The organism is Pseudomonas sp. Ma2-10 (assembly GCF_054330215.1).
Genome location: NZ_JBTEYL010000016.1, coordinates 57672 through 114904, shown reverse-complemented (window position 1 = coordinate 114904; position 57233 = coordinate 57672). Strand labels below are relative to the sequence as shown.

The 57233-nt window shown below is 58.1% G+C and carries 51 protein-coding genes, 1 tRNA gene and 2 pseudogenes; 28 read left to right on the top strand and 26 right to left on the bottom strand.

What is annotated here, in order from left to right; all coding sequences use genetic code 11:
• The 3 genes and pseudogenes from ACXPVS_RS18930 to ACXPVS_RS18920 all read left to right on the top strand — a co-directional run.
• Window positions 1–256 (top strand): annotated as a pseudogene (locus tag ACXPVS_RS18930) (hypothetical protein); the annotation flags it as partial.
• Window positions 249–455 (top strand): hypothetical protein, encoded by a 207-nt coding sequence (locus tag ACXPVS_RS18925; RefSeq protein ID WP_458511292.1) that lies wholly within the window; start codon window positions 249–251, stop codon window positions 453–455. The pseudogene ACXPVS_RS18930 and the gene ACXPVS_RS18925, both read left to right, overlap by 8 nt.
• A gap of 364 nt (window positions 456–819) precedes the next feature.
• Window positions 820–1569: a hypothetical protein gene (locus ACXPVS_RS18920; protein WP_458511291.1), complete on the top strand. Its 750-nt coding sequence runs from the start codon at window positions 820–822 to the stop codon at window positions 1567–1569.
• Window positions 1570–1584: 15 nt separating this feature from the next.
• Here ACXPVS_RS18920 and ACXPVS_RS18915 read toward each other — a convergent pair whose 3' ends face one another.
• From ACXPVS_RS18915 to ACXPVS_RS18905, 3 genes are read right to left on the bottom strand one after another with little or no spacing between them, the layout of a single operon-like run.
• Complete coding sequence (locus ACXPVS_RS18915; protein ID WP_458511290.1) at window positions 1585–1842, bottom strand: cytochrome C oxidase subunit IV family protein; 258 nt, start codon at window positions 1840–1842, stop codon at window positions 1585–1587.
• Window positions 1843–1852: 10 nt separating this feature from the next.
• Window positions 1853–2440: a cytochrome c oxidase subunit 3 family protein gene (locus tag ACXPVS_RS18910; RefSeq protein ID WP_458511289.1), complete on the bottom strand. Its 588-nt coding sequence runs from the start codon at window positions 2438–2440 to the stop codon at window positions 1853–1855.
• Complete coding sequence (locus ACXPVS_RS18905) at window positions 2424–3227, bottom strand: AAA family ATPase (RefSeq protein WP_458511288.1); 804 nt, start codon at window positions 3225–3227, stop codon at window positions 2424–2426. The genes ACXPVS_RS18910 and ACXPVS_RS18905 overlap by 17 nt, the downstream gene beginning before the upstream one ends.
• 199 nt (window positions 3228–3426) lie before the next feature.
• Between ACXPVS_RS18905 and ACXPVS_RS18900 the strand changes: the two genes are divergently transcribed.
• The 11 genes from ACXPVS_RS18900 (at window position 3427) to ACXPVS_RS18850 (ending at window position 12466) form a co-directional block, all read left to right on the top strand.
• On the top strand, window positions 3427–5118 hold the full coding sequence (locus tag ACXPVS_RS18900; protein ID WP_458511287.1) for a cytochrome D1 domain-containing protein: 1692 nt from the start codon (window positions 3427–3429) through the stop codon (window positions 5116–5118).
• 24 nt (window positions 5119–5142) lie between these two features.
• Window positions 5143–5457 (top strand): c-type cytochrome, encoded by a 315-nt coding sequence (locus tag ACXPVS_RS18895; protein ID WP_458511286.1) that lies wholly within the window; start codon window positions 5143–5145, stop codon window positions 5455–5457.
• A gap of 16 nt (window positions 5458–5473) precedes the next feature.
• A complete protein-coding gene (locus ACXPVS_RS18890; RefSeq protein WP_458511285.1) occupies window positions 5474–5800 on the top strand; it encodes a c-type cytochrome in 327 nt (108 codons plus the stop codon).
• Window positions 5797–6975 (top strand): cytochrome D1 domain-containing protein, encoded by a 1179-nt coding sequence (locus tag ACXPVS_RS18885; RefSeq protein WP_458511284.1) that lies wholly within the window; start codon window positions 5797–5799, stop codon window positions 6973–6975. The genes ACXPVS_RS18890 and ACXPVS_RS18885 overlap by 4 nt, the downstream gene beginning before the upstream one ends.
• 1 nt (window position 6976) lies before the next feature.
• Window positions 6977–7435, top strand: coding sequence for an Lrp/AsnC family transcriptional regulator (locus tag ACXPVS_RS18880; protein ID WP_458511283.1), 459 nt, complete (start codon window positions 6977–6979; stop codon window positions 7433–7435).
• On the top strand, window positions 7432–7947 hold the full coding sequence (gene ahbB / locus ACXPVS_RS18875; protein WP_458511282.1) for a siroheme decarboxylase subunit beta: 516 nt from the start codon (window positions 7432–7434) through the stop codon (window positions 7945–7947). The genes ACXPVS_RS18880 and ahbB (ACXPVS_RS18875) overlap by 4 nt, the downstream gene beginning before the upstream one ends.
• Window positions 7940–8383, top strand: coding sequence for an Lrp/AsnC family transcriptional regulator (locus ACXPVS_RS18870; protein WP_458511281.1), 444 nt, complete (start codon window positions 7940–7942; stop codon window positions 8381–8383). Before ahbB (ACXPVS_RS18875) ends, ACXPVS_RS18870 begins: the two co-directional genes overlap by 8 nt.
• Window positions 8358–8861 (top strand): siroheme decarboxylase subunit beta, encoded by a 504-nt coding sequence (ahbB, locus tag ACXPVS_RS18865; RefSeq protein WP_458511280.1) that lies wholly within the window; start codon window positions 8358–8360, stop codon window positions 8859–8861. The genes ACXPVS_RS18870 and ahbB (ACXPVS_RS18865) overlap by 26 nt, the downstream gene beginning before the upstream one ends.
• Window positions 8862–8887: 26 nt before the next feature.
• Window positions 8888–10066, top strand: a complete 1179-nt coding sequence (gene nirJ, locus ACXPVS_RS18860) for a heme d1 biosynthesis radical SAM protein NirJ (protein WP_458511279.1) — start codon at window positions 8888–8890, stop codon at window positions 10064–10066.
• 70 nt (window positions 10067–10136) lie between these two features.
• Complete coding sequence (gene cobA, locus ACXPVS_RS18855; RefSeq protein ID WP_458511278.1) at window positions 10137–10976, top strand: uroporphyrinogen-III C-methyltransferase; 840 nt, start codon at window positions 10137–10139, stop codon at window positions 10974–10976.
• Window positions 10973–12466, top strand: a complete 1494-nt coding sequence (locus ACXPVS_RS18850; RefSeq protein WP_458511277.1) for a cytochrome D1 domain-containing protein — start codon at window positions 10973–10975, stop codon at window positions 12464–12466. Before cobA ends, ACXPVS_RS18850 begins: the two co-directional genes overlap by 4 nt.
• Before the next feature lie 86 nt (window positions 12467–12552).
• On the opposite strand, the gene ACXPVS_RS18845 is transcribed toward ACXPVS_RS18850, so the two are convergent.
• The 14 genes from ACXPVS_RS18845 to ACXPVS_RS18780 all read right to left on the bottom strand — a co-directional run bounded on the left by ACXPVS_RS18845 (window position 12553) and on the right by ACXPVS_RS18780 (window position 30096).
• Entirely contained in the window at window positions 12553–13296 is a 744-nt protein-coding gene (locus tag ACXPVS_RS18845) for an SDR family NAD(P)-dependent oxidoreductase (RefSeq protein ID WP_458511276.1), read from the bottom strand.
• Between the two features lie 110 nt (window positions 13297–13406).
• Window positions 13407–13910: a nitrous oxide reductase accessory protein NosL gene (locus tag ACXPVS_RS18840; protein WP_458511275.1), complete on the bottom strand. Its 504-nt coding sequence runs from the start codon at window positions 13908–13910 to the stop codon at window positions 13407–13409.
• Between the two features lie 33 nt (window positions 13911–13943).
• Window positions 13944–14774 carry an ABC transporter permease gene (locus ACXPVS_RS18835; protein ID WP_458511274.1) on the bottom strand — a complete coding sequence of 277 codons (831 nt, stop codon included), beginning with the start codon at window positions 14772–14774 and terminating at the stop codon, window positions 13944–13946.
• On the bottom strand, window positions 14771–15694 hold the full coding sequence (locus ACXPVS_RS18830) for an ABC transporter ATP-binding protein (protein ID WP_458511273.1): 924 nt from the start codon (window positions 15692–15694) through the stop codon (window positions 14771–14773). Before ACXPVS_RS18830 ends, ACXPVS_RS18835 begins: the two co-directional genes overlap by 4 nt.
• Complete coding sequence (locus ACXPVS_RS18825) at window positions 15691–16980, bottom strand: nitrous oxide reductase family maturation protein NosD (protein WP_458511272.1); 1290 nt, start codon at window positions 16978–16980, stop codon at window positions 15691–15693. Before ACXPVS_RS18825 ends, ACXPVS_RS18830 begins: the two co-directional genes overlap by 4 nt.
• Window positions 16981–17007: 27 nt before the next feature.
• Window positions 17008–18930, bottom strand: a complete 1923-nt coding sequence (nosZ, locus tag ACXPVS_RS18820) for a TAT-dependent nitrous-oxide reductase (protein ID WP_458511296.1) — start codon at window positions 18928–18930, stop codon at window positions 17008–17010.
• A 53-nt stretch (window positions 18931–18983) separates the two neighbouring features.
• Window positions 18984–21101, bottom strand: a complete 2118-nt coding sequence (nosR, locus tag ACXPVS_RS18815; protein ID WP_458511295.1) for a transcriptional regulator NosR — start codon at window positions 21099–21101, stop codon at window positions 18984–18986.
• Between the two features lie 167 nt (window positions 21102–21268).
• The gene (gene hemN / locus ACXPVS_RS18810; RefSeq protein ID WP_458511271.1) at window positions 21269–22657 is read right to left on the bottom strand and encodes an oxygen-independent coproporphyrinogen III oxidase; all 1389 of its coding nucleotides are present in this window, start codon (window positions 22655–22657) and stop codon (window positions 21269–21271) included.
• Window positions 22658–22679: 22 nt separating this feature from the next.
• Window positions 22680–24023, bottom strand: a complete 1344-nt coding sequence (locus ACXPVS_RS18805; protein ID WP_458511270.1) for a coproporphyrinogen III oxidase — start codon at window positions 24021–24023, stop codon at window positions 22680–22682.
• A 116-nt stretch (window positions 24024–24139) separates the two neighbouring features.
• A complete protein-coding gene (locus ACXPVS_RS18800) occupies window positions 24140–24583 on the bottom strand; it encodes a CopD family copper resistance protein (RefSeq protein ID WP_458511269.1) in 444 nt (147 codons plus the stop codon).
• 150 nt (window positions 24584–24733) lie between these two features.
• Complete coding sequence (locus ACXPVS_RS18795; RefSeq protein WP_458511268.1) at window positions 24734–25174, bottom strand: CBS domain-containing protein; 441 nt, start codon at window positions 25172–25174, stop codon at window positions 24734–24736.
• Window positions 25171–25551, bottom strand: a complete 381-nt coding sequence (gene nirD / locus ACXPVS_RS18790; RefSeq protein WP_458511267.1) for a nitrite reductase small subunit NirD — start codon at window positions 25549–25551, stop codon at window positions 25171–25173. The genes ACXPVS_RS18795 and nirD overlap by 4 nt, the downstream gene beginning before the upstream one ends.
• A complete protein-coding gene (gene nirB, locus ACXPVS_RS18785; RefSeq protein ID WP_458511266.1) occupies window positions 25551–28112 on the bottom strand; it encodes a nitrite reductase large subunit NirB in 2562 nt (853 codons plus the stop codon). The genes nirD and nirB overlap by 1 nt, the downstream gene beginning before the upstream one ends.
• Before the next feature lie 598 nt (window positions 28113–28710).
• Window positions 28711–30096 (bottom strand): NfeD family protein, encoded by a 1386-nt coding sequence (locus ACXPVS_RS18780; protein ID WP_458511265.1) that lies wholly within the window; start codon window positions 30094–30096, stop codon window positions 28711–28713.
• Between the two features lie 204 nt (window positions 30097–30300).
• Here ACXPVS_RS18780 and ACXPVS_RS18775 point away from each other — a divergent pair, with 204 nt between their 5' ends.
• The 3 genes from ACXPVS_RS18775 (at window position 30301) to dctM (ending at window position 33276) form a co-directional block, all read left to right on the top strand.
• Window positions 30301–31296, top strand: coding sequence for a TRAP transporter substrate-binding protein (locus tag ACXPVS_RS18775; protein ID WP_458511264.1), 996 nt, complete (start codon window positions 30301–30303; stop codon window positions 31294–31296).
• Window positions 31297–31363: 67 nt separating this feature from the next.
• Window positions 31364–31996 (top strand): TRAP transporter small permease, encoded by a 633-nt coding sequence (locus ACXPVS_RS18770; RefSeq protein WP_458511263.1) that lies wholly within the window; start codon window positions 31364–31366, stop codon window positions 31994–31996.
• On the top strand, window positions 31993–33276 hold the full coding sequence (dctM, locus tag ACXPVS_RS18765) for a C4-dicarboxylate TRAP transporter large permease protein DctM (protein ID WP_458511262.1): 1284 nt from the start codon (window positions 31993–31995) through the stop codon (window positions 33274–33276). Before ACXPVS_RS18770 ends, dctM begins: the two co-directional genes overlap by 4 nt.
• Window positions 33277–33418: 142 nt before the next feature.
• On the opposite strand, the pseudogene ACXPVS_RS18760 reads toward dctM, so the two are convergent.
• Window positions 33419–33655: pseudogene (locus ACXPVS_RS18760) on the bottom strand (histone-like nucleoid-structuring protein, MvaT/MvaU family); the annotation flags it as partial.
• Window positions 33656–33798: 143 nt separating this feature from the next.
• Window positions 33799–35253, bottom strand: a complete 1455-nt coding sequence (locus ACXPVS_RS18755) for a TrkH family potassium uptake protein (RefSeq protein WP_458511261.1) — start codon at window positions 35251–35253, stop codon at window positions 33799–33801.
• A gap of 550 nt (window positions 35254–35803) precedes the next feature.
• Between ACXPVS_RS18755 and ACXPVS_RS18750 the strand changes: the two genes are divergently transcribed.
• The gene (locus ACXPVS_RS18750) at window positions 35804–37291 is read left to right on the top strand and encodes a SulP family inorganic anion transporter (RefSeq protein ID WP_458511294.1); all 1488 of its coding nucleotides are present in this window, start codon (window positions 35804–35806) and stop codon (window positions 37289–37291) included.
• A gap of 11 nt (window positions 37292–37302) precedes the next feature.
• Window positions 37303–38154, top strand: a complete 852-nt coding sequence (locus tag ACXPVS_RS18745) for a universal stress protein (protein ID WP_458511260.1) — start codon at window positions 37303–37305, stop codon at window positions 38152–38154.
• 63 nt (window positions 38155–38217) lie between these two features.
• On the opposite strand, the gene nhaA is transcribed toward ACXPVS_RS18745, so the two are convergent.
• On the bottom strand, window positions 38218–39414 hold the full coding sequence (gene nhaA / locus ACXPVS_RS18740; protein WP_458511259.1) for a Na+/H+ antiporter NhaA: 1197 nt from the start codon (window positions 39412–39414) through the stop codon (window positions 38218–38220).
• A gap of 294 nt (window positions 39415–39708) precedes the next feature.
• Between nhaA and ACXPVS_RS18735 the strand changes: the two genes are divergently transcribed.
• Both ACXPVS_RS18735 and ACXPVS_RS18730 read left to right on the top strand, forming a co-directional pair.
• Window positions 39709–41919 (top strand): LTA synthase family protein, encoded by a 2211-nt coding sequence (locus ACXPVS_RS18735; RefSeq protein ID WP_458511258.1) that lies wholly within the window; start codon window positions 39709–39711, stop codon window positions 41917–41919.
• A gap of 235 nt (window positions 41920–42154) precedes the next feature.
• A complete protein-coding gene (locus ACXPVS_RS18730; RefSeq protein WP_458511257.1) occupies window positions 42155–43432 on the top strand; it encodes a DUF2254 domain-containing protein in 1278 nt (425 codons plus the stop codon).
• A gap of 1 nt (window position 43433) precedes the next feature.
• Here the strand turns inward: ACXPVS_RS18730 and ACXPVS_RS18725 are convergent, their stop codons facing one another.
• On the bottom strand, window positions 43434–44753 hold the full coding sequence (locus tag ACXPVS_RS18725) for a chloride channel protein (RefSeq protein ID WP_458511256.1): 1320 nt from the start codon (window positions 44751–44753) through the stop codon (window positions 43434–43436).
• Between the two features lie 240 nt (window positions 44754–44993).
• On the opposite strand from ACXPVS_RS18725, the gene ACXPVS_RS18720 reads away from it, so the two are divergent.
• The 7 genes from ACXPVS_RS18720 (at window position 44994) to ACXPVS_RS18690 (ending at window position 52471) form a co-directional block, all read left to right on the top strand.
• Window positions 44994–45947, top strand: a complete 954-nt coding sequence (locus ACXPVS_RS18720; RefSeq protein WP_458511255.1) for a TAXI family TRAP transporter solute-binding subunit — start codon at window positions 44994–44996, stop codon at window positions 45945–45947.
• An 81-nt stretch (window positions 45948–46028) separates the two neighbouring features.
• Entirely contained in the window at window positions 46029–48056 is a 2028-nt protein-coding gene (locus ACXPVS_RS18715) for a TRAP transporter permease (RefSeq protein ID WP_458511254.1), read from the top strand.
• Window positions 48053–48439 (top strand): DUF1850 domain-containing protein, encoded by a 387-nt coding sequence (locus ACXPVS_RS18710; RefSeq protein WP_458511253.1) that lies wholly within the window; start codon window positions 48053–48055, stop codon window positions 48437–48439. Before ACXPVS_RS18715 ends, ACXPVS_RS18710 begins: the two co-directional genes overlap by 4 nt.
• Before the next feature lie 295 nt (window positions 48440–48734).
• Complete coding sequence (locus tag ACXPVS_RS18705; RefSeq protein WP_458511252.1) at window positions 48735–49421, top strand: response regulator transcription factor; 687 nt, start codon at window positions 48735–48737, stop codon at window positions 49419–49421.
• Entirely contained in the window at window positions 49399–50784 is a 1386-nt protein-coding gene (locus ACXPVS_RS18700) for a sensor histidine kinase (protein ID WP_458511251.1), read from the top strand. Before ACXPVS_RS18705 ends, ACXPVS_RS18700 begins: the two co-directional genes overlap by 23 nt.
• A 218-nt stretch (window positions 50785–51002) precedes the next feature.
• Window positions 51003–52109, top strand: coding sequence for a D-alanyl-D-alanine carboxypeptidase family protein (locus ACXPVS_RS18695; RefSeq protein WP_458511250.1), 1107 nt, complete (start codon window positions 51003–51005; stop codon window positions 52107–52109).
• A gap of 65 nt (window positions 52110–52174) precedes the next feature.
• Entirely contained in the window at window positions 52175–52471 is a 297-nt protein-coding gene (locus ACXPVS_RS18690) for a DUF6388 family protein (RefSeq protein ID WP_458511249.1), read from the top strand.
• Between the two features lie 765 nt (window positions 52472–53236).
• Here ACXPVS_RS18690 and ACXPVS_RS18685 read toward each other — a convergent pair.
• The 5 genes from ACXPVS_RS18685 to ACXPVS_RS18665 form a co-directional block, all read right to left on the bottom strand.
• Window positions 53237–53312 (bottom strand) — tRNA-Gly (locus ACXPVS_RS18685).
• Window positions 53313–53374: 62 nt separating this feature from the next.
• A complete protein-coding gene (gene pgsA, locus ACXPVS_RS18680) occupies window positions 53375–53935 on the bottom strand; it encodes a CDP-diacylglycerol--glycerol-3-phosphate 3-phosphatidyltransferase (RefSeq protein ID WP_458511248.1) in 561 nt (186 codons plus the stop codon).
• Window positions 53936–53967: 32 nt separating this feature from the next.
• Window positions 53968–55791 (bottom strand): excinuclease ABC subunit UvrC, encoded by a 1824-nt coding sequence (uvrC, locus tag ACXPVS_RS18675; RefSeq protein WP_458511247.1) that lies wholly within the window; start codon window positions 55789–55791, stop codon window positions 53968–53970.
• A gap of 2 nt (window positions 55792–55793) precedes the next feature.
• Window positions 55794–56435, bottom strand: a complete 642-nt coding sequence (gene gacA, locus ACXPVS_RS18670) for a response regulator transcription factor GacA (protein ID WP_008015884.1) — start codon at window positions 56433–56435, stop codon at window positions 55794–55796.
• A gap of 126 nt (window positions 56436–56561) precedes the next feature.
• Window positions 56562–57005 carry a GNAT family N-acetyltransferase gene (locus tag ACXPVS_RS18665; RefSeq protein WP_458511246.1) on the bottom strand — a complete coding sequence of 148 codons (444 nt, stop codon included), beginning with the start codon at window positions 57003–57005 and terminating at the stop codon, window positions 56562–56564.
• Window positions 57006–57233 lie beyond the last annotated feature (228 nt).

Genomic DNA, 57233 nt, shown 5'->3' with positions numbered 1-57233 from the left:
GCTGTGGACGATTCCCAACCATCTGACCGAATGGGAAATCCGTCGCCTTCAGAAAAAAGGCCAACAGGCGTTGCCCGAGACGATGCGCCAATGGTCCGAGCCGTTACCGAAGGAACAATGGGCCAAGCCAAGCGAAGAGCTCACTCGGATGAGCGAACAGGTTCGACAGTTGCACAAACGCCAACCTCGCCGACCGACTACCGAGATCTTTGCTGAAGTGCAGCGCTTGAATCCGACGGACAAACGTCGTGCATGAAGTGTTTTGGCTGCGTGTCTACGCGAAGACCTTGAACGCCAACGGCGCGTGGGTTTCTCGCATTCGAGTCATTCGCCTGAACCCTCGGACCGAAGGCCATTTCCCTGCACTACCTTCTAACTCCGTTACCGAGCATCCGCCGATGTTGCGGGTTGAAACCCATCTGCTGGAGCTGGCCGACCATGCCCACCACGATTGATGTGCCACTGCCTTCCCCGCACCTTGAGCAGTCCCGCAAAGCCGGCGATGTCGAACCGTTTCCCAGTGGGAGAATCACCTATCTCGCGCCGTTACCGCTGCCGACACTCCTGCCGCCGCATGGTCCGCATATTGGGGAGCTCAATGAGGTGTACATGGACTTCGGATTGGGATCGCCACAGATATTTTCATGGCAAACCATATTGGGAGGACCATTCAGTGTTGCCTTCATGATCACGTTCCTAATCCCGCTAGCAATTGGCTGTATGGGCCTTATGTTCGGATATGACTTCGCATACACATGGGAATTTGTCATTGATTTATTCTTCGCCATCTATGGATATGCCTTGGTTACCGGATTTTCCATGCTGGCCATCGGCCTCGGTGTCTGGCACCACAACCACAAAAAACGCCTCAACATCATCCCCACCCGCTTCAACCGCCAACGCCGCGAAGTCTGCTTCATGCCCGAAGACTCCAGCGAACCCGTCTTCGTCCCCTGGGAATCCTTATCCGCCTGGGTCATCGAAGCTCAGGGCGCCACCCAATACGGCATCCACCGCCAATACGGCATGGGCATCGGTTTCCAGCATGGCGAGACCCTGACCAGCGTCGAATTCCCCTGTTTCGGTCTGCCCATCGCTATCAGCCACTGGGAAGCCATTCGCGGTTACATGGAATACGAAATCCACGACCTCACATCCATTCAGGACCCGCTAGACCTGCAAGGCCCGAACGACCCGCCCCACGAAGGCCTGCACACCTTCCGCAACGCCCGCGCACGCCTGCACCAGCAAATCCGCGACGGCCAACGTGGTCGAGTGTCCGGTTTCTTCTGGTACCTGTACCACGTGATGACGCTGTGGACGATTCCCAACCATCTGACCGAATGGGAAATCCGTCGCCTTCAGAAAAAAGGCCAACAGGCGTTGCCCGAGACGATGCGCCAATGGTCCGAACCGTTACCGAAAGAGCAATGGGCCAAACCGAGTGAAGAACTGCTGCGCCTGAGCGAACAGGTCCGCTCCCTGCACAAACGCCAACCTCGCAGGCCGATCACCGAGATTTTTGCCGAGGTTCAACGTTTGAACCCGGCCGACAAACGTCGCGCGTGAGTTGTTTCAGGTTAATTAACCGACCAACACCAGCGTCAACCCCACAACCACTGCCAGCACCAGCGCCCAGCACAACATCAAGCGACGCCACAGTCGCGGCGCGTGGCGCATCTCCATGAAGCCGTCGGTGATCAGCCACGCCTTGCCGACTGCCACCAGCAAAATGGCAATCGATAACCACCACGTCGCCCCGGCCTGGGACAGCATCACCGTGCACACGCTTAACGTGGCGAGCGCCGCCCAACAGACGAGCAAAACCCTGGAAACAGACATGAGAACCTCGTCAACTCAGCACGTAGACCAGCGGAAACAGCATGACCCAGATCAGATCGACCATGTGCCAATACAACACGCCGGATTCAAACCCGCTGCGCGTGTTGGCGTCGTACAGGCCACAGCGACAACGCTCGGCCAGCCACCCGAGAATGACCATGCCGAGCACTACGTGGAGAAAATGAAAACCGGTGAGGATCCAGTAGAGGGTGAAAAAGGTGTTGTGCTCCATGCCCAGCCCCGAGGCCAGCAAGTGCCGGTATTCCGAGAGTTTCAGCACCACGTAGACACTGGCGGCGAGCAATGCCATCAGCAGGAAGACGGCGCCGTAACGGGATCGTGAACGCCTGACCTGCTCTTGCGCCAGCGCGGCGAACAACCCCGCAGTGAGAAGGCTCAGGGTCATCGCCAGCCCGGTGGAGGTGTTCAGCAACAGACGGCTTTCACTGAACATCTGGGGCTTGAGCGCCTGGGTCACGGCGAACGCCAGGATCAGGATGGCGAACACCGACAGCTCGGCCAGAATGAAAAACCACATCGCCAGATCGCCTGGCAAGTAGCGTTGCGAAACGCCCGTTGACTCAACCGAAGTGGACATCAACCACGTCCATCAGCGCGGTAACGGTCAGTGGATCATCGCTCAGCGGCTCGGCCAGGCAAGCCATGCAGGCCTCACGCGGGCTCATGCCGGAGCGGATCATACGCGCGGTAAAAATCAGCAATCGTGTTGAGGCGACCTCCTCCAGATCATGTTGATCGAGCCGGCGCAACGCCTGCCCCAGACGCACCACTTGCGCTGCCAGCGCGCTGTTCACCTGAGCCTCCCGGGCAACGATGCGTTCCTCATCGGCCACCGGCGGATAGCCGAAACGCATCGCCACGAAGCGTTGGCGGGTGCTGGGTTTCATGCCTTTGAGCAGGTTCTGGTAGCCGGGGTTGTAAGACACCACGAGCATGAAGGACGGCGGCGCCTTCAACACTTCGCCGGTGCGTTCCAGGAACAGCTCCCGACGATCATCGGCCAGTGGATGCAACACCACCACGGTGTCCTGGCGTGCCTCGACCACTTCGTCGAGGTAGCAGATGCCGCCTTCACGCACCGCCCGGGTCAGCGGCCCGTCCTGCCACCAGGTGCCTTGGGCGCCGATCAGATGGCGGCCGATCAGGTCCGCCGCGCTCAGATCATCGTGGCAAGCCACGGTGTACAACGGCAGTTTCAGCCGATGGGCCATGTGTTGGACGAAACGGGTTTTGCCGCACCCCGTTGGACCTTTGATCAGCACAGGCATGCCATGCCTCCAGGCTTGCTCGAACAGCACTTCCTCATTATTCAGCGGTTGGTAGAAGGGTTCGATCGGGTGTTCGCAAGACTGGGTACGGTCCATGGGTTGCCTGTTCCAAAAGCGGATTCAAGGAACACGCTACGGGCCCCTGCGACAACCTGGCAAGTGAGATGGCCGGCAAACTTGATCGTCGTCAAGCGAACATTGGCCTGCTCGGGCATAGCCTTGCAGGGCACTAAGAACCTGCGTTCTGCGCTGCCGTTTCAGCACATCGCAAAGGTCTTGCCTGAGGAGAAATGGAATGCTGATCAGCAATAGAAAAACGTTTGCCCTGACCCTGACCACGTTGTGTTCGGCACTGGCCCTGGCGGTGAGTCATGCCGCCAGCGCTGAAGAGCCCGCCGTCGCTGCGGCTAACCCACCCATGGTCAAAACCGCCGGCGCACCGGACATGAGCCAGGCCGAGTTCGACTCGTCCAAGGAAATCTACTTCCAGCGCTGCGCAGGCTGCCACGGCGTTCTGCGCAAAGGGGCTACGGGCAAACCGCTGACACCGGACATTACCCAGAGTCGCGGGCAACCGTATCTGGAAGCCTTGATTACCTACGGCTCACCGGCGGGCATGCCGAACTGGGGGACGTCCAATGCGTTGACCAAGGATGAAATCACGGTCATGGCCAAGTTCATTCAGCACACGCCGCCGACACCACCGGAATGGGGCATGGCCCAGACGCTGAAAACCTGGAAGTTGCTGGTAAAACCCGAGGATCGTCCGAAGAAACAGTTGAGCAAACTCAACCTGCCGAACCTGTTTTCAGTGACGTTGCGCGATGACGGCAAGATCGCCCTGATCGACGGTGACAGCAAGAAAATCGTCAAGCTCATCGAGACCGGTTACGCGGTGCACATCTCGCGGATCTCTGCCTCGGGTCGCTACCTGTTGGTGATTGGCCGGGACGCACGGATCGACATGATCGACCTGTGGCCGGTCGAGCCGACCAAGGTCGCCGAAGTCAAAGTGGGCATCGAGGCGCGCTCGGTCGAGACCTCCAAGTTCAAGGGTTACGAAGACAAATACACCATTGCCGGTTCTTATTGGCCGCCGCAATTCACCATCATGGATGGCGAAACCCTGGAGCCGAAGCAGATCGTCTCGACTCGTGGCATGACCGTCGACAAGCAGGAATATCACCCGGAACCCCGGGTCGCGGCGATCATCGCCTCCCACGAGTGGCCGGAGTTCATCGTCAACGTCAAGGAAACCGGCAAGGTGATGCTGGTCAATTACCAGGACATCAAAAACCTCACTATCACTTACATCGATGCCGCACCCTTCCTGCATGACGGCGGTTGGGACAGCACGCACCGCTACTTCATGACCGCCGCCAACAACTCCAACAAAGTCGCCGTGATCGACTCCAAGGAGCGCAAATTGACCGCGCTGGTGAACGTCGGCAAAACCCCTCACCCGGGTCGCGGCGCCAACTTCAACCACCCGACCTACGGCCCGGTCTGGGCCACCAGCCACCTGGGTGATGACGGCATCTCGCTGATTGGCACCGACCCGATCAAACACCCGCAATACGCCTGGAAACAGGTCGCTTCACTCAAGGGCCAAGGCGGCGGATCACTGTTTATCAAAACCCATCCCAACTCTCGCCACCTGTACGTCGACACCACCCTCAACCCGGACGCGAAACTCAGCCAGTCGGTGGCGGTGTTCAACATCGACAAGCTCGACGCTGGCTACACCGTGCTGCCCATCGCTGAATACGCCGGCATCAAGCAAGGCGCGATGCGCGTTGTGCAACCGGAATACAACAAGGCCGGCGATGAAGTCTGGTTCTCCGTCTGGAGCGGCCAGGAAGACGAGTCAGCGCTGGTGGTAATCGACGACAAAACACTGAAGCTCAAGTCAGTCATCAAGGACAAACGACTGATCACACCCACCGGGAAGTTCAACGTCTACAACACCCAACACGACATCTATTGAGCGCCATCAATGCAAGGAAACACCATGAAAAATACACTGTTCTCACTGTTCGCCCTGACCGCTGCGCTGAGTGTGCAGCCGGCCATGGCCCAAGACGCGCTGGAGCTGTTCAAGAGCAAACCCTGCGCAGCCTGCCACTCCATCGACACCAAAATTGTTGGCCCGGCGCTCAAGGATGTGGCAGCCAAGAATGCAGCCGTACCCGGGGCCGTGGACACCCTGGCCGACCACATCAAGAACGGCACACAAGGCAACTGGGGGCCGATGCCAATGCCGGCGAACTCGGTAACGGATGAAGAAGCAAAAATTCTCGCGACTTGGGTACTGACACTCAAATAACCGTTTGGAGGGCGTCATGAAGGTCTATCGACACGCTGTGATTCTGGCGGCCCTCCTCCTCATTTGCGCAACCGCGGTTGCGGCGCCGGACGCCCAGCGTCAGGCGCAACTCGAACACCTGCTGACCCAGGACTGCGGCGCCTGCCATGGGTTGCACCTGACCGGCGGGCTAGGCCCCGAACTGACGCGCGTAGCGCTGGCCGGCAAATCCAGGGACAGCCTGATTGCTACCGTCGCCCAAGGCCGGCCCGGCACCGCGATGCCCGGTTGGGCCCCGTTGCTCAGCCCCGGCGACATCCGTTGGTTGGTCGATCTTCTTCTCCAGGGATATCCCGCACCATGATCCGTTCAATCCTGCTGTCAGCGGCGACCGGGCTGTTGTTATCCGCCTGCACTCAAACACCGTTGCGCGGCACCGGCGATCTGGGCGTGGTGGTGGAGCGCGCCACCGGTAGCGTGCAAATCATCGAAAGCGACACCCACACCGCGCTGGCCCGACTCGAGGGTTTCGGGGACCTGTCCCATGCCTCGGTGGTGTTCTCGCGTGACCAGCGCTATGCCTATGTGTTCGGCCGCGACGGCGGGTTGAGCAAAATCGATTTGCTGACCCGGCGTATTGATCATCGCGTCATCCAGGGCGGCAATAGCATTGGCGGCGCCATCAGTCAGGACGGCACGTTGATCGCGGTCTCCAACTACGTGCCCGGCGGGGTCAAGGTGTTCGCTGCCGACACCCTGCAACAGGTCGCCGACATTCCCGCCACGCCCCTGGCCGATGGCAGCAAGCGCTCTCGAGTGGTTGGATTGGTCGACGCGCCGGGGCAACGTTTTGTGTTCAGTCTGTTCGATACCGGCGAGATCTGGACCGCTGATTTCAGTCAGGGCGGCACACCGCAGATCAGCCGTTTCACCGGCATCGGTGAGCAACCGTACGATGCCCTGATAACTCCCGATGGGCGCTATTACATGGCAGGCCTGTTTGGTGAAGACGGCATGGCGCAACTCGACCTCTGGCATCCAGAGCGTGGTGTGCAGCGGATACTCGGCGACTACGGACGCGGCCAGGCGAAGCTCCCGGTCTACAAAATGCCGCACCTGGAAGGCTGGGCTGTCGCCGACAACCAGGCCTTCGTGCCCGCCGTCGGCCGTCATCAAGTGCTGGTGATGGACGCTCGTACCTGGCAGCAGACCGCCGTGATTCCGGTGGCCGGTCAACCGGTGTTCGTCACCTCGCGCCCGGACGGCCGACAGCTATGGGTCAATTTCGCCTACCCGGACAACGATCGGGTTCAGGTCATCGACACCGAAACTCATGCCGTGGTCGCGGACCTGAAGCCAGGGCCGGCGGTGCTGCACATGGAGTTCACCGCGCGCGGTGACCAACTGTGGCTGTCGTTACGCGACGGCGATCAGGTTCAGGTTTGGGATCCGTACAGTCTGAAGCTGCTGAGCACCCTGCCCGCCAGTGCGCCGAGCGGCATCTTCTTCAGCAGTCGCGCGCAGAAAATGGGGTATTGAAATGAACCTTGAACGGCTCAGCCGCCAACTCATCGACCGCTTCCAGCACGGCATGCCGCTGTGCCCCGCACCGTACAAAGAGATGGCGCAGATTCTTGGTTGCCGTGAAGCCCAGGTGATGGCCTGCCTGGCAGAAATGGATCAGGCCGGCACCCTCTCACGGATCGGTCCGGTGTTCGAACACAGCCGCGCCGGGGCCAGCACCCTCGCCGCCCTCGCCGTGCCCGCCGAACGCCTGCAACAGGTGGCCGATCGCGTCAGTCAGTACCCCGAGGTCAATCACAATTACGCACGGGAGCATTTCTACAACCTGTGGTTTGTGCTGACCGCCCCTGATCGCCCACACATCGACCGTGTGCTTAAAGAACTGGAGAACGACACCGGCCTCATGCCGCTGGACCTGCCGATGTTGACCGCCTACCGCATCGACCTGGGCTTTGCCCTGGGAGAAAACGCATGAAGCCTGGATTGAGCCCCCAACAAGCGCTGGCGTTGCGCCGGCACCTCGAAGGCGGATTGCCGTTAGTAGCGCGCCCCTATCAGGCCCTCGCCGAACGGATAAACACGGACGAAAACCAGGTGCTCGAGCAAATGCGTCAGTGGAGCGAGCAAGGGTTGTTCCGCCGGATAGGCCTGGTGCTGCACCATCGCGCGCTGGGCTTTACCGCCAACGCCATGCTGGTGCTGGATATTCCCGATGCGCTGATCGACGAAGTCGGCCAGCGCCTGGGGCGCGCGCAGGGCATCACCCTCTGCTATCAACGGCCCCGACGTCTGCCGCAATGGCGCTACAACCTGTTTTGCATGGTGCACGGGCGTCAACGTGCGCAGGTGGAGGCGCAGATCCAGACGTTGCTGAAAGCGCATCTGCTGAGCGACCTGCCCCATCAATTGCTGTTCAGCACCCAGGTCTTCAAGCAGCGCGGCGGGCGCTTTGCGCCCTCGCGCGCAGGAGCACCGGCCCATGGATGACCTTGACCGCCGGCTGATCAACCGCTTGCAATTGGGCCTGCCGCTGGTGCGCCACCCTTGGCGGGTATTGGCGGCCGAGCTGGAGACTTGCAGCACTGAACTGCTCGAACGCCTGCATGCCCTGCTCGACGACGGTGTGCTCACACGCTTCGGCCCGATGTTCGACATCGAACGCCTGGGCGGCGCCTTCACCCTCGCCGCGCTGGCAGTGCCGGAAGAACGGTTTGAAGACGTCGCCGAGCAACTGCAGGGCATGCCTGAAGTGGCGCACAACTATCGACGCGAGCACGCCTGGAACATGTGGTTCGTGCTTGCCTGCGCCACTGAACATGATCTGACCGAGACCTTGCACCGCATCGAAACCCTGACCGGTCTGCCGCTGCTCAACCTGCCCAAAGAGGAGACCTACCATGTCGGTCTGTATTTCCCGGCCTGAAGACACTCTCGTCCAACGTCTGATCGTGTTGACCCAGGCCGGTCTGCCGCTGCTGGAAGACCCATGGGCGTGGCTCGCCGAGCAGTTGGGGTTGAACATCGCATCCACCCTGGATCTGCTCAAGCGCTTGCAGGCCGAGGGCGCGATTCGGCGTATCGCCGCCGTGCCCAATCACTACCGACTGGGCTATCGCCACAACGGCATGACGGTCTGGGATGTGCGCGACACCGACATGTCGCGCCTGGGCGCGCTGATCGGCGCGCAACCCTTCGTCAGCCACTGCTACCGCCGCCCACGCCGAGCCGACTGGCGTTACAACCTGTTCGCCATGGTGCATGGCCGCAGCAGCGATGAAATCAACCGCTACCGTGAGCACCTGCGCCACTTGCTGGGCGACGCCTGTGGCGCCCACGAGATGCTGGTGAGTAGCCGCATCCTGAAAAAAACCGGCTTGCGCTTGCCGCCCACTTCGCGCTGAACACACCCTGACTCAAGGAGAGTTGCATGTTGAGGATCAGCCAATACCTGCGAGCGCTGGCCGGCCAGGCGCCTGCGCCCAGAACCCGTCCACCGGGCAGCGACCGGCCGCCGGTGGTGATATGGAACCTGCTCAGGCGCTGCAACCTGACCTGTAAACACTGCTACGCCACCTCCGCCGACAGCGTCTTTCGCGACGAACTGGATACTGCCGCCGCCCTGGCCGTGATCGACGACCTGCACGATGCCGGGGTAAACGTGTTGATTCTGTCCGGTGGCGAACCGCTGTTGCGCGAGGACCTGTTTGTGCTCAGCGCCTACGCCCGGGCCAAGGGTTTCTTTGTGGCGTTGTCCACCAACGGCACCCTGATCAATGAGCAGAACATCGCGCAAATCAGCGCGGCGAATTTCGACTACGTCGGAATCAGCATCGATGGCCTGGAAGCCACCCATGACGCCTTCCGCCAACTCAAAGGCAGCTTCGCCCGTTCCATGCAGGCGATTCGGCTCTGTCGCGAACAAGGTATTCGCGTCGGGCTGCGCACCACTCTGACCCAGGAAAACCATGCGCAGCTGCCGCAGTTACTGGCGCTGATGCGCGAGTACGACGTGCAGAAGTTTTATCTGTCGCACCTCAACTACAGCGGTCGCGGCAAACGCAGTCGCAAACTCGATGCGCACCAGCAGATGAGCCGCGAGGCCATGACGCTGATCTTTGAGCGCGCCTGGGAAGACATCCAACACGGCCGCGACAGCGATTTTGTCAGCGGCAACAACGATGCCGACGCCATTGTGCTGCTGCAATGGGCGGGCCTTCGTCTTCCAGAGCATTACCCACGTCTGGAAAACATGCTCCGCGCCTGGGGTGGCAACGCCTCGGGCAGCGGCATTGCCAACATCGACAACACCGGCGAAGTGCACCCGGACACCTACTGGTGGCAGCACTCGGTGGGCAATGTCCGCCGCACGCCGTTCCGTACGTTGTGGCGGGATCAGCCGGATGCCCTGCTGTTGCGCCTGCGTGAGCATCCCCGCGCCGTCGGCGGCCGTTGCGCGCAATGCCGCTGGTTGCCCATCTGCAACGGCAATACCCGCACGCGCGCCTGGGCCGAGGGTGATTTGTGGGGCCAGGACCCCGGCTGCCACCTCAGCGATGACGAAATCGGTGCGCCGCCATTACCCACCATCCCTTGCATCACCCACTGAACAGCCCGCCCGGCCAACCATCTGACAAAGGTTGGGGCCGGTCAACCTGATGAAGCACCAAGGACGTCCCATGCCTCCATCGATTGCTATACCGGCCACACTTGAGTCCCTGTTCCAGCCGGGAGAAGTTGCCCTGGTCGGCGCCGGTCCCGGCGATCCACGCCTGCTGACCCTGCGCGCCTGGAGCCTGTTGATGCAGGCCGACGCCGTGGTGTACGACCGGCTGATCAGCCCCGAACTGCTGACCTTGATCCCCCTGACCTGCGCCCGCCATTACGTCGGCAAGGCCAGCGGCTGCCACAGCCTGCCCCAGGAACAGATCAATGAACTGCTGGCCGACCTCGCCGATCAAGGGCAACGCGTGGTCCGGCTCAAGGGCGGCGACCCGTTTATTTTTGGTCGCGGCGCCGAGGAGCTGGAGTACCTGCTGCAACGCGGCATCGACTGCCAGGTGGTGCCGGGCATTACCGCCGCTTCCGGCTGCAGCGCGTACGCGGGCATACCGTTGACCCACCGCGACCGGGTCAATTCCTGCCGATTCATCACCGGCCATTTACAACGCGATGGTGAGTTGTCGCTGCCCTGGAGCAGCCTCGCCGACAGTAGCCAGACCTTGGTGTTTTACATGGGCTTGTCGAACCTGGGGATCATCGCTCAACGCTTGATCGAAGCTGGGCTGTCGGCCGATACACCGGCGGCACTGATCAGCAACGGCACGCGTCCCGACCAGCACGTCGCCCGTGGCACGCTGCACCAATTGCCGACCCTGGCGCTGGATTGTCCGCCGGGCACTCCGACACTGACGGTGATCGGCACAGTGGTCGATCTGTTTGGCGCAGAACAACTGGAATACCCGGCGCGGCTTTACCCGGCCCAAGCACTGCAACGCCACGCCAAGGTGGCGATATGAGGCGCATCGTCCTTGCCCACCTGTTATGGGTCAGTGCGGCGCATGCCGGCACTGCGGTTCCGGCACTTGAACACGCCGCGCAAAACTATCAGCAGCATTGCCAGAGCTGTCACGGCATTAACCGTCTCGGCGGTGCGGGGCCGGCGTTGTTGCCGGAGAGCCTCAGCCGAATCAAACCCGATGAAATTCGTAGCGTGATTCAGAACGGCCGGCCCGCGAGCCAGATGGCCGGTTATGCCGACGTATTCACCCCCGCGCAGATCGGCGCGCTGGTGGAATACCTTCAACAACCGCCCGCCACTGCGCCTACCTGGAGCAATGACGACATTCTCGGCAGTCATTCGCTGCTCGCCGATCTCAGCAAATTGCCCACCACGCCCCAGCATGGCGCCGACCCGCTGAACCTGTTCGTGGTGGTGGAAGCCGGCGACCATCACATCGACATCCTCGACGGTGACCGTTTTGAGGTGCTGGCGCGCTTTGCATCGCACTTCGCCGTGCATGGCGGGCCGAAGTTCTCGCCGGATGGACGCTTCGTCTACTTCGCTTCCCGTGACGGCTGGATCAGCCTGTATGACTTGCACAACCTGAAGCTGATCGCCGAAGTTCGCGCCGGGCTCAATACCCGCAACCTGGCGGTGAGCAAGGATGGACGCTGGGTGCTAGTGGGCAACTATTTGCCCGGCAACCTTGTAGTACTCGATGCCCGCGATCTGTCGCTGGTCAAAACCATTCCCACGATCGGGCAGGACGGCACCGCGTCACGGGTCAGCGCGGTCTACTCCGCCCCGCCGCGCGACAGCTTTATCGTAGCGCTCAAGGACGTGAAGGAAGTCTGGGAGCTATCCTGGGCCGGCACACCGGATTTCGAACCACGACGGATACACGCTGGGGACTTTCTCGACGACTTCTCCTTTTCACCGGACTACAAACAACTGCTGGCCACTTCGCGCAAGGCCCAGGGCGGCCAGGTGATTGACCTCGACAGCGCCAAGGTGATCACCGACATCCCGCTGCCGGGCATGCCGCATTTGGGCTCGGGGACCTACTGGAAACGCAACGGCGAGTGGGTGTTCGCCACGCCGAATATCAGCAAGGGGCTGATCTCGGTCATCGACTTCAAGACCTGGAAACTGATCAAGGAAATTCCGACCCTGGGGCCGGGTTTCTTCATGCGCAGTCACGTCAACTCACGGTATGCCTGGAGCGACGTGTTCTTCGGGCCCGACAACGATGCGATCCACCTGATCGACAAACAAACCCTGGAAATCGCCCACACCCTGCGCCCGATGCCCGGCAAAACCGCCGCTCACGTTGAGTTCACCCGTGATGGCCGCTACTTGCTGCTAAGCATCTGGGCCACCGACGGCGCGCTGATCGTCTACGACAGCAACACCCTCAAGGAGATCAAACGCATTCCGATGAACAAACCTTCGGGCAAGTACAACGTGGGGAACAAGATTGAGTTTGCCGAGGGGACTTCGCATTAGGTTTTGGGTGTATATCCGGTTCTTCGGTAACGGCGGAACCCTAAGTCGCCGTGACCGCAGCAACGGATATGTACCCCGAACGGACTTCAGCCCAAGGTGTACCCGTTATCAACCTTCCAGTCCTGACCGTAGACACCCCGCGCACCCTGCGACAGCTGAAAGACAATCACATTGGCCACCGCCGCCGCGTCGAGAAAGTGACCGGGTAACAGACGTTTAGCAAGGGCGTCGGCGACGTCGCCAAGCTCGCCCTCACTCAGCCCAAGGTTGTCCCACATCGAGGTAGCCGTCGGTCCCGGCGAGACCAGATTAATGCGCACATCAAAGCTCGCGAATTCCACCGCCAGCGTGCGTACCTGAGCCCTCAGCGCGGCCTTGCTGGCAATGCAGGCGGCCAGCCCGGGGAAGCTCGAACCCGTCAGGAAACTTGCGACAAACACCACCGACGCCGGGCTCGCCAACTCACCCCGCAACGCCGCCAGGGTGTTCAACGCCCCGGCACCGTTGACCGCCCACTGGCGCTGGAAGGCCTGCATATCCAGGCTGTCGGCCATTTCGGCGATACCCGCGTTGGGCACCAGATAGTCCACTGGGCCAATCGCCGCAGCGCGCTCGGAAAGCTCGCGCAGGTCTTGCTGACTCGTGACATCTCCGGCAAACCACTGCAACCGCTCGCCGTAGATCTGCTGCAAGGCCGGCAGTTCACCCGGGGTCCGTGACATCGCCAGCACCTTGACACCACGCGGTAACAGCGCGGCGCACAGGGCCAGGCCAATCCCGGAGCTGGCACCCGTGACCACCGCCAAACGATCCTGAAACTCGGTTTTCATCATTTACTCCTGGGCATCACGGATGCCAAGCACTGGGGACGTAGCGAGCCCCTATCTTTGAGCAGGTGAAGAAATACCGACTTGACGGCGATCAGATTTTTTCAACGCCGCTAGTGTTGCTGCAAGACCGCCGGAGTGATCTCACTGAAGCGCAGCAAGTGACCACCCTGTTTAGCGGCAAGCTTTTCAGCGGCCTCGCGACTGGAGAAGGACGCCAACACCACGCCCATGGCGCCCTTGAGTTGGGTGCCGACCACGTAGAACGCGTCTTTGGCATCGATCAGATGGGCGTCATCCGGCGCATTCCAGGGACTGCGACCCATGTCGTGGACATACAGTTTTGCATCGCCATGATGATTTTCCGGCTGCAACCACCAACCGATCATTTCCGCCGTGGAGCAGAACTTCTTGACTCCGGCCCGCTCGACGACTTCGCCCTTGGGCCCGGGGAATCCGTTGATGATCATCCCGCAGACATGGCATTCATCACTGGGATGAAAGGCTTCGGCGGCGCTGCTGTAGGTGGCTTGCGCCGAGCTGTCGCAGGCCGTCAGCAACAGGCACATCATCAGGCCCGCCATGGCGCGCACCCCCCGCAGATAAAACGTACTCATCGTCAACTACTCCAACACTATCAAAGTGGAAATTCATGTCGCCCGGCGACGGAACAACAGCCAGGCCGAGCCCAATGGCACCGCCACCCACAGCGACAGGCACAGCCAGAGCATCGAGCCCGGCATCGGCAAATCGCTGCCCAGCGTTAGTACACCCGTGGTGCCTGCGCCGGGCTCAAAACCGGAAAGGTTGATCAAACGGTAGATGTCGGCCGGATTGAGCAGCAGCAACCACGGCAACACGTTGGGGTTGAACTGCCCTTCGCTGAGCACCAACAGCGCCAGCAAAGCGAGGTCGAACACCAGCACGAAGAAGAACCAGACACCCAGCGCCAGCCCGGCCGCCGTGGATTTCTCGGCCGACACACTGCTCAGCACATAGGCCAGCCCCAGAAACCCCCAGCCCAGCAACGTCGACGACGCCATGAACCGGCCAAATGACCAGAGCAACAGGCTCAGTTCGACATCGTCCACCAGTACTGCGATGGCCAGCATCGCGCAGCCGAAACCGATCAGTGTCGCCAGCGCCAGGATCAACCCGTGGCCGACAAACTTACCGAGCAGAATCTGCCCGCGACCCAAGGGGTACGTCAGCAACAGCGGTAACGTGCCGCTCTCGTCCTCACCGACGATGGCGTCATAGGCCAACAGCAACGCAATCAACGGCATCAAAAACGTCGCCAGACTGGCGAGGCTGGCGATGGTGGCCGGCACCGAGGTGAAACCCAATTGCCCGGAGGCCGCGGCGCCCAACCAAGCGATGCCGATGGCCAACACCGCAAACAACACACTGATCGCCAACAACCAGCGATTGCGCAAACCGTCGCTGAATTCCTTGCGGGCCATGTTCCAGACAGCGTTCATACGACCTCCCCGATCGGCGCCGCATCGGCTCGGCTCATGTAGTAGCGGTAAATATCTTCCAGAGATGGCTGATGGATTTCCACGTCGGCCGGTTCGTCTTCATTGAGCAGTTGGCGCAACAGCCCAAGCTTGCTGCCATTGAGCGCGGCCACTTCAAGACCTTCGACGCCCCAACGTTCGGTGACGTGCCCGGCGTTGTTCCAGCGTTGCTGCAAGGGCCCGGCGTGCTTGAGCCCGTTGGCGCGGATCAGCGTCGGCAACCCGGCTTCCTCGCGCAAACTGCGCAGACTGCCGAGGGCCAGCAGGCGACCCTGGGTCAGAATCGCGGCGCGGTTGATATGCGTCTCGACGCCCGGCAAAACGTGGGAACAGAGAATGATGCTAGTGCCCTGGCTGCGCAGACGGTCGAGCAACCGATAAAGGTCCTGAGTAGCAATGGGATCGAGGCCGACTGTCGGTTCGTCGAGCAGCAACAAACGCGGCTCGCCGAGCAGCGCTTGTGCCAGCCCCAGGCGTTGCCGCATGCCCTTGGAGTAGGTCTTGACCCGCCGATGCGCGGCACCGGCCAGGCCGACTTCCTCGAGCAGAACGTCCACCTGAGCGGGCGCGGCGCCTTTGAGTCGCGCGAAATGACGCAAGGTCTCAACACCGCTCAGTTGCGGGTAAAACGTGACGTTTTCCGGCAGATAACCGAGCAGACGCCGCACGTGGGGATCACTGGGTAAACGGCCGAACACCCTGACCTGCCCTTCGCTGGGCTGGAGCAGGCCAAGCACCAGTTTCATGCTGGTGGTCTTGCCCGCGCCGTTGTGCCCGAACAAACCCAACACTTCACCTTCCGCCAGGCTGAGGTTGAGCCGATGCAACACCGTGGTGGAGCCATAGCGCTGGCTGACGCCTTCGATATCGATGACGTTCATGAGGTGGGCTCCTGAGTCAGGGTTTGAGTGGTTGACTTCATCAGCGGATGGCTGTCCAGCACCCCCGGCGATTTCATCACCGGGAAGGCCCGTTGCACCCAGCGCAGCAACTCGATACCGGGGCTGTTCATCAACAGCCGCACCTGCGGGTACAGCCACAGCAGACGGTCGACGTTGTCATTGGGTTCGTAGGCGATATCGCCGAGGCCGTCGTTGTTGCGGTCCCAACCCAGGTAATCGCTCCAGTAATTGCCCCGGCCATTCACCGACCATTCCTGCAAGCGGGTGGCGACGTACTTGACCTGCCGCCGGTTGCCGACAAACGCGTTGTCGGCGATACGGTTATCTTCCGAGCCGGCGGTGAGGTGAATGCCCACGGCGCTGTGCTCGAAGTGGTTGTGTTCGATGCTGTTGAACAGCGAGTTGTAGATGAACAGCGCCTTGCCCTCGGCACCGCTGATCATGCTGTCGCCGGTCGAGCCGTCGCGCACGCCAGTGACGAAATTGTCACGCAAGGTTGAATAGGTGATGTAGTTCATCAGGATCCCGTAGTTCTGATCCTGTTCGGAGCGATTGCCGATCACCGTGAGCTTGCGGCTTTGCATCAGGGCGTAGCCGGTGCGGGTGCGGCGGGTGATGTTACCGATCAGTTGGTTTTCGTTGGCGAACATGTAGTGCACGCCGTAGCGCAGGTCTTCCAGGGTATTGTCCTGCAGCAGGTTGCCGTTGGAGGTGTCGATGTAGATGCCATCGCGGGTGTCGCGCACCTGGTTGCCAATGACCCTGGCGCCATGCACCGCATACAGATGAATGCCGTTGCCACGATCCTGCGAGCGCATCGCCGGATCACCCTGAATGCGATTGTCGATCAGGCTCACATCCTGAGTGCCGTCGACCCAGATACCGAACCCCTGACCTTGCAGGCGATTGCCTTTAATCACCGCGCCATGGGCTTGGGGCTGGATAAACAGCGCTGCATTCATGGCCGTGAGGTCGTGCCCCCAATTCAAAAAGGTGCAGCCTTCGATGCCGACATCCGGCGCACTGATGATCAATCCGTTACCCTGCCCCTCGCCCTGAAATACCGCGCCCGGCTCGCAGACAATCTGCATCGGTTGATCGACGCTGAACGAGCCACGGTATTCCCCTGCCGGCAGGTGCCAACGTTGATCGGCGTCCACCGTCAACGGCAGCGTAGCGATGGGTTGCACCGCCAGCGCGCTGCCGGACATCAGCAGGAGCGCAAGCGCAATGACCTTCGCGGGTATTGCCTGGATATCGGTCATTGGCCCGCTCCTGTCGATGGGCAAAGGTCAGGCCTTCTCGACCTTCATGCGGCCGACCATTTCCATGTGCAGCGCATGGCAGAACCAGCTGCAGTAGTACCAATGCAGGCCGGCCTTGTCGGCGATGAAGGTGATCGATGAGGTCTGCTGCGGGCTGATTTCCATGCTGACGCCATGGTTGGTCATCACAAAGCCGTGGGTCACGTCTTCAATCTGGTCGATGTTGGTGATGGTCACCGTGACCTCGTTGCCCTGTTTGACGGTGAACTCCGGCAGGCCGTAGGCCGGGGCCATCGAAGTCATGTAGACGCGGACTTTGTTACCGTCGCGGATGACCTTGTTGTCGGTCTCCAGCTTGATCCCGTCTTTGGCGGCGATGGCCACGGTTTCGGCAAAAAACGGGTCGTTGCGGTCCCAGATTTTTTTTGTCTTGATCTGGTCACGACGGGCCATGACGCAGTCGTGGGGTTCGGCAAAGGCCGGACCGTCGTGCACCAGTTTCATTTCCTCGCCGGAGATATCGATCAACTGATCGTTTTCCGGATGCAGCGGGCCAGTCGGCAGGAAACGGTCTTTGGAAAACTTGCTGAGGACCACCAACCATTGACCGTCGGCCTCACGGGTTTCGGTCAGCGACGCATGGTTGTGCCCCGGTTGGTACTGCACGTCGAGTTTCTGCTTGATGTAGTTGACCTTCTCGCCGGTATACGCACGAATGGCCTCCTCCACGTTCCACTTCACCACCTGGCTGTCGATAAACAGCGTGGTGTAGGCATTACCACGGCCGTCGTAGGTGGTGTGAAGCGGGCCAAGACCCAGTTCCGGCTCGCCGACCACCGCGTCACGCGGGTCCTTGAGTTTGTCGTCGAACAGATCATCCAGCTTGGCAGTGGCGATGATCGTGCAAGTGGGCGAGAGTTTGCCGGCGGCAATGAAATACTTGCCATCGGGCGTCATATTGATCCCGTGGGGGTTCTTCGGCACCGGGATGTAACGGGTGAACGCGCTGTCCTTGCCGTCGTTTTTACGGCCGTCGACCACCGGCACCTTGGAGTCGCCCACGGTGATGAACTTGCCGGCCTTGATCGCCGCTTCAATGCGCTGGATGTTGAACACCACCACCCAGTCGCGCTCATTGCGCATCATGCCGCCCAGGTCGTAGGCCTTCTCCGAGTTGTAGCAGGTCGACGCCGCGTACTTGCCGGTGTAGTCGGCGTCGGTGTTATCGAGGTTGCCGTCGACGATGACCTGGAACGCCATCTCCATTTTCTCGGCATCAATGGCGTTGAACATCGTGTAGCTGTTCTTGTCCAGCAGGTCGAAGGTGCTGCCGTCATTGGGGTGCGGAATGATGAACTCGGCATTGGCGAACACGTACTGGGTGTGCGGGACTTTTTGCAGGCGCAGCCCGTGAACGGCCTGCACATTGGGCACGGTGAGCATCTTGTCGCACTTCATGATGTCCAGACGGATACGCGCAACGCGGCTGTTGGCCTTGTCGTTGATGAACAGGTACTTGCCGTCGTACTTGCCATCGGTCATCGACAAATGCGGGTGGTGGCAGTCGCCATTCCGGAAATGCGCGCTGTCGCCCATGACCCGTTTGCTTTCGTTGGTCAGGCCCCAGCCAGTGGCGGAGTCGACGTTGAACACCGGGATGCGCAACAACTCACGCATCGACGGAACGCCCATGATCCGCACTTCCCCCTGATGGCCGCCGCTCCAGAAACCGTAGTACTGATCCAGTTCGCCGGGCCCGACGTGGGTTTTCAGTTGCGCGCCCTTGGCCGCTGCTGCCCAGGTCTCACGGGTGAAGACCGCGCCACCGATGGCCGTGGCACCGGCCAGTACCGCGCCGGTCACCGCGCTGGTGCCCAGGAAGCCGCGACGACTAAGGCCGGTCGGTTCCGGCACTTCAGCGGTTTTTTTGGATTCTGTGTCGTTCATCAGGTGTTTTCCTTGAAGGGCTAAAAACGGTCACTGCGGACAAACGCTTCCGGGGTTCATTCCAGAGCGGTCACTTCCACGACAGGTATCAGTTGCACAGCGGCGGGTGCCGGTTTGCCGCGTTTCTTGCGCTTGTTGATCAGCGGCGGGCATTTGTTGTCGTTCTGGTAAGTCATCTGGCAATCGAGGCAGTAGTGGCACTCGTTGGCATTGATCCGGCCATCCGGGTGAATCGCCTGGATCTCACATTCTTTGGCGCACAGTTGGCAGGGTGTGCCGCAGTCCTTGCGGCGTTTGAGCCAGTCGAACAGGCGCAGTTTGGTCGGAATCGCCAGCGCCGCTCCCAGCGGGCAGATGTAGCGGCAATAGACTTTGCGCGTGAAGATGTTGATGACCAGCAGCGCCACCGCGTAGAGCACGAACCACCACTGGCGGTCGAATCTGAGGGTGATGGCGGTCTTGAACGGTTCCACCTCGGCGAACAGTTCGGCGGTGGACATCGATTCCAGGGAGATGCCGAACAGCAGCAACAAAATGATGTATTTGATCGCCCACAAGCGCTCATGCACCGCAAACGGCAGTTCGTATTGAGGAATTTTCAGCTTGCGTGCGGCTTCATTGATCAACTCTTGCAAGGCGCCAAACGGACACAGCCAGCCGCAGAACACGCCTCGACCCCACAGCAGAATGCTCGCGGCGGCGAAAACCCAGAGCATGAAGATCAGCGGATCGGTGAGAAACAGCTCCCAGCGGAATTGCTCGAACAGCGCATGCACAAAGGTCAGGACATTGACCACCGACAACTGCCCCAGCGCGTACCAGCCGATAAACACCACGGTAAAGACCAAGTAACCCCGACGCAGCCAGTGCAGAAAATGTGGGCGGCGGGTGAACTTGTCTTGCAGGAACAGGATGGCCGTCAGCAGCAGCAACGCGGTCCCGAGGACGCCGATCTGGAAGTGTTTCTGGTACCAGATGGTCAACCACATTGGCCGACCGGCTTCCTCGAGGGCGGCCAGTTCTTCGGCGCTGGGCAGTGGCCGCTCAAGGTACGGCTCGGGCAGTTGATAAGGCAGTTCGAAGCTGCTGAACGTGCCACTGAGCGGGCCGGTCTGACGTCGCACCAGCAACTCCAGGGACCAAGGCGATCCCGGGTCGAACCGGGCGGGCTCGCGCACAATGAAAATCGACATTTCAGTGAATTCCGGCATGCCCTTGGCAAACACGTCAGAGAGCCGCTGATGGTCCATGTCGCGAAAACTGATGACGTTGCCGAACTGGCGCAATTGCACCCGATCGAAAATCCCGCCGCGCACGTACCCCGAGCCTTTATAGGAAAACAGCCCACGACCCAGCACCGCGATGGCCTGCTCGCCGGGCTTGAGGTCTTGCATGAGGAAGCGATATTGGTTGTCGCCCAGCAGCGCACGGCCGATGGTCGGCGGATTCAAGTCAGCGGTGTAGAGCTCGATAAAGGTCTCATCAACCTGATCGGCGGGGGCCTTGTCGAGGCCTTCAGCTTCGGTACCCTTGAAGGCGGCGTCGACCTGGCCACGGGTCAGGTTCAAGCGGCGGATGGCGCCGTTGCCGGTCAGTTGTTCCCAGGTGGCAGGCTCGAAAAAGTCCTGGCGTACGGTGGCGGGCTTGCGCGCCACACCGGCCGTTTCCTCGATCAGCTTGAGCGATACGGCCACTTCGTGGGCAGCACGCATGATGACCTCGTTGACCACCATGGCCGTGACGGTAGCCCCTGCAATTGCATCGACGGTGACGGCCTTCGGGTCGCTGGAGTGACCAACGACAACCCGCTGGCTGACCTTGATGCCTTTGTACTTGGCGCTGAAGCCGTGAAGTTTTGCTTCAGGAATGCCCACCAGCAGAATCGGTTCGTGGTGCTCCAGCACATAGGCATCCTGAATCACGCCGGCCGTGTCGAGGATCACTTGGGTGTTGATTGGTTTGCCCGAGTAGGCCGGAATATCCACCACGTCCAGGCTTTGGAACACATAACCAAGCACCTTGTCGGCGGCGGATAGCGTGCGCACCTTGAACCGGCCTTCGGGGGCGGAAACGGAATCGGTCTGAGGGAAGGTTTTCTCGATGCGCTGCTGCTCGATGGCGCCGTATTGCTTGGCCTGCACCGCCTCGAAGGTGACGAGCATCAGCATCAGCATGACCACCAGTCCGACGCCCCAGGCGCGCGGGTTGCCGTGTATCGAAGGCTGATGGATTGTCATGGGCTCGCTGATTTAAAAAGGGCTTGCGCTCATGTTAGGGAGCGTTGCCCTCCTGGCCCTTGATTCAAATCAACTTGAGTCGTTAGAGGACATACTCCAACAGCTCAAACCGTGCGTGAAAACTGGCCTTTTTGCTCGCCACCCAGATAGGCGTCAAATGCCATCGCGGCACTGCGCATCATCAAATGCCCTTGAGGCAGCAGCACCAGTTCATCGCGGTGAATCTGCAGCAGCCCATCACGCACATGCCCGCCCAGCTGCGCCAGCGCCTCGGCAAAATACTCGGTGAAGCGAATGCCATGACGCGCCTCATACTGGCCGAACGCGATACGGCCATGGCACATCAGGTCGCTGATCACCTCGCGGCGCAGCAGGTCGTCGGCATTCAAGCGATACCCCCGATGCACCGGCAACATCCCTTGATCGATACGGTTGTAGTACTGCGAAAGCTCCTTGACGCTTTGGCTGTAGCTGTCGCCGACCTTGCCGATCGAAGACACCCCAAGGCCGATCAAATCGCAGTCGGCATGGGTGGAGTAGCCCTGAAAGTTACGCTGCAGGGTGCCATTGGCCCGGGCCAGCGCCAGCTCGTCATCCGGCAAGGCGAAGTGATCCATGCCGATATAGACATAACCCGCCTCGGTCAGACGGCGGATGGTCAGTTCGAGCAGCTCCAGCTTGCGCTCCGGTGGCGGCATGTCGGCGGGGCGAATCAGCCGCTGCGCGCGGACCAGCTCCGGCAAATGCGCGTAGCTGTAGGCGGCAATCCGGTCCGGACGCAGCGCGATGATCTTGCTGAGGGTGACGTCGAAACTCTGCACGGTTTGCAGGGGCAGACCGTAGATAAGGTCGACGCTGATCGACTTGAATTGCGCTTCGCGCGCCGCAGCGACCAGCGCATAAATCTGCTCTTCACTTTGCTGGCGATTGACTGCTGCCTGCACGTCGGGGTCGAAATCCTGCACGCCGAAGCTCAGGCGATTGAAGCCCAACTGGCGCAACGACTGAATCTGCTCGGTGCTGATGGTGCGCGGGTCGACCTCAATGGAAAACTCATGGTCATCGCTGTCATCCATGTTGAACGCCTGGTGCAGACAGTCCATCAGGTCCGCCAGCTGTTCGCGGGTCAAATAGGTCGGTGTGCCGCCACCCAGGTGCAACTGGGTGAGTTTGCGGGTGTTGTCGAACAAGGCCGCCTGCATCGCGATTTCACGCTTGAGGTACTTCAGGTACTCGACGGCGCGATGGGTTTTCTGGGTAATGATTTTGTTGCAGGCGCAGTAGTAACAAAGGCTCTTGCAGAACGGGATGTGGATATACACCGACAACGGTTTCGGCGCGGCCACTTGATTGCTGTCACGGGCGGCACGCTGATAGTCGTCAACGGCAAACGCCTGATGGAACTGCGGCGCCGTGGGGTAAGAGGTATAGCGCGGCCCCGGACGGTCGTACTTTTCGACCAGGGCGCGATTGAAATCAAAGGTCGTGTTCATGATCGATCAACTCGTAATGGGGTTAATGCTTCGCACCGCCCAAATCCTTTTCAAACAGGTTGCAGATGGCATCCACTTCCGACCGGCCGGCGGGAAGGATGCTGATGAAACGGTCTGACAATTCAATCAACCCATCCCGACTCAATTGCTCCAGCAACGACCAGACAGAGGCAAAGTACTTTGAAAAAACCAGCCCGTAGCGCCTTTCGATGGCGCGGATATCCAACTCCTGATCACAGGCCAGACGTTCAATGACCATCTGCCGGATCTGATCCCCCGCCTCGAAACGCCAACCCCGACACGTCGGCAATTGCCGCCTGTCCAACTGCTGCTGATAACGTTCAATCTCGGCAGTGTTTTGCGTGTACAGATCATCGATCTGGCTGATGGCACCCAAACCGAATCCAACATGATCGCAATACCCGTGACGGGAGAAACCCTCGCAGGTACGGCGTAACCGGCCTCGCTCCTGGGCGACCGCCAAATCATCATCAGGTCGCACAAACTGCCCCAGACCGATGTAGTGATAACCCGCGCAAAGCAGTTGATCAAAGCAGATCTGGCGCATCGCGCCTTTATCGTCCTGGCTGCACATCGCTCCGACTTTGTCACCGAGCACTGGCCGATAGCGCCGTGGTGGCCGGGCATAGTCGAACACCATCAGCCGGTCAGGCTCTAGCTCGATAATGCTCGCCAGCTTCAGCGCAAAACTGTCTGGCGTCTGCCAGGCATGGCCAAAACCCAGATCGACGTTAATGGATCGAAAACCAAAGGTACGCGCGGCATCCATGAGCGATTGGATCGGCGCCGGATTTTGGTAGCAGGCCACCGACCTGTCACAGTCGGCGTCAATATCCGGAACGCCGATACTGACGTGATTGAATCCCTGGTCGCGCAGCAACCCCATGGTCGACCAGTCGGTGTGGTGAAGGTCCACCTCGACGCTGTAGTCGCCGCCTTCATGTTCGAGAAAGTTGAACCGACCACGCAAATGACTCATCAGCCGTTTCAGATGGGCAGGCGCGGGGGTTCCGCCGCCGAGATGAAACTGCTCGACCCGTTGCTCCGCACCCAGGTGACAACCGACGAGATCGATTTCCTGCTCCAGATGCCGAAAATACTGCTCGATATCGCTGTGCTCGCCGGCGATATCGCGCGGAGCACAGGAAGACGGCTTGAGGCTGGAAGGCAGCTGCACGTTCAGGGACAGCGGACGGCACTTCTGGCGGCTGACGCGCAGCGCACGAAGCAGATCGAGAGAGCCAATACCATCATGAAATTTTTGCGTGTCGGCATGACAGTTCGGGTCAAGCACGCCTTGATCGCACCGAGCGATCTCGCCTGGGTTGTGAAATAAATCGAGCATGACGGTCTCCGAGACTGGCTGCGGACTTTCAGTCTGCGGGTTTAACCAGCAATGCTCCTTGATTTGCGTCAAGCACAAGCGAAGTGTCTGCACAATGGACCACCGGTCAACCCCGATTACCATGTCAGGTAAAACATTCCCTTGGCCAGCAGCACGATAACGACCATGTGGCAAAACAGGCTGCCATGGATAAAGTGCAGGTATCGCGGGCTCATTCGGCCGCTTTTGAACAACAACATGGCCCCCAGGAAATGCAGCAGCACACTCACGGCCACCGCGATTTTCAACGCCAGCAATGTGCCGAACGATGAGGACAGTGGTGAAGCCAGGGCGGGCAAATAACGCAACCAGACCATGCCCAGCCCCGCTGCGAACAACACCAGCAAAACCCACGGCATCAGCGAGCGGGCCCGGCGACCGATGCCCTGCTCCACCAGTAGCATCACCCTGGCGGGCAACTGTTTGCGGATGCTTTCCAGGAACAGGACTTCGAAGAACACGGTGCCGATGAAGATCAGCGCGGCAAACAGGTGCAAGGTCAGAATCAGCGGATAGATCATGATGTTTTCGCCTTTGGTCAAGGCAACCCGCGCTACGGCGAACATTGGGGGGAGCGCACTGGCTGTCGGTCTCTTGAGACTACAGAGACCGCCTGGGTATTCGGTTGATACCGATCAAGAAACCCGCAAAACCGTGTGGCGCCGCCCGGTTCAGTGCCCGCGAATGTAATGCTCCAACTGCCGAATCAAATCAGCCTGCTCAACGATGGCTTCCTTGACCAGATCCCCAATCGATAACAGCCCAACCAGTTCTCCATCGTCCACCACCGGCAGGTGACGCAGATGGCTGTCAGTCATGACCGTCATGCAACGCTCGATGCTCTGCTGACTATCAGCGGTCACCACCGGCGCGCTCATGATGTCGCGCACCGGCGTACCAACCGAAGAGCGCCCCTGCAGAACAACCTTGCGCGCATAGTCACGCTCGCTGATCACGCCGACCACCCGCCCGGCCTCGATAACCGGAAGCGCGCCCACGTTTTTTTCGGCCATGATCCTCAGTGCTTGCAGCACCATTTCATCCGGCGCGATGCTATGCACCTGGCGGTTTTGCACCACCTTGAGTTTCAGCAGCTGTGCGGCTGTTTTCATAAGGGCACCCCAACTTCCACCACACCGCTGTTCAACCGCACGGGCCAGACGCGCAGTCGCTGTTGCGGGTACTCCAGGCAACTACCGTCCTCAAGGCGGAAATGCTGTTTGTAGATCGGTGATGCAACGACCAGATCACCCTTGAGGCTGCCAACTAACCCGCGACCGATCACATTCGCCCCGGATTGCGGGTCATGGTTGTCGATGGCGTAGAGGGTCCGACCCTCGGCACCCGGTAGGTAGAACAGCGCCACTTGCGCGCCGTCGAGCCAGACCACGACGCCGGAGTTGCTGACCAGGTCCTGTTGCTCGCACACCGTTTGCCAGGCCTCGGTGTTCTCCAGCGAATCGATGCGTTGGGTAGTGGACTGGCTCATTAGGCAATCTCCTCGATAACAGGGATAAGGTTGAGTTCGGCGGCCATGATCGGGCGCCGCTGACCGCGTTCCTGGACAAAGTGGATGTCCGGGTCCGGGCGTTTATCGTTGACGAAGGTACGGAAGCGTTTGAGTTTTTCCGGGTCTTTGAGGACGTTGGCCCACTCGCACTCATAGCGATTGACCACCAGTTGCATCTGCGATTCGAGCTCTTCACCCAGGCCGAGGCTGTCGTTGATGATCACGTCCTTGAGGAAATCGAGGCCGCCCTCCAGGCTTTCGCGCCACACCGAGGTGCGCTGCAATTTGTCGGCGGTGCGGATGTAGAACATCAGGAAACGGTCGATGTAACGGATCAACGTTTCATCATCGAGGTCGGTGGCAAACAGTTCGGCGTGACGCGGGCGCATGCCGCCATTGCCGGCGATGTAAAGGTTCCAGCCTTTCTCGGTGGCGATCACGCCAACGTCCTTGCTCTGGGCCTCGGCGCATTCGCGGGTGCATCCGGACACCGCGAATTTGAGCTTGTGCGGCGAGCGCAGGCCCTTGTAGCGGTCCTCGATGGTCAGGGCCATTTGCACGCTGTCTTGCACGCCGTAACGGCACCAGGTGCTGCCGACGCAGGACTTCACCGTCCGAGTCGATTTGCCGTAGGCATGCCCGGTTTCAAAACCGGCTTCAATCAGCTCAGCCCAGATGTCCGGCAGTTCATGCAACTGCGCGCCAAACAGGTCGATACGCTGGCCGCCGGTGATTTTGGTATAGAGGTGGTATTTCTTCGCCACCACACCAATCGCGATCAGTTTGTCGGCGGTAATCTCGCCCCCGGGGATGCGTGGCACCACCGAATAGGTGCCGTTTTTCTGCATGTTGGCCATGAAGGTGTCGTTGGTGTCCTGCAACGGCACCAGCGAAGCGTCCATGATCGGCTGGTTCCAGCACGACGCGAGGATCGAGCCCACCGCCGGTTTGCACACGTCGCAACCGGTGTGGCCACGGCCATGCTTGGCCAGCAACTCTTCGAAGGTGATCACCCCTTCTACTCGCACCAGCGCATACAGTTCTTGGCGGGTATAGGCAAAGTGTTCGCACAGGCTTTTGTCGACGCTGACGCCACGGGCGATCAATTCATGCTCGAACACCTGCTTGAGTAGCCCGGCACAACCGCCGCAACCAGTGCAGGCTTTGGTCTGCGACTTGAGCAGGCCGAGGTCGGTGCAGCCACCGTCGATGGCCGAGCAAATGGAACCTTTGGTGACGTTGTGACACGAGCACACCGTGGCCGCTTCGGGCAAGGCGCCTGGGCCCAGGGTCGGCGCGCCTTCGGACGACGGCAGAATCAGGCTGGCGGGTTCCGCCGGCAGCGCAATCGCGTTCTGCATGTATTGCAGCAGCGCGTCGTAATAGCTGTTGTCACCGACCAGCACCGCACCGAGTACGTGCTTGCCCGTGGCATCCACCACCAAGCGTCGATAGCTGGCCGTGGTTTCGTCGATGAACTGATAGCTGCGCGCGCCCGGTGTGCTGCCATGCGCGTCGCCGATGGAGCCGACATCGACGCCCAGCAGTTTGAGCTTGGTCGACATGTCCGCTCCCATGAACGGCTCGGCGGTTTCGTTGCACAGCAATGCGGCAACACCGCGCGCCATTTGGTAACCGGGGGCGACCAGACCAAAGATGCTGCCGTTCCACGCGGCGCACTCGCCGATGGCGTAGATGTTCGGGTCGCTGCTCTGGCATTGGTCGTCAATCACCACACCGCCGCGCGGACCCACTTCCAGCGCGCATTGACGGGCCAGTGCGTCTTGCGCACGGATACCGGCGGAAAACACGACCAGGTCGGTTTCAAGGAATTCGTCATTGCCAAAATTCATCCGGTAGCGGTAGTCCTCCCCTGCGCTGATCGACTGAGTGCCGCGCGACAGGTGCACACAGACGCCGAGCCGTTCGATCTGCGCTTTGAGTGCCAGGCCACCGTATTCGTCCAGCTGCACCGGCATCAAGCGCGGTGCGAATTCCACCACATGGGCTTCCAGCCCCAGGGTTTTCAGCGCGTTGGCCGCTTCCAGACCCAGCAAGCCACCGCCGACCACCACACCGCGTCGGGCGTTGCTTGCCGCGGCACGAATGGCGTCGAGGTCTTCGAGGGTCCGATACACCAGCCGCGAATCGCCCTCGGCCCCTTCGATCGACGGCACAAACGGATAGGACCCGGTGGCCAGCACCAATTTGTCGTAGGAGACGCTGCCTTGCGCGGTGATCACCTGGCCGCGTGCCCGGTCGATTTCCAGGACCGGCACCCCCAGATGCAGCGTGACGCCCGGTGTCTGGTACAGCGAAGCTTCACCGAGGGCCAGCGACTCGGCATCACGGCCGGAGAAATACTCGGAAAGGTGCACGCGGTCGTAGGCACGCATCGGCTCCTCGCTGAACACGTGCAGCCGATAGTGATCAAGGGCACCGCGTTCAATCAGTTGTTCGACACAATGATGTCCGACCATGCCATTGCCAATCACGATCAGCGTTTGCAGCTTGTTCAAAGTGGCAACATTGGAATTCATAAGAGACACCCGTCGATAGCTGTTCAAAAAGCAAAAAAAAACGCCTGAAACCTTGCGGTTCCAGGCGTCTTTGCCTGTTCATTTACGGTGCTAAGTCAGGCATCTATGCCGGATCCACCGATGTTGCCCACGACCTGCTCGGCCACTCGATCGTCGTTGACCGAGAGGGCTGTCCACTCGACTGCGTTCACAGTGGACCTGAACAGTGTCTTGCAGACTTTGTGCCAGTCGGCCGTTGGCCGTCCTTGCACCAGTAAGCGTTGACCAGGGGCGCCCATTAACACCCGATGTTGCCTTCGCATAGTGCAGCGCAGGGGTGCGCAGCCTTATAAAAGTGCACAAAAGCGACCCTGTTCCGGATCAAAGTTTGCCACCCAGCGGGTATTCGATCGCCAGACGGATCTGATGAGTGTTATTCAGCGATGTGTGGCAGCCGCCTCATCCTGGCGAATCAGCGGCTTCAAAAACCGCGCGCCTCTCCCTGTACGGATGACAGCGCAGAAATTTTTGCGTTTTGCTCTGAAATCAGCGCCTACGGAGCAACCGGAAACTATTTTTGTGGCTTGCGCCACGATGAAGATCCTGAGGCAAACAGGGATCAACCTCCTCGCGGTGGCGTTTCATCCAGCGCAGTGACGTCCAGCATTACCCCCGTGCGTGCCACCACCCGGACTTGTTGGCCCAAGCGCAGGGGCGAAGGGCTCTGCACTTGCCATTTTTCGCCTTGCAGTTGCACCCAGCCGCACATCGGCAGACCCGGCAGCAGCCCTGTCACGGTGGCCAGGCTGCCGACCAAGCCCGCATCGCCGCTGACCAGGACACGGCGTCGGGCCTTGAGCGCCATGCCGACCAGAGTCATCAGCAACAGGGCGCTGAACAGCGCCAGCCCGATGATCAGCGACAACGGAATGCCAAACCCCGGCACATCGGTGTCCATCAAAATCACGGCGCCGACGACAAAAGCAACCACCCCGCCGAAGCCGATCACACCAAAACTCGGTAGAAACGCCTCGGCGATCATGAAGGCGAGCCCTAGCAGAATCAGCCCGACTCCGGCGTAATTCACGGGCAACAGTTGCAGGGCATACAGCCCCAGCAACAGGCAGATACCACCGATTACCCCACCGGCGCCCGACCCTGGGTTCATGAACTCGAATATCAACCCGTAGACCCCGAACATGATCAACAACAAGGCCACGCTGGGGTTGGTGATCACCGCCAGCAGTTGTGTGCGCCAATCAGGCACATGATTGATGAGCGCGGCCCCGGCGGTACTCAGCGTCAACGCCTGACCGGCGACATTCAGGTGCTTGCCGTCCAGTTGCTTGAGCAGGTCTGCCACGTCATTGGCCACATAATCGACCACCTTGAGTTTGAGCGCTTCGTCGGCCGACAGGCTGAGCGATTCACGTACCGCTTGTTCGGCCCAGTCGGCGTTACGTCCGCGCAGTTGCGCAAGGCCACGGATGTAAGCCGCCGCGTCGTTGATTTGTTTGCGAGTCAGGGTATCCAGCGGCTCGGGCGGTGATTTTTTGTCGGTGGCAAGTGCGGTTGGTGGGCGCGGTGGATCGGGCGAGGTCCCGGGCAGGCCGCCGATCTGCACCGGCGTCGCGGCGCCCAGATTGGTGCCCGGGGTCATGGCGGCAATGTGACTGGCATACAGGATATAGGTGCCGGCGCTGGCTGCGCGTGCGCCACTGGGAGCGACGAAACTGGCCACTGGCAGAGGACTGGCCAGAATCGCCTTGATGATCAAACGCATCGAAGTGTCCAGCCCGCCGGGGGTATCGAGGTTGATGACCACCAACTGTGTGCCCTCGGTCTGCGCACGGGTCAGGCCGCGCACCACGTAGTCAGCAGTGGCCGGACCGATGGCACCGTTGACCGTCAGGACCACGATGCTACCCGCAGCCGTCACCGACCCCATCGGCATGCCGACCAGCATCATCAGTAAGAGCACGCGGCACCACCAGCGACTGTTCATTAGACCCTCCCAGTTGCGGGTTCAGCAGCCTGCAACCTTCATCTAAAGCGTAGTAAATATCCTATTGCCAACAAGATTTCTAACGGCATCCAGTTATCACCCTCCAAATGGCAGTTTTCTGCCTAGACTTGCTCTTGTCCGCCGTGCAGATGCATTTCAGCGCATGGAACTGTACGAAAAACTAAAACAAGAGGTTTCCCCCCAATGTTCAAACCTATGTGGAAAGCAGTCGCCTGCGCCCTTGCCCTTGGCACCATGAGCACGGCCATGGCGGCAGACCCGGTATTAATAAAGTTCTCCCACGTGGTTGCAGAGCAGACACCCAAGGGCCAGGGCGCCCTGTTGTTCAAGAAACTGGTGGAAGAACGCTTGCCCGGCAAGGTCAAGGTCGAGGTCTACCCCAACTCCTCGTTGTTTGGCGATGGCAAAGAGATGGAGGCCTTACTGCTCGGGGACGTACAGATGATTGCACCGTCACTGGCCAAGTTCGAGCACTACACCAAGACCGTTCAACTGTTTGACCTGCCGTTCCTGTTTGATGACATCACCGCTGTTGACCGATTCCAGCTGAGCCCGCAGGGCCAGGGACTGCTCAGGTCCATGGAAGACAAAAACATCACAGGCCTGGCCTATTGGCATAATGGGATGAAACAACTGTCCGCGAACAAGGCATTGCGAGTGCCGGGCGATGCCCGTGGCCTGAAGTTTCGGGTCCAGGCTTCGGCAGTGCTCGAGGAGCAATTCAAGGTCTTACGGGCCAATCCGCGCAAGATGAGCTTCGCCGAGGTGTATCAAGGCTTGCAGACCGGCGTCGTCAACGGTGCGGAGAATCCTTACTCGAACATCTACAGTCAGAAAATGAATGAAGTGCAGAAGTACATCACCGAGTCCAACCACGGTGTACTGGATTACATGCTGATCACCAACACCAAGTTCTGGAACGGTTTGTCGCCAGATATTCGCGGCGAACTGGACAAGATCCTCGTCGAAGTCACCGCCCATGTGAACAAAGAGGCCGAGCAACTGAATCAGGACGCCAAGCAGAACATCATCGCGGCTAAAACCACTGAGATCATCACCCTGACGCCTGAGCAACGCGACCAATGGCGTGTCGCGATGAAGCCGGTGTGGAAAAAGTTCGAAGGCGATATCGGCGCCGAGCTGATCACTGCTGCTGAGGCTGCCAACCAGGCCCAATGATCGGTGGGCGGCAGGGGTTGCCGTCCTGGCAGCACCTGCCTGTCACCCGCTACAGGAGATGCCCTCCATGAATGCTCTTCGGCGCATCTGGGAACACTTCGAGGAAGGCTTCATTGTCTTCCTTCTCGCCGCCATGACGTTGGTAACATTTGTCTACGTTGTCCTCAACAACCTCTACACCCTGTTCTACCGCCTCGCCGAAAACTGGGAAGGCGCCAGCGAATCGCTGTTCGCCATCGGCGACGCAGTCATGGGAATGGCCCAGGCAATGACCTGGAGCACCTCGCTGACCAAGGCCCTGTTTGGCTGGCTGATTTTTTTCGGGCTGGCGTACGGCGTGCGCACGGCCGGCCATATCGGCGTTGATGCACTGGTCAAGCTAACCAGCAAACCGGTGCAACGGGTCATTGGCATCATTGCTTGTCTTTTTTGCCTGACTTATGCCGGACTGCTCAGCACCGCCAGTTTCGGGTGGATCCAGACCCTGATGATTGCGCGCATAGGTGCTGAAGACCTAGGCCAGTACGGAATCATGCAATGGCACATTGGATTGATCGTCCCCCTAGGGTTCGCCCTGGTCTTCATCCGTTTCGCTGAAATCCTCGTGCGCATCCTGCAAAACAGGCAGACCGGCTTGGGCCTGGCCGATGAAGCCGCAGATGCGATGAAACTGACCGAACACGAGGATGACAAGTTATGACCATTGCCTTCCTGTTTGCATCACTGTTCGTGCTGATGCTGATCGGCGTTCCCATTGCCATCTCCCTGGGATTGGCGGGCTCACTGACCATCGTTTTTTTCAGTCCTGACTCCGTGCGCTCTCTGGCGATCAAACTGTTCGAGACGTCCGAACACTACACCCTGCTGGCCATCCCGTTCTTCCTGCTCGCGGGGGCCTTCATGACCACCGGTGGCGTCGCTCGACGGCTGATTGACTTTGCCAATGCCTGCGTCGGCCATATCCGTGGTGGCCTGGCCATTGCTGCCGTGTTGGCGTGCATGCTGTTCGCTGCACTTTCCGGGTCGAGCCCGGCGACTGTGGCAGCGGTGGGTTCGATCGCCATTGCCGGCATGGTCCGCTCCGGTTATCCGCAGGCCTTCGGTGCGGGGATCGTCTGTAACGCCGGGACCTTGGGCATCCTGATCCCACCCTCGATCGTGATGGTGGTCTACGCCGCCGCGACCGAAACGTCTGTCGGCAAATTATTCATGGCGGGCGTGTTGCCGGGCGTGTTGCTGGGGCTGGTGTTGATGGTGGCGATCTACATCGTCGCCGTGAAGAAAAAGCTCCCCGCCATGCCACGCGCGACGTTCCGTGAATGGCTTGACACGGCACGCAAGGCGATCTGGGGTCTTTTGCTGATGTTCATCATCCTGGGTGGCATCTACTCCGGGATGTTCACCCCGACCGAAGCTGCAGCGGTGGCGGCCGTGTACTCGGCCTTCATCGCCTTGTTCGTCTACAAAGACCTGACATTTCGTGAGACGCCTAAAGTCCTGCTGGACTCGGCCAAGCTGTGCATCATGCTGATGTTCATTATTGCCAACGCCATGCTCTTCGCCCATGTGCTGACTACCGAGCAACTACCGCAACAGATCACTGCGTGGGTGATTGAGGCGGGTCTGACACCCGTGATGTTCCTGTTGGTGGTGAACATTGTGTTGTTGATTGCCGGGGCCTTTATGGAACCCTCGGCCATCATCCTGATTCTGGCACCAATCCTCTTCCCCATTGCCATGAAGCTGGGTATCGACCCGATTCATCTTGGCATCATCATGGTGGTCAATCTGGAGATCGGCTTGATCACTCCGCCGGTAGGTCTGAATCTGTTCGTAACCTCCGCTGTGACAGGTATGACATTGCCTGCAACGATAAAAGCAGCCATGCCTTGGCTAATGCTATTGCTGATGTTCCTGGTCCTGATTACCTACGTGCCCTGGGTCTCCCTGGCTCTACCAAACTGGCTGGGCATGAGTTGATGCCTCCCCTTCGGTGATGACCGTCAAAATCACTGCCAATCAGCAAATGGCTGGTCAACTCTGTTTGGCACACCCCGCGCACTTGACCACGCCGAAAGAGCGCCATGGGGATCACGCACAGGGCTCTTTTTAATCACATTGATTACTGAGTGCGCCACGACTCGACAACGTCTGCACCAAACTCGGTTTTCCATTCTTTCAGCCGGCGGTGGTTACCACCCTTGGTTTCAATCAGCTCACCCAAATTCGGGTTCTGGTAAATCTTCACGTCACGGGCCTTACGGGCTGTTTTCGGTGCGGCAGTAACTGGGGAGCGACGTCCTGCACGAGGGTCAAGCAGGCTGATGACGTTTTGCAAACTGAAGCCGTACTCACCAATTCAACGGTGGGCTGGCGCCAGCTCGGGCCGAGGAAAAACTTAACGTCGTGTCCGGGATTAGTTGACCACTACACCCACGCTGCTTTTAAGCGAGCCTATAGAGCCCGGCAAAGTGTCGCGATACGGCTCAATAGTTGTGAAGATCAATACCTCCAGAAAACCGGAGTTACGAGCACCAACACAGTCAGGATCTCCAGCCTTCCAAGCAGCATGCCTACCGTCAGTAGCCATTTGGCGGCATCAGGTAATGATGAGAAATTACCTGCCGGCCCAATGATTGTGCCAAGCCCTGGCCCTACGTTACACACCGCGGTAGCGGCACCACTCAACGCTGTCGTCCAATCAAGCCCAATGAGTGCCAGACCCAAGGCGATAGCGGCAATAGTGATGGTGAAGAAAAACGAGAAGGTCAAAAGCGAGCGCAAGATCTCCTCGTCAATGGGATGTCCGTTGTATTTCTTCTGAATCACGGCTCGAGGATGGATCAACTGCTTCAAACTACTTACCAGTAGAGCGCCAGCAACCTGGAAGCGGAAAATTTTAAGGCCACCAGCCGTCGAGCCTGAACATCCACCGACGAAGGTCAGATAGAAAAAGAGCAAAACGGCGAAGCTGCCCCATAAGGTGTAATCACCGACTGCAACGCCGGTGGTCGTGACGACCGAGGTCACATTGACTGCCACGATACGGAACGCCTCCCACCATCCGTAATTGCTGTGAACACTCAGCCAAGTACCCACAACCAGCCAGGTGACGATCAAGAACCCGACAAATCCGCGTACCTGGTGATCCTTGATCAGCGCACGCCGATGACCGCGCAACGTTGCGACATATAAGGTAAAGGGCAGACTACCCAGAATCATGATGATTATCGCTACCCAGTGAATCGCTGGTTGCGCCCAGTGCCCAAGTGAGGCGTCCGACGTTGAGAATCCTCCAGTAGAGATCAACGACATGGCGTGGTTGACCGCTTCAAATGGTGTCATCCCCGCGATCCACAGCGCCAGAGCTCCGACGCCAGTGAGGCCCAGATAGAGAATGAGGATGTACTTGGCGGCCACATGGGAGCGCGGCGTCACTTTCTCGGACCAGTCTGAGGACTCTGTCTGGAAAAGACGCATGCCACCCACGCGCAACAGTGGAAGGATCGCCACAGCCATGCCGATGAAGCCGATACCACCCAGCCATTGGAGCAGCGAGCGCCAGATCAACAATCCAGGAGAGGCTGTATCCAACCCACTCAGGACAGTTGAGCCCGTGGTTGTAATGCCGGACATCGTTTCAAAAAAAGCGTCGGTGTAACTGATGTGACTGATGAACACCATTGGCAACGCTGCGAAGGCACACACCACCACCCAACTGCCAGTCGTCAGCAGGTACATATCCCTCGGACGAAGTTGCGCAGTATCTGGGCGCCCCCGCACGATCAACAGGAGGCCAAAGATGACGGTAATCAAACTCGACCAGAGAAAGGCCGAGAGATCGTCGCTACGCTCATAGGCCACCAGCGTGATCATGGGAATAGCCATGCTTACAGCCAGCGTGATCAGAAATATGCCTAGGATAAAGCCGATAAGCCGCATTGCTGCGAGGGACATAAAAGTAGCCTGCCAAATTAGCGCTGCGCAGTATCGGATGCCCAATCCAAGAGCCCCGTAAATTTTACGTAAAATCTCTACGTGCAATCAGTCAGCCAAGGATTGGCTGTTATGTATCAGAAGCTAACCCGCCTTCATCCGCTTAAAAAGCGACGCAGTCCCCAACTGAGAGCGATGGAGAACTGACAAAATGGAGCGCAGGCGAGTGATATTGCCAAAAAACCTTTCTCAAAGTAATCCACCGAGCGTGAGGTAGCGGGTCGCAATCGACGATAGCTTGACTGTATACTTGCTGCTCAGCCCGCCCCCTTGAGCTACAGGAACACCAGCATGACTGTACTCCAAACGATCGACTGGCAGCCTACGCCGCCTTAGCGCTACGCCCCCTCGCAAGACCTCGCACCCGCCTGTTTCGCTTGCGGTGCTTACTGCTGTATGCCCGGTTTTTACACCCAAAGCACACAGCCAAATAATCCTCACCATTTGAATTCGTATCGACGCGCTTGCCATTCGTCTGGTGGGCGTGCGGGACATTGCCTTGGATATTCTGATGTTGCAATCACTCAAACAAACGTGGTTTTCCAACGTCCGTGCGGACGTGCTAGCGGGTCTCGTCGTCGCGCTGGCGTTGATTCCCGAAGCTATTGCCTTCTCTATCATTGCCGGAGTAGATCCCAAGGTCGGTCTGTACGCCTCCTTCTGTATCTGTGCGGTTATTGCCTTCGTCGGCGGTCGCCCCGGTATGATCTCGGCGGCTACCGGTGCCATGGCACTCCTTATGGTTACTCTGGTTAAGGAACACGGGCTTCAGTATCTGCTGGCAGCCACCTTGCTCTGTGGGGTACTTCAAATCCTCGCTGGCTACCTGAAGCTGGGCTCGCTGATGCGCTTCGTCTCACGCTCGGTGGTCACTGGTTTCGTGAACGCTTTGGCGATCCTGATTTTCATGGCGCAATTGCCTGAACTCACCAATGTCACCTGGCATGTCTATGCCATGACCGCGGCGGGCCTGGGGATCATCTACCTGTTTCCGTATGTACCGAAGATCGGCAAGCTGATCCCCTCGCCACTGGTGTGCATCCTGACGTTGACCGCCGTCGCCATTTACCTCGGTTTGGAGATCCGCACCGTGGGTGACATGGGCCAACTGCCGGACACACTGCCGATTTTCCTGTGGCCTGAAGTCCCGCTGAACTTTGACACCCTGCGTATCATCTTCCCGTACTCAGCTGCATTGGCAGTTGTGGGCCTACTCGAGTCCATGATGACCGCAACCATCGTCGATGATCTGACCGATACCACCAGCAACAAAAACCGTGAATGCAAGGGCCAAGGCATCTCCAACATCATCGCAGGCATGCTTGGCGGTATGGCGGGTTGTGCCATGATCGGCCAGTCAATCATCAACGTAAAATCGGGTGGCCGTACCCGGCTGTCGACACTTTGTGCTGGCGTCTTCTTGCTACTACTCATCATCTTTCTGGGTGAGTGGCTGTCTAAAATACCTATGGCTGCGCTAGTTGCCGTAATGATCATGGTGTCCATCGGCACCTTCAGTTGGGATTCTCTGCGTAACCTCAAGCAGCATCCACTCTCGACCAACATTGTTATGGTCGCCACTGTTGTGGTGGTCGTGGTAACGCATAACTTGGCCTACGGTGTGTTGGTCGGTGTGCTGCTGGCTTCACTGTTTTTTGCAAACAAAGTCGGACATTACCTCGACATTAAAAGCAGTCTTGAGGAAGCAGAGTCGCACCGCATCTACCGCATAGTGGGCCAGGTGTTCTTCAGCTCAGCGGACAAATTCACCAACGTCTTTGACTTCAAGGAAGCACTCAAGAAAGTCACCATCGACCTGACCCAAGCCCACTTCTGGGATATCACTGCCGTTGCAGCACTGGACAAGGTCGTCATCAAATTCCGTCGCGAAGGTGCAGAGGTTGAGGTGCTGGGCCTGAATGAAGCCAGCACCACTATCGTTGACCGCTTTGGCGTGCATGACAAACCTGATGCCATCGACAAGCTCATGAGCCACTAAGGAGATCAACAATGACCCACGTAATGGCATGCATTGATAACTCACGATCCTCATTGGCGGTCTGCGATTACGCAGCATGGGCGTCGCAGCAGTTAGATGCGCCTCTCACTCTGCTGCATGTATTAGATGAAGAAAAATACCCAGCATCCGCTGACCTTAGTGGCAATATTGGCCTTGGGAGTCGAGAGCATCTGCTGGAAGAATTGGCTACGTTGGATGCCCAGCGTGCCAGGCTCGCTCTTGAGCAGGGGCAACATATGCTTGAAAAAGCAAGGGAGCGAACAGTCACCTTCGGCGCCGCTTATCCTGAGCTGAAGCAACGTCATGGCCATTTGGTAGAAAGCTTGAGCGACCTACAGAATGATATCCGGCTGTTGGTCATTGGAAGGATTGGTGAAGATAGCACTCGCGGTGCACACATGCTCGGCAGCCAGATAGAAGCTGTCGCGCGGACAATTCACCGGCCCATCTTGATCACCACCAATAGCTATAAAAAACCAGAAAAAGTAATGCTCGCTTTTGACGGCAGCCCAACGTCTTACAGAACTGTGCGGATGTTTGCAGAAAGTGCCTTAGGTAAAAAGCTGCCTGTCCATTTAGTCATGATCGGCACTAAATCAGAAGGAAATATGGCGCACCTGATTACCGCTCGCGGGATACTGGAAGCTGCAGGTTTAACTGTACACGCGGATATTCGTGAAGGAGAACTGGAAGCAGCTTTGCATGCTCATCAAACAGAGCACGAAATTGATCTACTGGTCATGGGAGCCTACGGGCACTCACGCATTCGACAGTTTCTGATAGGAAGCACAACTACCACGATGCTTCGTACAACCACCATACCTATATTGCTGCTGCGCTGAGACAGTGTTCAAAGCCACAGTATTTCTAGCGATTCAGAAATACTGTGGCTAACTCAAGCGAGGTTATCGGGTTACCGCTGCACCTGTTAGAACGCTGCTGCGGCGTAGGACTAGGACGCCACCTATCGCTGCCAGGATCGAACCGATCAATACCCCGACTTTGACTTCATCAATCAAATGAGCCGATCCAGCGAACGCCAGATTGCCAATGAACAGGCTCATGGTGAAACCAATGCCACACAATAGCGCTACGCCGTAAAGCTGCGCCCAGTTACTCCCTTCCGGCAACTTGGCCAGGCCTAGACGAATGGCCAGAGCAGCCAGTAGAAAGATACCGATCTGCTTGCCCACCAAAAGACCCAACGCTACGCCCAGCGGCACAGGGTCGACCAGGTTCTCCATCGAAATACCGGCCAATGACACACCCGCGTTGGCGAAGCCAAAAATCGGCACCACAGCGAAGGCTACCCACATATGGAGCTTCTCTTCCAGGAACAGCAGCGGAGACCGGGCTTCTTCCTCTGGCTTGCCCATAGGGATGCACAGTGCCACAGCAACACCTGCCAGCGTGGCATGCACGCCCGATTGCAACACGAAGAACCACAACACGCCCCCGACCAAGAGATACGGGAACAGCCGTCGTACGCCCAGTCGATTCATCGCGATCAGAATGACCAGGGTCGCGAGCGAAGCCAGCAACATCGGCATGGAAAGGCCCGATGTATAGAAAAAGGCGATGATGACCACCGCGCCCAGATCGTCAATGATCGCCAAGGCCGCGAGGAACACCTTCAACGAAGTCGGGACTCGCTTACCCAGCAGCGACAAGACACCCAAGGCGAATGCGATGTCGGTCGCGGCTGGGATCGCCCACCCACCCAAGGTCTCAGGATTCCCCCAGTTGATTGCGATGTAGATCAGCGCAGGAACAACCATGCCGCCTAAGGCACCAAACCCCGGCAAGGCGCGCTGGCCCCAGGTAGAAAGCCCACCTGCCAGCACTTCTCTTTTGATTTCGAGGCCGACCATCAGGAAGAAGATCGCCATCAGGCCATCATTCACCCAATGCTCGACAGACATGCCCAGCCAGACGCTGTGCAAGGCTGCAAAGTAACTCTGGGAGAGAGGCGTGTTAGCCACAATCAGGGCGGCCAGTGCTGCGCCCATCAGTACAAGACCGCCAGCGGACTCCGACGACAGGAAGCGGGCCAGAATCGCGGCTGCTCTAGGGGTTTCGGCTGTAGCTTGATGCTTGGTCATCAACGTCCTCGGGGCACTTAAAAGGTAATATATTAACATCTGACCTACACGAGCATGGCGGCGTTAACAGCCTGAAACAGTTAATGTTCAAGGCTACAACCAGGCATTAGTGCATTTCACTCAGTGTTCTGGAATGGGGTTTGAGGTTCAAAGCTATTGGTATACGAAACAATATCCATGCCGCATATCGGCTCAATACGACGTACCTTTATCGAATATCCCGATCAGCCTCCCCGTCGTTTGATACCATCCAGCATACTTGTATGAAGATTTCATGTCTGGAAGGCCTTTTTTTTGAACGTTATCCGTCACTGGTTACGACAACCCTATGCACGCCTCATCGCGTTGAGCGGATTGGTTCTGATCTTGCCTTTGTGCCTGCGTGCAGCATTGGGCTGGTCTAATCCACTCGGCTACCTTTCAGATCTGGGAATTGCGAGCCTGCTCATCGTACTCCTGCAGCGCCGTCCTTGGTGGTTAGCACTTCCAGTGTTGCTGGCTTGGGGACTTATGACGCTGGCCACTGCCGAACTGGTCAGCGCCGTGGGTAGGCTTCCAAACTCCTCAGATCTGCACTACCTGATCGACCCTCAGTTTCTGGAAAACTCTACCGGTGGTGGTTTCGCCCTGCCATGGCTGGGCGCCACCCTGAGCATTGGGCTGGTGATTTGGCTGATAACGCAGTGGATGGGGCGTTCTACGCCCCCTGCTGCCTTACCACGAAGCGCCTGTGCAGTACCGCTGCTGCTTTTAATCGCCCACTGGGGCGCCCAACACTTATACCCCTCCGACGAAGATCAGTGGCGCGTGTTCAATCTCCCGCATCAGTTACTGGCCGCGAGCGCTGGCGATCTCCAGGCAAGGGCAGAAGAATTGTTGGAAGGTGATGTTGTCGATGTCCCTCCACAAATGACGGGACTCACCCAACTCGATCTGGACGGACAAAAACTGCTCGCAGCACCAGGGCGTGCTCGCAATGTGTTGATCATTGCGCTGGAAGGTATTCCCGGCGCCTACGTTGACGTCAACCGCAAAGCCCTGCGCAGCAGCTTTCAAGAAAACCTCATGCCCAATCTGAGTCGCTGGGCAGAACGCGGCATGAATACGCCGGACTATGTCCTGCATAACCATCAAACCATTCGCGGTCTGTATGCGATGCTTTGCGGCGATTACGACAAACTGGCCAACGGCACACCCAAAGGGGTCGAAATGTTGACCCAGAACGAACGTAATCAGGCATGCCTACCGGCCCAGTTGCACAAATATGGGTTCGCTACGCACTACCTCCAGGGTGCCGGCCTGCGCTTCATGGCCAAAGACAAGATCATGCCGCACATCGGCTTCGATGCCACCCATGGCTTGGATTGGTTCACCAACAGCAACTACTTGGAATTCCCTTGGGGCAAGGATGACAAAGCATTCTTCGACGGTGCGCTGGACTATGTCGGCCAGCTGAAAAAGCAGAAAAAACCGTGGATGCTGACTCTGCTGACCGTTGGCACCCACCAACCCTATTCGTTCCCTGAAGACTACCTGCAACACTACGACACACCCAAGCAAGCCGCAGTCGGGTATCTGGATGATGCCCTGGGGCTATTCCTCAGCGGTCTGGAACGTCAGGGTATCTTGAAAGACACCCTGGTGGTGATCACCTCGGACGAATCCCACGGCATCGATGGTGTGCGCCTGGCCTCCTCTTGGGGCTTCAACCTGATGCTGGCGCCCGAGCAGGAGCAATTGCCCAAGGTGAAGTCTGGGGTCTACGGGCATGTCGATCTGAGCGCCTCAATACTCGATTATTTCGCCTTGCCCGTCCCTTCTGTCTTGAGCGGACGTTCGCTGTTTCGTGACTATGCAACGGGTCGCGAAATCATGTCATTCACGAACGGCAAACTGCGTTATCACGATGGCCAAGGCACCTTGACCGAGTGCGACTTTCAACAGCACTGTCGGTATTACGCCAGCGCAGGCTTCATTGCCGAGCGTGCGACCTTGATCGGTCAGTACGGAGGCAAACGTGCTCGACAAATCACAGCAAGAGCTACGGCGCTGGACCATTCGTTGCTCCGGACGCCGTTGAACCAACACTACCAGTTCGGCAGTCCCGCCATCATCCCCCTTCAGGCGCAGATCAAGAATGACTGGGCCGACAATCTCATTGGCGCGCAGTATCTGGAAATGCCCAAGGGCTCACACACTCGTGTGCGGCTGACCGTGCGCTCTGTAGATCCCCAACAGAACGCCCACATACAGCTCAAGGCCAAGGAGTTTGAGCAGGATGTGCAATTGGGCCTGCCGGCAGAGATGATCGTCACTGCCGATCAGCCGCTGGTGATGGAGTTCAGTTTCGCCAATCCGCAGTCGCGTAAGGCGTTCTCTTTCCATCTGCTGGGCTACGGATTGGGCGCCGTTGAGGTGAGTGACTTCAGCGTGATTACCGAGTTGACAGCAGCACCCGATGTGCCGGATGAGACACCTGTCGATAGCATTGTCCAATCAAGCTAGTGTGCTGTTCTCGAATTAATCTACCCATTAGCCTGTGAGATTCTACCCCCTGGTCGAATTCAACAATGCCATCCTGCGAAGTGCCCCCGATCAGTTGCGCGGCCAGGCCGAACACCTCCGCTTTGTTTGATCCAAGTGCAGCAGTTATACCGGCGGCACCCACAGTGAGTATCACTGCGCAGGAGGCCCGATCAATGTCTGAGCATTAATCTATGCTAATAAAAAGGTATAAAAAATGATTGCTCGTTGGCGCTGGCTGTTACATCAACTGACCAAACGGCTGTGGTTCAGAGCCACGCTGTTTTCGCTGCTAGGCGTGGCAACAGCGTTGCTCGCCGTTGTCTTAAAGGACTACATTCCCGAATCATTGCCCGCCCGTATCGGCGCCGACGCCGTCGACAAGATCTTGGGCATCATTGCCTCAAGCATGCTCGCGGTGACCACTTTTTCGTTAAGCACGATGGTGACAGCCTACGGTGCGGCCAGCACTGGCGTGACGCCCCGCGCCACCACGCTGGTGATGGAAGACACCACGACACAAAATGCCCTCGCTACCTTTATCGGCTCATTTCTGTTTAGCCTGGTGGGAATCATTGCACTGAGTACCGGGGCCTACGGCACACAAGGAAGGGTTCTGCTATTTGCGGTGACCATCGCGGTGGTGATTCTGATTGTTTACACGCTTCTGCGCTGGATCGATCACCTGTCTAAACTCGGCCGTGTAGGTGAAACCATTGATCGTGTCGAACAAGCGACAATCGACGCAATTAACAACCGGGTCCGATGGCCTCATTTGGGCGGAGCCGCTTACCCTGCCAAATGGCTGATCCCTGCCTCTGCCCAAACAATCACAAGTCACCAAACCGGGTACGTCCAACATATCGACGTGCACGCGTTAGGCGTCGTTGCAAAAGCAGACGAGATTCAGATTTTTCTGGACATCCTTCCGGGAACGTTTGTGCATCTGGGCATGCCGCTCGCCCGGACCGTGAGTTTGAACACGGAGCGCGTAGACGAGTTGCACGCCCGCACCGAAAAAATCCTCGCCGCGTTGACCATTGGTGTACGGCGAACGTTTGAACACGACCCCCGATTCGGGCTGTCGGTACTTTCAGAGATTGCCTCACGCGCCCTATCGCCAGCAGTCAATGACCCAGGAACGGCCATTGACGTCATTGGCCGGGGGGTCAGAAGCCTCACTTGCTGGGGCAAACCACAAGACCCCGCAGGGAATATCGATGAAGACTGCGAGCAGGTTTACCTGCGCGGCCTGATTGTGGATGATCTGTTTGAAGACTTTTTTGCACCGATTGCCAGAGACGGCGCGAGCCTGATCGAAGTAGACCTGCGCATGATGAAAGCGCTTGTCAGCCTGGCGCAGATAAACCCGCCGATGTTCAAGGATGCCTGCGTCAGGCACGCAGACCTACTACTCAAACGCTCAGCCCTGTCGTTGACGTTGGAGGAAGACAAACAAGCGCTCAGTGCCGCGGCTCGACAACTGCTGCGTTAGATCAACCTGGTTTTCGTGCAGATGCACCACTGTCTGTGGACTGTAGAAAGCCACGAGCCAACTGTTGATACAACTCAGGCCCCATTCTGGCGCTGACCGCTTTGGCAATCAGCGCCACGGCCAACAGGCTGATGACCATGCCATGACTGTCGATCATCTCCATCACGATGATCGCCGACGTGATCGGCGACTGCGTTACCGCAGCCAAAAACCCGACCATGCACAAAGCAATCATTGGCTGTGCAGCCAGTCCGAAGAGCTCCGCCACATTGGCTCCAATGGCCGCCCCTACCGCCAGGGAGGGGGCAAAAATGCCGCCGGGAATGCCGGAAAAGTAAGTCACCACCGTCGCGAGAAAACGCGTAATTGGCGCGTGCCACGGCAGGCCGACATCGGAAGTGATGATCTGGGATGTGATCCCGTATCCACTGCCGAACGACATCCCGCCACTGAGCCAACCGAGTATCGCCACGATCATTCCACATATGCCGGCGAACCAGACGGGATGCACGCGGCGCCATTGCCAGACGACAAATCGATGATGCCGCTGCGGCCACAGCAACATCCGGCTAAACAATCCACCCAGAAGACCACATCCAATACCGATCGCCAGCACCGGAACAACGAAGTCGAGCTGGATATCTTGAACGTCGAAGTGACCGAAATAGTTGTAGTTGCCCTGCAAGGCAATCGCGACCATCCCCGACAGGATAATCGTGCTGAGCAAGACCCCACTGGTTCGGGTTTCCAGCTTGCGCCCCAACTCCTCTACCGCAAAGGCCACACCTGCCAACGGCGTGTTGAAGGCCGCGGCAATGCCCGCAGCGCCGCCAGCGAGGATCAAATCTTCGCTGCGGATGATGCGTGCGTTGGGCAAGTAGCGGTGAAAAAAATGCATGATCGAGGCAGCGACCTGAACCGAAGGGCCTTCGCGTCCGGCCGAGAAGCCACCGGTGAGTGCCAGGGTACCCAGGCCCATCTTGGCGAAGGCAATACGTAACGACACCAGTTTATCGACCGGTTTACCTTGGTGCGCCAGCCGGGTGGCGGCGATCACCTGGGGGATCCCACTGCCCTGTGAACCGACAAAAAAACGAGTGGTCAGCCACACCACCAACATGCCCACCAGAGGTGTATATACAAAGGGCAGCCAAGGCCGTTCGGCGGTCTGTTGGGCAAATTGCGTCAATGCCAGGTCGGCCAGTCGAGCGAACATCACCACCAGCAGTCCCGCGAGAGTAGCGGCTACCCAAAGCGTGACTCGTGTGCGCCAACGGATCGAGGCAAAACGACGGCGTATCAATAAAAGCGGTTTGATCACCCGAGTGGATTCCAGTTGAAGTTCAGCACTGTGGTGAGGGCAAGACTAACCGGATAAGTGATGAGCTCCAACCTGCACCGGCCAAATGATTACAAAACAATTCACCCACAGTCCGCCGTGCACGTCAGCTTGACAGTGCATTCCCGTGCAGAGATTGGCCATCAACTTGCAACCTTTGCGTCTCTATCAACTACAGTGGAGTCACTCTGCATTCAGCCATAACAAGACGGAGAGTTTCCCATGCGAGTAAAAAGCCGCTTTACCCTGCTGGCCGCCGCGGCAACCTTGGCAGTCACCACCGCAACTCATGCCGCACCTGAGTTCATCAACATACTGACCGGGGGCACCAGCGGGGTTTATTACCCGATTGGTGTCGGTCTGTCGCAGATCTACAGCGACGGCATTCCAGGCGTGAAGACCTCGGTTCAAGCCACCAAAGCGTCGGTGGAAAATTTGAACCTGCTCCAGGCCGGTCGAGGTGAGTTGGCGCTCGCGCTGGGTGACTCCGTGGCCGATGCGAAGAATGGCGTTGCAGATGCAGGCTTCAATGCGCCGCTGACCAAGTTGCGCGCGATTGCCGGTGCTTACCCCAACTACATTCAAATCGTGGCCAGCCAGGAGTCAGGGATCAAGACCCTGGCCGACCTCAAAGGCAAGACAATATCGGTCGGTGCACCGAAATCAGGTACCGAACTCAACGCGCGGGCGATATTCAAAGCCGCGGGCTTGACCTATGAAGACATGGGCAAAGTGCAATACCTGCCTTTTGCCGAGTCGGTTGAGTTGATCAAGAACCGGCAACTGGACGCCACGCTGCAGTCTTCCGGGCTGGGCATGGCGGCCATTCGTGACCTGTCCTCAGTCATGCCACTGAACTATGTCTCCATCCCTTCTGATGTAGTCGCAAAAATCGGCAACCCGGCCTATCAGAGCGCAATGATTCCAGCCAATACCTATGACGGGCAACCTGATGCGGTGCCAACGGTGGCGATCACCAACATCCTGGTTACCCGTGCTGATGTACCCGATGAAGTGGCTTATCAAATGACCAAACTGCTGTTCGAAAACCTGACACGTCTGGGCAACTCTCATTCGGCGGCCAAGGACATCACGCTGGAAAACGCTGCCAAGAACCTGCCAATTGCGCTGCATCCAGGCGCCGAGCGCTACTACAAGGAAAAAGGCGCGCTGTAATGGCGCGTGGCGCAGCGGTCAGGGTTGTCGCTGCGCCAACTGTTCGCCCCTTTTTCAATGCAGTCATGAGGCAGGCAGCTAATGAGTGAAAGTCATCAGGGCATCTCCGCGAATCCGCGAGACTGGCCAAAAACCTTGTTTTACGTCGCGTTACTGTTCTCGATTTTTCAGATCGTCACCGCAGCGTTTGCACCATTCTCAAGTCAGGTACTGCGTGCCGTACACGTCGGCTTCCTGCTTTGGGTGGTATTTTTAAGTTACCCCGCTTACGGCAAGGGCCGTCCCTGGCAGCCACTGGCCTGGCTGCTCAGCCTCGCCGCCATTGCCACAGCGATGTATCAGTGGGTGTTCGAGGCCGACCTGATCCAGCGCTCGGGAGATCTGACCTCTTCCGACACGGTGATTGGTATTCTGCTGGTCGCGCTGGTGTTCGAAGCTGCCCGACGGGTGATGGGCATTGCGCTTCCAATCATCTGCGGCCTGTTCCTGGCTTATGGCCTGTTCGGCGAGTATCTACCGGGCGAGCTGGCACACCGCGGTTATGGCTTCGACCAGATCATCAACCAATTGTCATTTGGCACCGAGGGCCTGTACGGCACACCGACCTACGTGTCGGCCACCTACATCTTTCTGTTTATCTTGTTCGGTGCCTTTCTCGAACAGGCCGGGATGATCAAGCTGTTCACCGACTTCGCCATGGGGCTGTTCGGTCACAAGTTGGGCGGGCCAGCCAAAGTCGCGGTCGCCTCGTCGGCGCTGATGGGGACCATCACCGGCTCGGGGATTGCTAACGTCGTGACCACAGGGCAATTCACTATTCCGCTGATGAAACGCTTTGGCTACCGGGCCGCGTTTGCCGGAGGGGTGGAAGCGACCTCCAGCATGGGCAGCCAGCTGATGCCGCCGGTGATGGGCGCGGTCGCTTTCATCATGGCCGAAACCATCAACGTGCCGTTCGTGGAGATTGCCAAGGCGGCGTTGATTCCGGCCACCCTCTACTTCGGCTCTGTGTTCTGGATGGTTCATCTGGAGGCCAAGCGCTCTAACCTTAAGGGCTTACCCAAGGATCAATGCCCCAGCGCGCTGGGCGCGGTCAAGGAAAACTGGTACCTGTTGATTCCCCTGCTGGTCTTGGTCTACCTGCTGTTCTCCGGGCGCACTCCCCTATTCTCGGGCATGGTTGGGCTGGCACTGACGGCCATCGTGATTCTTGGCTCGGCGATCATTCTGCGGGTGCAAAGTTTTGGCTTGCGCTGCGCTTTTTGGGTAGCACTAGGCATCCTGTGTACCGGTTTTTTCCAGCTAGGGATCGCCGTGATATTTGGGGTCATCGCGGTGCTGGTGGTGGTGTGCGGATTCATCAAGGGCGGTCGCGAAACACTGACTATCTGCCTGCATGCGTTGGTCGAAGGCGCACGCCACGCGGTACCGGTCGGGGTCGCCTGTGCTCTGGTGGGCATCATTATCGGCGTGGTGTCACTGACCGGCGTGGCCTCGACTTTTGCCGGTTACATTTTGGCTATTGGCCGGGACAACCTGCTGCTGTCGCTGATCCTGACGATGATCACCTGCCTGGTACTGGGCATGGGCATTCCGACCATCCCCAACTACATCATCACCAGTTCGATCGCAGCCCCTGCCCTCTTGGAACTGGGCGTACCGCTGATCGTGTCGCATATGTTCGTGTTCTATTTCGGCATCCTGGCCGACCTGACGCCGCCAGTTGCCCTCGCTTGCTTTGCGGCAGCACCGATTGCCAAGGAAAGTGGATTCAAGATCAGCCTATGGGCGGTGCGAATTGCACTGGCGGGGTTCGTCATTCCGTTTATGGCGGTCTACAACCCCGCCCTCATGCTGCAAGGTGACAACTTGTGGATGACCGCCTACATGCTGGTCAAGACAGCGCTGGCGGTCGGGCTCTGGGGGATGGCCTCCACCGGTTACCTGCAACGGAAGATGCCCGTATGGGAGCGTTTATTGAGTGTTGGCGCAGGCGCCTTGCTGGTAGTGGCGCTGCCATTGACCGATGAACTGGGCTTCGCCCTTGGAGCATTGGTGATACTCCAACACGTCTGGCGCTCCCGTCAGGCCGGGATCGCCAACGCATGATCGGATTATGTCTGGGCCTCGCCGGCGCCGTGTGGGCTCAGCTGTCGATTTCGCACTTCACCCTGGCGTGGAATCACACCATTGAAAAGATTCGTTGGGAGGAGGACTACCGCGTCACTGAGCAGGGCCTGGTACTGGAGGAAGCACGTGTGCGTGGCAACGGTGCAGGGATGGAGATCCCGCCAGACGCCCGTCTGGAAAATGGCAGTTGGCACTACCGACGTCAGCTGCCGCCTCTACAGCCACTGAACCTGGGGCGAACACCGGAGGCTGGCGATTACCAGTTGTGTTTTAACGGCCAATGTCACGCCATGAGCCAATGGATTGGAGTGCCAGACAACAGCCAACCCTTCATCCAACTGTGGACGTGCCCGACAGGCTGAAGCGCTAACTTCAGCTTTCGTTATCAGATCAACGACGTAAGTCCACGCCTTATGTCCCTGAGCGTTCAACCTACAGACCCGACTGATCGGACCCAAATGGGCCACATTTTTCATCCTCTCAGTGCGAGTGAATCTGTTGCTGTCGCGAATATATCCGTGCCTAGGCGGGCGACGGGGTTAAGGTAGGTTAAGAAATATTTAATGTTCGGCTGCACCGTTGGTCACTAGGGTACGCCTGCGTAAACGCTCGGCATCGAGCCGCAAGCGCTAAAAACAAGTTAAAGCGGAGGAAGTTATGAGTTGTGCGTTGGTCATAGAGGACGACAAGGTGACGGCGGAAGTCATCATTGCTGAACTCCAACGCCATGGGTTCAGTTCAAGATGGGCCGCCACCGGACGAGACGGGCTGGCCCTGGCGATTGCAGGAGGTTATGACGCCATTACATTGGATCGAATGCTTCCCGACTTTGATGGGCTAACTATTGTCAGTACGTTACGGAGTCTGGGAATTCAGACGCCCGTCTTGATGATCAGCGCACTTTCAGATGTAGATGAGCGCGTCCAAGGGCTTCGCGCGGGCGGCGACGACTATCTGACCAAACCTTTTTCCGCTATCGAAATGGTTGCGCGTCTTGACGCATTGCTTCGGCGCACCAGTGCAGATGCAGATGCAAGCAATCCGCAACTCAGTTGTGGGAACCTGCGACTGGACCTGGTCGAGCATAAACTGACTCGAAATGACGAACATATCCTGCTGCTGCCAACCGAGTTCAAACTGCTCAATTACCTGATGCGCAGTGCCGGTCAACTGGTCACCCGCACCATGCTTTTTGAAGAGGTCTGGGGTTATCGATTCGACCCCGGGACGAACATTATTGATGTCCACATCGGTCGGCTGCGCAAAAAGCTTGAAGGTGATGAAGGGACTCCCGCCATTCATACAATACGCGGTGCTGGTTATGTCCTTGCTGCCAAAGACTGAGGAATGGCGCTCGTCCGGTAGTCGATTGATCGGTTTCTACGCCCTGTTTTTTGTGGCCTGGGGTGCACTCTTTACAGGCGTGTTGTACTGGGAAATCTCCCACTATCTGGGGACCGTTGCCGAGCGAACATTACTGCAGCGTGCCCACTACTATCAAAAGATCGATGATGAAAAACTGGTGACAGAACTGGCGGCCAGTGAAGCCTATTCAACGCCCGGGATCGATGCTTACGGATTATTCACACCCGATGGACAGCACGTTGCCGGAGACCTGCTCAAATTGCGCTCCAGTCTGCCCGATGATGGCAAGGTTCATTATCTTGAGCGCGGACTGAGTATTGCCTTTCCCGACAAAGAAACCAGAAGCAGTTATGCGCTGTTAGCGCGCCGCCCCGACGGGCATATTCTTATTCTGGCGCGTGACGGCGGCTCGATTTCTGCCGTGGGCGGGATTATCGAACAGGCCTTGATGTGGGGGTTTTCGTTAACACTTATTCCCGGATTAATTGGCTGGCGGTTGTTGCGGCGCCGACCGTTGCGTCGTGTCAAACGCCTTCAGCTTTGTACGGAAAGTATCGTTTCAGGCAACCTGGCAGAGCGTTTACCCTTGTCCGCCCGCCGTGATGAGCTGGATATGCTGGCAAGCGCCGTGAATACGATGCTCGATCATATCGAGCAACTGATGCATGAGGTCAAGAGTGTCTGCGATGGGGTTGCCCATGATCTAAGAACGCCACTGACACGGTTGCGTGCAAGGCTTTATCAGCTCCAACAATTGCCTCTGGACAGTGCTCACCAACACACATTGAATCAGGCCCTTGAGGAAAGCGAATCGATCATGGTGCGCTTTCAAGGACTGCTTCGAGTCGCCGAACTCGACGATATCCGTCGTCGCTCGGCATTTGCGCCTTTTCCGATCATGGCGCTGTTGCAACAGGCACATGAGTTTTATGAACCCTTGGCATTGGACCGCTCTCAGACGCTGTCCCTGGAAATCACCAGTGACTTGCCCAGGTTGTATGGCGACTCATCGTTGCTGTTCGAAGCGCTGGTCAACTTACTGGATAACGCCATCAAGTTTGCGCCGGTGGGCGGGCATATCAAATTGTGCGGTAGCATCAAGAATTCAACAGTCATCATTGAAGTCGCCGACGACGGGGCCGGGATACCCGAGACGGACCGTACACATGTCATTCGCAGGCTCTATCGAGGGGAGGCAAGCAGTATGCAACCCGGCCACGGCCTCGGCTTATCGTTGGTCGCAGCCATTGTGAAATTGCACGGTTACTCGCTGGATATCCAGCCTGCCGCCATCGGACGCGGCACCCGTGTTTTGATTCACTGCCCGATGGTTTCGGATTGATCTACGTATTCATCGGTGACTGAATATTAAATTTAACTTAATCCAGCTTAATTTGAGCCCCCCTTCCCTGGAGGCTAGCTTGACAGCACTTTCTGCTGACCCAAGGCCTCTTGCTTGTGAAATACCTGTTGTTCCGGCTCCTGTTAACCATCCTCTGTGTAATAACACCTCTTGCCTGGGCTAACCCTGCTCTGGCTGACAATAACACTCGAGGGGCCATGATCCCTGCTGCGCCGAAGCTCGGCGCCAAAGCCTGGATACTGATCGACGCCGCAACGGGTACCGTTATTACCAGCCACAACAGTGATATGCGTCTACCGCCAGCCAGCCTGACGAAAATGATGACGGCATTTGTCACCAGTCGTGAAATCAAGGCCGGGCGTATCAGCGCTGATGACATGGTCACGGTCAGCGAAAATGCCTGGCGTACCGGCGGCTCACGCATGTTTCTTGACCCCGGCAGCTCTGTTTCGGTTCACGACTTGCTCAGCGGTGTGATCATCGACTCGGGCAATGACGCAAGCGTTGCGCTCGCCGAACATGTTGCCGGGAGCGAAGGCGCTTTCGTCGGGATGATGAACTCGACCGCTACGACGCTGGGGATCAGCAACACACACTTCATGAACTCCACCGGCCTGCCTGAGCCAGAGCATTATTCATCGGCCCGAGACATGGCAACGTTGGCTCGCGCGATCATCAGCGAAGATGCTGATTCCTACGCTCTATACGCCAAGAAACACTTCACCTGGAATGGAATACGGCAAGCCAACCGCAATCTTCTATTGTGGCGAGACGCAAGCTTCGACGGATTGAAGACCGGCCATACCGAAGCGGCTGGCTATTGCATGGTGGCTTCGGCGCACCGAAGCGGGCGGCGCCTGATCAGTGTGATCTTTGGCGCAAGTAGCACGCATAAACGCACGGCAGAAACGGAAAAGCTCATGGGTTACGGCTTTCGTTTCTACGACACCCAAACCTACAAAAAAGGCGGCGAAATACTCACGTGGTCAGCGCTCTGGAAAGGTAAAAATCGATCGATCGCTCTGGGGTTACTGGACGATATGACCCTCACCTTACCCAAGAATAAAAATCGAGAATTAGAAACACGCCTGGAGATTGATGGACCGCTCGAAGCGCCTATCGCTGTTGGCACCGTCGTTGGAAGACTGGAACTGTACGATGCGGGGCAAAAACTGGGAAGCCGGCCCTTGATAGCACTTGAGAACGGCGAAATAGGCAGTTGGTGGAAGCGTTGGTGGGATACGACGCATCTGTTTTTTACCCAAATGATTCGCGGTTGGTTCGATGAGACTGGCACTGCCTGACGATGGTCAATGCGATATCACGCCAGGAAAAAATTTCCGGACGGCGCACAAGGCTGGAGCAGTTGATGAACTCAGATGATTTAAGAAGAGAACTCGCACTCTCGAAATTCTTCAACGGTGACTCATCGCTCAATGACGCGGTCCAGGGACTGAGTCAGGACGAAAAAAAATTGTGTATTGAGTCAGCCTTTGAACAAGAGGCTACGCGTCTTGGAATAGAAGTATGGGAACTAACGCTGACACTGATTTCAGAGTCTCCCGAAGAACTGAAATACCGGACTCTGGAGTTCCATCGGGAAGTCGCAGAAATGGTAGAAATAGACTGGAAAGAGTATTGCAAGCTGAATGGGATAAACGAGTAATCGCCCCTAGACCCCATATCCAAACGTTCCGCCCCACGAACCGGGCTGTGATTTAGCGAATGCCTATAAGACGCGTGTAGATCCCCGTTCTGAGAGGATCGTTTCAAGCGGCTCCACATTAAGCCGCTGGCACTCGCTCTGAGCCTCTGCACGGGACTGATAGGTAGTCTGCAGTCGCAGTTTCCCCTCATTGTCGTAGAGGTTAAAACCTATAGGTGCGGTTTGGCAGTAGAAGCGCGAGCCGCTACGCGTGGATCCGGTTTCCGTGGGGACCGCAGGAACAACAACAAATCTCGGAATCATCTTCGCGCCCTCTCCAACACACCCTCACTATTAGCGGCTAAAAGCCACCACAGCAAGCGAACATCAGCAGTTTCCGATGAGAAGCACCAACGATCAACTTGTTGGAAGGTCGTCCATTCCTAAAAATCCTCGGTACTACGCTGCTCCCGTTTCCGGAGGAATGGCAATGCCACGTTCAGACCTGTTTCCATCCCAGCTACTCAAGATCAATCAAAACCAGCTAACCCTACAGGCCGCCATCATGGCGCTGACGCTTTGGCGTCGAGCAGTTCGGATCCGCTGAAGTAGCCTGCAACGTTCCACCGCGGCAGACGGCAATCGACCCACTGATTGAACACCGCCTCGAGGGTATGCTCTGCAGCGCTATCAACAACTCGATGTTTTCGCAGGAACGAAAAAAGGACCCGAAGGTCCTGATTTCAATCGCATACAGAATTTAGTGGAGCTCTGCAGCGCAATATTTGGAGCGGGAAACGAGACTCGAACTCGCGACCCCGACCTTGGCAAGGTCGTGCTCTACCAACTGAGCTATTCCCGCGTCTTGGTGAGGCGCATTCTATAGAATCCAGATGCCCCGTCAACCTCTTGATTCAAAAAAGTTTATTTCTTTTCCACCTCGGTCTTCAGATGCGGCCAGGCAGCCCGCAAATATTGGACCATGGACCACAACGTCAGGGCCGCGGAGATCAGCAGCAAGGCGTAACCCACCAGCACCCAAAACGTGAAATCCGACGGATTGGCCAGCAGGATCACCAGCGCCAGCATTTGCGCGGCGGTCTTCCATTTGCCCAGGTTAGACACGGCGACATGAGCGCGGGCGCCAAGTTCGGCCATCCATTCGCGAAGTGCCGAGACGACAATCTCGCGACCGATGATCACGGCGGCCGGCAGTGTGAGCCACAGGTTGCCATGTTCTTGCACCAGCAATACCAGCGCAACAGCGACCATCAGCTTGTCAGCCACGGGATCGAGGAAAGCCCCGAACGGTGTGCTTTGCTCCAGTCGGCGGGCCAGATACCCATCCAGCCAGTCTGTGGCGGCGGCAAATGCGAACACCGAGGCGGACGCCGTGTAGCTCCATTGAAACGGCAGGTAGAACAGTAAAATGAAGATCGGAATGAGCAGGACGCGTAGTACGGTAATCAGATTAGGGATATTCATCGGCACAACTGGCTACGAGGTGAGGGGGCATTCTACTCGCTGTGCAGATTGGCATAAATCAACTCTGCGAGCTTTTTACTGATCCCGGGTGCTTTGGCGATCTCTTCGATGCTGGCACGAGACAGCTCCTGCAATCCACCAAAATGTTTCAATAAATCGCGGCGACGGGTCGGTCCGACACCGGCGATACCCTCCAGTGTAGACGTGCGGCGTGTTTTCCCACGCCGGGCGCGGTGTCCGGTAATCGCGAAACGGTGAGCTTCGTCGCGTATTTGCTGGATCAAATGCAGCGCGGGGGAATCACCGCGCAAGGTGAATTCGTGGGCAGCATCATTCAGGTACAGGGTTTCGAAACCGGCCTTTCGTGTGGCGCCCTTGGCGACGCCCAGCAAAATCAAATCCGGCACGGCCAGTTCATTGAGCACGTCGCGAGCCATGGACAGCTGCCCCTTGCCACCATCCACCAGCAAAATGTCCGGTAGCTTGCCCTCCCCGCCCTTCAGTTTGCTGAAGCGTCGGGTGAGGGCCTGGTGCATTGCGGCGTAGTCATCACCCGGGGTGACGCCTTCAATGTTGTATCGACGGTAGTCGGACTTGATCGGACCCTCGGGACCGAACACGACGCAGGAAGCCACGGTTGCTTCGCCACTGGAGTGACTGATGTCGTAACACTCCAGGCGCTGTGGTGGCTCATCCAGGCTCAATACTTGCGCCAGGGCATCGAACCGTGCGGCAACGTGTTGACGGTTGGCCAGTCGCGCGCCCAGGGCCTGCTCGGCATTGGTGACCGCCAACTGCTGCCAACGTGCTCGCGTACCACGAACTCTATGGCTGATGGTCAATTCGCGACCGCGCAGCTCATCGATGGCCGCGATCAGAGTCGGGAAGTCTTCGTGAACCACGTTGACGATCAGTTCGCTCGGCAAGTCGCGCTCGGGACTGCTGACGAAGTACTGGCCGAGAAACGCCGCCATGACTTCGGAAACGTCTTCTTCAATACCCACCTGAGGAAAGAAGTTCTTGCTCCCCAGCACCCGCCCACCGCGCACACTGATCAAATGAACGCAGGCACCCCCCGGATTGATAAACGCTGCGATCACATCGACATCACCGGTCCCGCCTTCCATGCTCTGCTGATCCTGGACCCGGCGCAGTAATGAAATCTGATCCCGCAACTCGGCCGCACGCTCGAACTCGAGGTTGGTCGCCGCCTCTTCCATTCCTGCGGACAACTCGTCCGTCAACGCATTGCTGCGCCCCTCAAGGAACATCACCGAGTGTCGTACGTCTTCGGCATACGCCTGGGGCTCCACCAGCCCGACACAGGGCGCCTTGCAACGCTTGATCTGGTACTGCAGGCAAGGGCGCGTGCGGTTTTTGTAATAACTGTCTTCACACTGACGAACGAAAAACGTCTTTTGCAGCAGGCTCAGGCTTTCACGAATCGCCCCGGCGCTGGGATAAGGGCCGAAATACTTGCCCTTGGCCTTTTTTGCACCGCGATGGATGCTCAAGCGTGGAAACTGACCGTCCGAGAGAAAGACGTAAGGGTAGGATTTATCGTCGCGCAGCAGGATGTTGTAGGGCGGACGCCACTCCTTGATCAGCGTTTGTTCAAGCAACAGGGCTTCGGTTTCATTGGCCGTAATTGTCGTTTCGACTTGAGCGATACGCGCGACCAGCGCCGCGGTCTTGGGTGCAAGACCGGATTTACGGAAGTAACTCGACAGACGATTCTTGAGGTTCTTGGCCTTGCCGACGTAGAGCAGGCGTGCCTCGCTGTCGAACATGCGATACACACCGGGACGCCCACTGACCGTCGACAGAAAGGCGCTTGGATCGAAGGCTTCAGTCATTTTCAGAGGCTGGCATCGACCATGCCGTGACGAACCGCCAACAGCGTCAACTCGACATCGCTGCTGATCGAAAGTTTTTCGAAAATGCGGTAACGGTAGGTGTTCACGGTTTTTGGCGACAGACACAGTTTGTCGGAAATGATCTGAACCTTCTGACAACCGACAATCATCAGTGCGATCTGGATTTCCCGCTCCGACAAGGCATCGAAAGGCGAATCATTGGTCGGCTGGAAGGATTTGATCGCCAGTTGCTGTGCAATTTGCGGGCTGATGTAGCGCTGCCCGGCAAATACCAGTCGGATAGCCTGGACCATTTCCGGCAGCCCGGCACCCTTGGTCAGGTAACCTGCGGCACCGGCCTGCAACAACCTCGTCGGAAACGGATCTTCTTCGCAAACGGTGACCGCGACGACTTTGATATCCGGATGACTGCGCAATAATTTGCGTGTGGCTTCAAGACCGCCGATGCCGGGCATCTTGACGTCCATCAGTACCACATCGGGTTTCAATTCACGCGCCTTGAGCAGGGATTCTTCGCCTGACTCAGCCTGGCCGACTACTTGCAGGCCATCGATGTCAGCCAGCATTCGTGTAATGCCTGTACGAACGAGATCATGATCATCGACTACTAGCACCCTAATCAAGCAGACACCTCGCGAAATGGTCTTATTGGGTTGCCGACACCTTAGCAAAAAGCGACTGGCAGACCTAGCAGCAAGCGTCATATAAAAAGTTTCAATACATCTTGAAAGGCTTGTCGTATGCATGTTTCAGCCAGGCGAGGCATCGATATCGCGCTGCATTCTCAGGAAACACTCGTCTGTGCCGACCACCGTCAGCCCCTTTCTCTCATACAACGCTTGCGCAGGATTATTTTCAAAAACTGTCAAACGCAATGCCGGACGTCGCTCCTTGCACGCCATGGCGAATACCTGATCAATTGTCCAGGAACCGGCGCCCTGCCCTCGAAACGCTTCGATGACGTGCAACTCGCGAATGTACAGGGCTTTGGCATCACGACTCAGACTGACGTAGCCCACCAATGCCTCGCCGCGCACAATTAACCAATTCTCGCGCCCCGCCCAGCCAACATCGAACCCTTCGTCCTGCCATAGCAGATCGTGCTGAATGTAATAGCCCAGCATGTTTTTGCGAGTCAGTTCACGAGCGAAGTCCAGATCACGGAGCGCCGCCGGGTGTAATTCAAATGCCATCAAGCCTCCACGACGAGTTGCATGAAGCGCTGATGCCACACAATGCTTGTGGCAAGGTCACCGACGATGATCAGTGGCGTCAAGGTTCGTCCTTGTGAGGTTGTACGTAAGCGAAGCACAAAGTGTGTCACAACCGGCGACGCACTCAAGCGATAGAAAATGCCGCCGGTGATCGATAGCATTTTCTGATTGAATACGCGTACCGGCCTCGAGTAAGCTCGGCGTACT

Bases quoted from the DNA above. Each gene is read 5' to 3' on its own strand.
- ACXPVS_RS18920 (WP_458511291.1), top strand. From the start codon at position 820: ATGCTGGCCATCGGCCTCGGTGTCTGGCACCACAACCACAAAAAACGC.
- ACXPVS_RS18915 (WP_458511290.1), bottom strand. From the start codon at position 1,842: ATGTCTGTTTCCAGGGTTTTGCTCGTCTGTTGGGCGGCGCTCGCCACG.
- ACXPVS_RS18910 (WP_458511289.1), bottom strand. From the start codon at position 2,440: ATGTCCACTTCGGTTGAGTCAACGGGCGTTTCGCAACGCTACTTGCCA.
- ACXPVS_RS18905 (WP_458511288.1), bottom strand. From the start codon at position 3,227: ATGGACCGTACCCAGTCTTGCGAACACCCGATCGAACCCTTCTACCAA.
- ACXPVS_RS18900 (WP_458511287.1), top strand. From the start codon at position 3,427: ATGCTGATCAGCAATAGAAAAACGTTTGCCCTGACCCTGACCACGTTG.
- ACXPVS_RS18895 (WP_458511286.1), top strand. From the start codon at position 5,143: ATGAAAAATACACTGTTCTCACTGTTCGCCCTGACCGCTGCGCTGAGT.
- ACXPVS_RS18890 (WP_458511285.1), top strand. From the start codon at position 5,474: ATGAAGGTCTATCGACACGCTGTGATTCTGGCGGCCCTCCTCCTCATT.
- ACXPVS_RS18885 (WP_458511284.1), top strand. From the start codon at position 5,797: ATGATCCGTTCAATCCTGCTGTCAGCGGCGACCGGGCTGTTGTTATCC.
- ACXPVS_RS18880 (WP_458511283.1), top strand. From the start codon at position 6,977: ATGAACCTTGAACGGCTCAGCCGCCAACTCATCGACCGCTTCCAGCAC.
- ahbB (WP_458511282.1), top strand. From the start codon at position 7,432: ATGAAGCCTGGATTGAGCCCCCAACAAGCGCTGGCGTTGCGCCGGCAC.
- ACXPVS_RS18870 (WP_458511281.1), top strand. From the start codon at position 7,940: ATGGATGACCTTGACCGCCGGCTGATCAACCGCTTGCAATTGGGCCTG.
- ahbB (WP_458511280.1), top strand. From the start codon at position 8,358: ATGTCGGTCTGTATTTCCCGGCCTGAAGACACTCTCGTCCAACGTCTG.
- nirJ (WP_458511279.1), top strand. From the start codon at position 8,888: ATGTTGAGGATCAGCCAATACCTGCGAGCGCTGGCCGGCCAGGCGCCT.
- cobA (WP_458511278.1), top strand. From the start codon at position 10,137: ATGCCTCCATCGATTGCTATACCGGCCACACTTGAGTCCCTGTTCCAG.
- ACXPVS_RS18850 (WP_458511277.1), top strand. From the start codon at position 10,973: ATGAGGCGCATCGTCCTTGCCCACCTGTTATGGGTCAGTGCGGCGCAT.
- ACXPVS_RS18845 (WP_458511276.1), bottom strand. From the start codon at position 13,296: ATGAAAACCGAGTTTCAGGATCGTTTGGCGGTGGTCACGGGTGCCAGC.
- ACXPVS_RS18840 (WP_458511275.1), bottom strand. From the start codon at position 13,910: ATGAGTACGTTTTATCTGCGGGGGGTGCGCGCCATGGCGGGCCTGATG.
- ACXPVS_RS18835 (WP_458511274.1), bottom strand. From the start codon at position 14,774: ATGAACGCTGTCTGGAACATGGCCCGCAAGGAATTCAGCGACGGTTTG.
- ACXPVS_RS18830 (WP_458511273.1), bottom strand. From the start codon at position 15,694: ATGAACGTCATCGATATCGAAGGCGTCAGCCAGCGCTATGGCTCCACC.
- ACXPVS_RS18825 (WP_458511272.1), bottom strand. From the start codon at position 16,980: ATGACCGATATCCAGGCAATACCCGCGAAGGTCATTGCGCTTGCGCTC.
- nosR (WP_458511295.1), bottom strand. From the start codon at position 21,101: ATGCTGATGCTGATGCTCGTCACCTTCGAGGCGGTGCAGGCCAAGCAA.
- hemN (WP_458511271.1), bottom strand. From the start codon at position 22,657: ATGAACACGACCTTTGATTTCAATCGCGCCCTGGTCGAAAAGTACGAC.
- ACXPVS_RS18805 (WP_458511270.1), bottom strand. From the start codon at position 24,023: ATGCTCGATTTATTTCACAACCCAGGCGAGATCGCTCGGTGCGATCAA.
- ACXPVS_RS18800 (WP_458511269.1), bottom strand. From the start codon at position 24,583: ATGATCTATCCGCTGATTCTGACCTTGCACCTGTTTGCCGCGCTGATC.
- ACXPVS_RS18795 (WP_458511268.1), bottom strand. From the start codon at position 25,174: ATGAAAACAGCCGCACAGCTGCTGAAACTCAAGGTGGTGCAAAACCGC.
- nirD (WP_458511267.1), bottom strand. From the start codon at position 25,551: ATGAGCCAGTCCACTACCCAACGCATCGATTCGCTGGAGAACACCGAG.
- nirB (WP_458511266.1), bottom strand. From the start codon at position 28,112: ATGAATTCCAATGTTGCCACTTTGAACAAGCTGCAAACGCTGATCGTG.
- ACXPVS_RS18780 (WP_458511265.1), bottom strand. From the start codon at position 30,096: ATGAACAGTCGCTGGTGGTGCCGCGTGCTCTTACTGATGATGCTGGTC.
- ACXPVS_RS18775 (WP_458511264.1), top strand. From the start codon at position 30,301: ATGTTCAAACCTATGTGGAAAGCAGTCGCCTGCGCCCTTGCCCTTGGC.
- ACXPVS_RS18770 (WP_458511263.1), top strand. From the start codon at position 31,364: ATGAATGCTCTTCGGCGCATCTGGGAACACTTCGAGGAAGGCTTCATT.
- dctM (WP_458511262.1), top strand. From the start codon at position 31,993: ATGACCATTGCCTTCCTGTTTGCATCACTGTTCGTGCTGATGCTGATC.
- ACXPVS_RS18755 (WP_458511261.1), bottom strand. From the start codon at position 35,253: ATGTCCCTCGCAGCAATGCGGCTTATCGGCTTTATCCTAGGCATATTT.
- ACXPVS_RS18750 (WP_458511294.1), top strand. From the start codon at position 35,804: ATGTTGCAATCACTCAAACAAACGTGGTTTTCCAACGTCCGTGCGGAC.
- ACXPVS_RS18745 (WP_458511260.1), top strand. From the start codon at position 37,303: ATGACCCACGTAATGGCATGCATTGATAACTCACGATCCTCATTGGCG.
- nhaA (WP_458511259.1), bottom strand. From the start codon at position 39,414: ATGACCAAGCATCAAGCTACAGCCGAAACCCCTAGAGCAGCCGCGATT.
- ACXPVS_RS18730 (WP_458511257.1), top strand. From the start codon at position 42,155: ATGATTGCTCGTTGGCGCTGGCTGTTACATCAACTGACCAAACGGCTG.
- ACXPVS_RS18720 (WP_458511255.1), top strand. From the start codon at position 44,994: ATGCGAGTAAAAAGCCGCTTTACCCTGCTGGCCGCCGCGGCAACCTTG.
- ACXPVS_RS18715 (WP_458511254.1), top strand. From the start codon at position 46,029: ATGAGTGAAAGTCATCAGGGCATCTCCGCGAATCCGCGAGACTGGCCA.
- ACXPVS_RS18710 (WP_458511253.1), top strand. From the start codon at position 48,053: ATGATCGGATTATGTCTGGGCCTCGCCGGCGCCGTGTGGGCTCAGCTG.
- ACXPVS_RS18705 (WP_458511252.1), top strand. From the start codon at position 48,735: ATGAGTTGTGCGTTGGTCATAGAGGACGACAAGGTGACGGCGGAAGTC.
- ACXPVS_RS18700 (WP_458511251.1), top strand. From the start codon at position 49,399: ATGTCCTTGCTGCCAAAGACTGAGGAATGGCGCTCGTCCGGTAGTCGA.
- ACXPVS_RS18695 (WP_458511250.1), top strand. From the start codon at position 51,003: ATGATCCCTGCTGCGCCGAAGCTCGGCGCCAAAGCCTGGATACTGATC.
- ACXPVS_RS18690 (WP_458511249.1), top strand. From the start codon at position 52,175: ATGAACTCAGATGATTTAAGAAGAGAACTCGCACTCTCGAAATTCTTC.
- pgsA (WP_458511248.1), bottom strand. From the start codon at position 53,935: ATGAATATCCCTAATCTGATTACCGTACTACGCGTCCTGCTCATTCCG.
- uvrC (WP_458511247.1), bottom strand. From the start codon at position 55,791: ATGACTGAAGCCTTCGATCCAAGCGCCTTTCTGTCGACGGTCAGTGGG.
- ACXPVS_RS18665 (WP_458511246.1), bottom strand. From the start codon at position 57,005: ATGGCATTTGAATTACACCCGGCGGCGCTCCGTGATCTGGACTTCGCT.